This window comes from Pseudomonas sp. BF-B-30 (genome assembly GCF_019956305.1).
Lineage (GTDB): Bacteria > Pseudomonadota > Gammaproteobacteria > Pseudomonadales > Pseudomonadaceae > Aquipseudomonas > Aquipseudomonas jessenii.
Window position 1 is genome coordinate 1 of sequence record NZ_JAHBDG010000030.1, and the last position, 55,353, is coordinate 55,353.

At 60.4% G+C, this 55,353-nt stretch carries 58 protein-coding genes and 2 pseudogenes (1 of these 60 only partly in view); 38 read left to right on the plus strand and 22 right to left on the minus strand.

What is annotated here, in order from left to right:
• Window positions 1-310: 310 nt before the first annotated feature.
• Together KGB29_RS16300 and gspG are read right to left on the minus strand one after the other, a co-directional pair.
• Complete coding sequence (locus KGB29_RS16300; RefSeq protein WP_150814702.1) at window positions 311-1,498, minus strand: type II secretion system F family protein; 1,188 nt, start codon at window positions 1,496-1,498, stop codon at window positions 311-313.
• Between the two features lie 14 nt (window positions 1,499-1,512).
• The gene (gene gspG / locus KGB29_RS16305) at window positions 1,513-1,947 is read right to left on the minus strand and encodes a type II secretion system major pseudopilin GspG (protein WP_057715501.1); all 435 of its coding nucleotides are present in this window, start codon (window positions 1,945-1,947) and stop codon (window positions 1,513-1,515) included.
• 195 nt (window positions 1,948-2,142) lie between these two features.
• Here gspG and KGB29_RS16310 point away from each other — a divergent pair, with 195 nt between their 5' ends.
• The 15 genes and pseudogenes from KGB29_RS16310 (at window position 2,143) to KGB29_RS16380 (ending at window position 15,283) form a co-directional block, all read left to right on the plus strand.
• The gene (locus KGB29_RS16310) at window positions 2,143-2,751 is read left to right on the plus strand and encodes a transglycosylase SLT domain-containing protein (protein WP_102672815.1); all 609 of its coding nucleotides are present in this window, start codon (window positions 2,143-2,145) and stop codon (window positions 2,749-2,751) included.
• Window positions 2,752-3,221: 470 nt separating this feature from the next.
• Window positions 3,222-3,878, plus strand: a complete 657-nt coding sequence (locus tag KGB29_RS16315) for an SCO family protein (protein ID WP_150814701.1) — start codon at window positions 3,222-3,224, stop codon at window positions 3,876-3,878.
• Window positions 3,866-4,234 (plus strand): annotated as a pseudogene (locus KGB29_RS16320) (hypothetical protein); the annotation flags it as partial. The gene KGB29_RS16315 and the pseudogene KGB29_RS16320, both read left to right, overlap by 13 nt.
• A gap of 9 nt (window positions 4,235-4,243) precedes the next feature.
• Window positions 4,244-5,794 (plus strand): ABC transporter substrate-binding protein, encoded by a 1,551-nt coding sequence (locus KGB29_RS16325; RefSeq protein ID WP_150814699.1) that lies wholly within the window; start codon window positions 4,244-4,246, stop codon window positions 5,792-5,794.
• Between the two features lie 364 nt (window positions 5,795-6,158).
• On the plus strand, window positions 6,159-6,692 hold the full coding sequence (locus KGB29_RS16330) for a response regulator (RefSeq protein WP_150814698.1): 534 nt from the start codon (window positions 6,159-6,161) through the stop codon (window positions 6,690-6,692).
• A gap of 83 nt (window positions 6,693-6,775) precedes the next feature.
• On the plus strand, window positions 6,776-8,482 hold the full coding sequence (locus KGB29_RS16335; protein WP_150814697.1) for a GspE/PulE family protein: 1,707 nt from the start codon (window positions 6,776-6,778) through the stop codon (window positions 8,480-8,482).
• Complete coding sequence (locus tag KGB29_RS16340) at window positions 8,463-9,266, plus strand: hypothetical protein (RefSeq protein ID WP_223616460.1); 804 nt, start codon at window positions 8,463-8,465, stop codon at window positions 9,264-9,266. The genes KGB29_RS16335 and KGB29_RS16340 overlap by 20 nt, the downstream gene beginning before the upstream one ends.
• A 1-nt stretch (window position 9,267) precedes the next feature.
• On the plus strand, window positions 9,268-9,813 hold the full coding sequence (locus KGB29_RS16345; RefSeq protein ID WP_057715492.1) for a PilN domain-containing protein: 546 nt from the start codon (window positions 9,268-9,270) through the stop codon (window positions 9,811-9,813).
• Window positions 9,800-10,348 (plus strand): GspMb/PilO family protein, encoded by a 549-nt coding sequence (locus tag KGB29_RS16350; protein ID WP_150814696.1) that lies wholly within the window; start codon window positions 9,800-9,802, stop codon window positions 10,346-10,348. Before KGB29_RS16345 ends, KGB29_RS16350 begins: the two co-directional genes overlap by 14 nt.
• A complete protein-coding gene (locus tag KGB29_RS16355; RefSeq protein WP_150814695.1) occupies window positions 10,348-10,866 on the plus strand; it encodes a hypothetical protein in 519 nt (172 codons plus the stop codon). The genes KGB29_RS16350 and KGB29_RS16355 overlap by 1 nt, the downstream gene beginning before the upstream one ends.
• On the plus strand, window positions 10,863-12,689 hold the full coding sequence (locus KGB29_RS16360; RefSeq protein WP_090454713.1) for a secretin N-terminal domain-containing protein: 1,827 nt from the start codon (window positions 10,863-10,865) through the stop codon (window positions 12,687-12,689). The genes KGB29_RS16355 and KGB29_RS16360 overlap by 4 nt, the downstream gene beginning before the upstream one ends.
• Before the next feature lie 2 nt (window positions 12,690-12,691).
• Window positions 12,692-13,165 carry a type II secretion system protein gene (locus KGB29_RS16365; protein ID WP_090454714.1) on the plus strand — a complete coding sequence of 158 codons (474 nt, stop codon included), beginning with the start codon at window positions 12,692-12,694 and terminating at the stop codon, window positions 13,163-13,165.
• A gap of 4 nt (window positions 13,166-13,169) precedes the next feature.
• Window positions 13,170-13,544: a type II secretion system protein gene (locus tag KGB29_RS16370; RefSeq protein ID WP_057715487.1), complete on the plus strand. Its 375-nt coding sequence runs from the start codon at window positions 13,170-13,172 to the stop codon at window positions 13,542-13,544.
• On the plus strand, window positions 13,519-14,058 hold the full coding sequence (locus tag KGB29_RS16375) for a type II secretion system protein (RefSeq protein ID WP_150814694.1): 540 nt from the start codon (window positions 13,519-13,521) through the stop codon (window positions 14,056-14,058). Before KGB29_RS16370 ends, KGB29_RS16375 begins: the two co-directional genes overlap by 26 nt.
• 901 nt (window positions 14,059-14,959) lie before the next feature.
• Window positions 14,960-15,283, plus strand: a complete 324-nt coding sequence (locus KGB29_RS16380) for a DUF6124 family protein (RefSeq protein WP_150814693.1) — start codon at window positions 14,960-14,962, stop codon at window positions 15,281-15,283.
• Between the two features lie 168 nt (window positions 15,284-15,451).
• On the opposite strand, the gene KGB29_RS16385 is transcribed toward KGB29_RS16380, so the two are convergent.
• Both KGB29_RS16385 and ppnN read right to left on the minus strand, forming a co-directional pair.
• Window positions 15,452-15,892 (minus strand): NUDIX hydrolase, encoded by a 441-nt coding sequence (locus KGB29_RS16385; RefSeq protein ID WP_150814692.1) that lies wholly within the window; start codon window positions 15,890-15,892, stop codon window positions 15,452-15,454.
• Between the two features lie 89 nt (window positions 15,893-15,981).
• Window positions 15,982-17,355, minus strand: coding sequence for a nucleotide 5'-monophosphate nucleosidase PpnN (gene ppnN, locus KGB29_RS16390; RefSeq protein ID WP_057715483.1), 1,374 nt, complete (start codon window positions 17,353-17,355; stop codon window positions 15,982-15,984).
• 233 nt (window positions 17,356-17,588) lie between these two features.
• Between ppnN and KGB29_RS16395 the strand changes: the two genes are divergently transcribed.
• Together KGB29_RS16395 and KGB29_RS16400 are read left to right on the plus strand one after the other, a co-directional pair.
• Entirely contained in the window at window positions 17,589-18,116 is a 528-nt protein-coding gene (locus tag KGB29_RS16395) for a DUF3087 family protein (protein ID WP_150814691.1), read from the plus strand.
• 82 nt (window positions 18,117-18,198) lie between these two features.
• Window positions 18,199-19,743, plus strand: a complete 1,545-nt coding sequence (locus KGB29_RS16400; protein ID WP_102672566.1) for a sensor domain-containing diguanylate cyclase — start codon at window positions 18,199-18,201, stop codon at window positions 19,741-19,743.
• Window positions 19,744-19,753: 10 nt separating this feature from the next.
• On the opposite strand, the pseudogene KGB29_RS28760 reads toward KGB29_RS16400, so the two are convergent.
• From KGB29_RS28760 to KGB29_RS16430, 5 genes and pseudogenes are all read right to left on the minus strand, one after another.
• Window positions 19,754-20,375: pseudogene (locus KGB29_RS28760) on the minus strand (hypothetical protein).
• A 109-nt stretch (window positions 20,376-20,484) separates the two neighbouring features.
• A complete protein-coding gene (locus KGB29_RS16415) occupies window positions 20,485-22,149 on the minus strand; it encodes a condensation domain-containing protein (protein WP_218543901.1) in 1,665 nt (554 codons plus the stop codon).
• A gap of 191 nt (window positions 22,150-22,340) precedes the next feature.
• A complete protein-coding gene (locus tag KGB29_RS16420; protein ID WP_102672564.1) occupies window positions 22,341-22,706 on the minus strand; it encodes a DUF2784 domain-containing protein in 366 nt (121 codons plus the stop codon).
• Window positions 22,707-22,766: 60 nt separating this feature from the next.
• Window positions 22,767-23,642 (minus strand): 4-hydroxy-tetrahydrodipicolinate synthase, encoded by an 876-nt coding sequence (gene dapA / locus KGB29_RS16425; protein ID WP_150814972.1) that lies wholly within the window; start codon window positions 23,640-23,642, stop codon window positions 22,767-22,769.
• A 285-nt stretch (window positions 23,643-23,927) separates the two neighbouring features.
• A complete protein-coding gene (locus KGB29_RS16430) occupies window positions 23,928-24,863 on the minus strand; it encodes a sensor domain-containing diguanylate cyclase (protein WP_090457832.1) in 936 nt (311 codons plus the stop codon).
• Between the two features lie 167 nt (window positions 24,864-25,030).
• Here KGB29_RS16430 and KGB29_RS16435 point away from each other — a divergent pair, with 167 nt between their 5' ends.
• The 3 genes from KGB29_RS16435 to KGB29_RS16445 all read left to right on the plus strand — a co-directional run bounded on the left by KGB29_RS16435 (window position 25,031) and on the right by KGB29_RS16445 (window position 26,251).
• A complete protein-coding gene (locus tag KGB29_RS16435) occupies window positions 25,031-25,729 on the plus strand; it encodes an AzlC family ABC transporter permease (RefSeq protein ID WP_150814971.1) in 699 nt (232 codons plus the stop codon).
• Window positions 25,729-26,040: an AzlD domain-containing protein gene (locus tag KGB29_RS16440; RefSeq protein ID WP_167362889.1), complete on the plus strand. Its 312-nt coding sequence runs from the start codon at window positions 25,729-25,731 to the stop codon at window positions 26,038-26,040. The genes KGB29_RS16435 and KGB29_RS16440 overlap by 1 nt, the downstream gene beginning before the upstream one ends.
• 64 nt (window positions 26,041-26,104) lie before the next feature.
• Complete coding sequence (locus KGB29_RS16445; RefSeq protein WP_167362858.1) at window positions 26,105-26,251, plus strand: hypothetical protein; 147 nt, start codon at window positions 26,105-26,107, stop codon at window positions 26,249-26,251.
• Between the two features lie 159 nt (window positions 26,252-26,410).
• On the opposite strand, the gene KGB29_RS16450 is transcribed toward KGB29_RS16445, so the two are convergent.
• Entirely contained in the window at window positions 26,411-27,091 is a 681-nt protein-coding gene (locus tag KGB29_RS16450; protein ID WP_150814970.1) for an SOS response-associated peptidase family protein, read from the minus strand.
• A 207-nt stretch (window positions 27,092-27,298) separates the two neighbouring features.
• On the opposite strand from KGB29_RS16450, the gene KGB29_RS16455 reads away from it, so the two are divergent.
• On the plus strand, window positions 27,299-28,198 hold the full coding sequence (locus KGB29_RS16455; protein ID WP_057715475.1) for a polysaccharide deacetylase family protein: 900 nt from the start codon (window positions 27,299-27,301) through the stop codon (window positions 28,196-28,198).
• A 94-nt stretch (window positions 28,199-28,292) separates the two neighbouring features.
• Here the strand turns inward: KGB29_RS16455 and KGB29_RS16460 are convergent, their stop codons facing one another.
• On the minus strand, window positions 28,293-29,180 hold the full coding sequence (locus tag KGB29_RS16460) for a LysR family transcriptional regulator (RefSeq protein ID WP_057715474.1): 888 nt from the start codon (window positions 29,178-29,180) through the stop codon (window positions 28,293-28,295).
• Between the two features lie 124 nt (window positions 29,181-29,304).
• Between KGB29_RS16460 and KGB29_RS16465 the strand changes: the two genes are divergently transcribed.
• From KGB29_RS16465 to KGB29_RS16505, 9 genes are all read left to right on the plus strand, one after another.
• Window positions 29,305-30,453 carry a muconate cycloisomerase family protein gene (locus tag KGB29_RS16465; protein WP_174245512.1) on the plus strand — a complete coding sequence of 383 codons (1,149 nt, stop codon included), beginning with the start codon at window positions 29,305-29,307 and terminating at the stop codon, window positions 30,451-30,453.
• 10 nt (window positions 30,454-30,463) lie between these two features.
• Complete coding sequence (gene catC, locus KGB29_RS16470; protein WP_008053771.1) at window positions 30,464-30,754, plus strand: muconolactone Delta-isomerase; 291 nt, start codon at window positions 30,464-30,466, stop codon at window positions 30,752-30,754.
• A 53-nt stretch (window positions 30,755-30,807) separates the two neighbouring features.
• On the plus strand, window positions 30,808-31,737 hold the full coding sequence (gene catA / locus KGB29_RS16475; protein ID WP_057715471.1) for a catechol 1,2-dioxygenase: 930 nt from the start codon (window positions 30,808-30,810) through the stop codon (window positions 31,735-31,737).
• 216 nt (window positions 31,738-31,953) lie between these two features.
• Window positions 31,954-32,913 (plus strand): AraC family transcriptional regulator, encoded by a 960-nt coding sequence (locus tag KGB29_RS16480; RefSeq protein WP_150814968.1) that lies wholly within the window; start codon window positions 31,954-31,956, stop codon window positions 32,911-32,913.
• Window positions 32,914-33,160: 247 nt separating this feature from the next.
• The gene (benA, locus tag KGB29_RS16485) at window positions 33,161-34,525 is read left to right on the plus strand and encodes a benzoate 1,2-dioxygenase large subunit (protein WP_057715469.1); all 1,365 of its coding nucleotides are present in this window, start codon (window positions 33,161-33,163) and stop codon (window positions 34,523-34,525) included.
• Window positions 34,522-35,010, plus strand: a complete 489-nt coding sequence (gene benB / locus KGB29_RS16490; RefSeq protein WP_102672557.1) for a benzoate 1,2-dioxygenase small subunit — start codon at window positions 34,522-34,524, stop codon at window positions 35,008-35,010. Before benA ends, benB begins: the two co-directional genes overlap by 4 nt.
• A 10-nt stretch (window positions 35,011-35,020) precedes the next feature.
• Window positions 35,021-36,034, plus strand: coding sequence for a benzoate 1,2-dioxygenase electron transfer component BenC (benC, locus tag KGB29_RS16495; RefSeq protein WP_150814967.1), 1,014 nt, complete (start codon window positions 35,021-35,023; stop codon window positions 36,032-36,034).
• A gap of 275 nt (window positions 36,035-36,309) precedes the next feature.
• Window positions 36,310-37,083 (plus strand): 1,6-dihydroxycyclohexa-2,4-diene-1-carboxylate dehydrogenase, encoded by a 774-nt coding sequence (locus KGB29_RS16500; protein WP_090454739.1) that lies wholly within the window; start codon window positions 36,310-36,312, stop codon window positions 37,081-37,083.
• A gap of 42 nt (window positions 37,084-37,125) precedes the next feature.
• Complete coding sequence (locus KGB29_RS16505) at window positions 37,126-37,824, plus strand: alpha/beta hydrolase (RefSeq protein ID WP_057715465.1); 699 nt, start codon at window positions 37,126-37,128, stop codon at window positions 37,822-37,824.
• Window positions 37,825-37,827: 3 nt separating this feature from the next.
• On the opposite strand, the gene KGB29_RS16510 is transcribed toward KGB29_RS16505, so the two are convergent.
• Window positions 37,828-38,190 (minus strand): NUDIX hydrolase, encoded by a 363-nt coding sequence (locus KGB29_RS16510; protein ID WP_150814966.1) that lies wholly within the window; start codon window positions 38,188-38,190, stop codon window positions 37,828-37,830.
• A gap of 217 nt (window positions 38,191-38,407) precedes the next feature.
• Between KGB29_RS16510 and KGB29_RS16515 the strand changes: the two genes are divergently transcribed.
• Window positions 38,408-38,596: an SPOR domain-containing protein gene (locus KGB29_RS16515; protein ID WP_150814965.1), complete on the plus strand. Its 189-nt coding sequence runs from the start codon at window positions 38,408-38,410 to the stop codon at window positions 38,594-38,596.
• Window positions 38,597-38,725: 129 nt separating this feature from the next.
• On the opposite strand, the gene osmE is transcribed toward KGB29_RS16515, so the two are convergent.
• Window positions 38,726-39,076 (minus strand): osmotically-inducible lipoprotein OsmE, encoded by a 351-nt coding sequence (gene osmE, locus KGB29_RS16520; protein WP_150814964.1) that lies wholly within the window; start codon window positions 39,074-39,076, stop codon window positions 38,726-38,728.
• Window positions 39,077-39,089: 13 nt separating this feature from the next.
• On the minus strand, window positions 39,090-39,329 hold the full coding sequence (locus KGB29_RS16525) for a hypothetical protein (protein WP_057715461.1): 240 nt from the start codon (window positions 39,327-39,329) through the stop codon (window positions 39,090-39,092).
• 381 nt (window positions 39,330-39,710) lie between these two features.
• Here KGB29_RS16525 and KGB29_RS16530 point away from each other — a divergent pair, with 381 nt between their 5' ends.
• On the plus strand, window positions 39,711-40,046 hold the full coding sequence (locus KGB29_RS16530) for a hypothetical protein (protein WP_057715459.1): 336 nt from the start codon (window positions 39,711-39,713) through the stop codon (window positions 40,044-40,046).
• Window positions 40,047-40,139: 93 nt separating this feature from the next.
• On the opposite strand, the gene KGB29_RS16535 is transcribed toward KGB29_RS16530, so the two are convergent.
• Window positions 40,140-40,700 (minus strand): RrF2 family transcriptional regulator, encoded by a 561-nt coding sequence (locus tag KGB29_RS16535; protein WP_150814963.1) that lies wholly within the window; start codon window positions 40,698-40,700, stop codon window positions 40,140-40,142.
• A 313-nt stretch (window positions 40,701-41,013) separates the two neighbouring features.
• On the opposite strand from KGB29_RS16535, the gene KGB29_RS16540 reads away from it, so the two are divergent.
• The 4 genes from KGB29_RS16540 to KGB29_RS16555 all read left to right on the plus strand — a co-directional run bounded on the left by KGB29_RS16540 (window position 41,014) and on the right by KGB29_RS16555 (window position 45,591).
• The gene (locus KGB29_RS16540; RefSeq protein WP_150814962.1) at window positions 41,014-42,216 is read left to right on the plus strand and encodes an NAD(P)/FAD-dependent oxidoreductase; all 1,203 of its coding nucleotides are present in this window, start codon (window positions 41,014-41,016) and stop codon (window positions 42,214-42,216) included.
• A gap of 138 nt (window positions 42,217-42,354) precedes the next feature.
• Window positions 42,355-43,644, plus strand: a complete 1,290-nt coding sequence (locus tag KGB29_RS16545; RefSeq protein WP_150814961.1) for an NAD(P)/FAD-dependent oxidoreductase — start codon at window positions 42,355-42,357, stop codon at window positions 43,642-43,644.
• A 25-nt stretch (window positions 43,645-43,669) separates the two neighbouring features.
• On the plus strand, window positions 43,670-44,224 hold the full coding sequence (locus KGB29_RS16550; RefSeq protein ID WP_008000492.1) for a helix-turn-helix domain-containing protein: 555 nt from the start codon (window positions 43,670-43,672) through the stop codon (window positions 44,222-44,224).
• A gap of 20 nt (window positions 44,225-44,244) precedes the next feature.
• Window positions 44,245-45,591 (plus strand): glutamine synthetase family protein, encoded by a 1,347-nt coding sequence (locus tag KGB29_RS16555; protein WP_218543900.1) that lies wholly within the window; start codon window positions 44,245-44,247, stop codon window positions 45,589-45,591.
• A gap of 183 nt (window positions 45,592-45,774) precedes the next feature.
• Here KGB29_RS16555 and KGB29_RS16560 read toward each other — a convergent pair whose 3' ends face one another.
• The 5 genes from KGB29_RS16560 to KGB29_RS16580 all read right to left on the minus strand — a co-directional run bounded on the left by KGB29_RS16560 (window position 45,775) and on the right by KGB29_RS16580 (window position 49,966).
• A complete protein-coding gene (locus KGB29_RS16560; protein ID WP_150814959.1) occupies window positions 45,775-47,139 on the minus strand; it encodes a purine-cytosine permease family protein in 1,365 nt (454 codons plus the stop codon).
• A gap of 5 nt (window positions 47,140-47,144) precedes the next feature.
• Complete coding sequence (locus KGB29_RS16565) at window positions 47,145-47,822, minus strand: isochorismatase family cysteine hydrolase (RefSeq protein ID WP_150814958.1); 678 nt, start codon at window positions 47,820-47,822, stop codon at window positions 47,145-47,147.
• A 90-nt stretch (window positions 47,823-47,912) separates the two neighbouring features.
• Entirely contained in the window at window positions 47,913-48,062 is a 150-nt protein-coding gene (locus KGB29_RS16570; RefSeq protein WP_167362844.1) for a hypothetical protein, read from the minus strand.
• Between the two features lie 166 nt (window positions 48,063-48,228).
• Window positions 48,229-49,272: an LLM class flavin-dependent oxidoreductase gene (locus KGB29_RS16575; RefSeq protein WP_046043514.1), complete on the minus strand. Its 1,044-nt coding sequence runs from the start codon at window positions 49,270-49,272 to the stop codon at window positions 48,229-48,231.
• Window positions 49,273-49,480: 208 nt separating this feature from the next.
• Window positions 49,481-49,966: a flavin reductase family protein gene (locus KGB29_RS16580; protein ID WP_057715451.1), complete on the minus strand. Its 486-nt coding sequence runs from the start codon at window positions 49,964-49,966 to the stop codon at window positions 49,481-49,483.
• A gap of 323 nt (window positions 49,967-50,289) precedes the next feature.
• Here KGB29_RS16580 and KGB29_RS16585 point away from each other — a divergent pair, with 323 nt between their 5' ends.
• Entirely contained in the window at window positions 50,290-51,696 is a 1,407-nt protein-coding gene (locus KGB29_RS16585) for a purine-cytosine permease family protein (RefSeq protein WP_150814957.1), read from the plus strand.
• Between the two features lie 197 nt (window positions 51,697-51,893).
• Here the strand turns inward: KGB29_RS16585 and KGB29_RS16590 are convergent, their stop codons facing one another.
• The gene (locus tag KGB29_RS16590) at window positions 51,894-52,514 is read right to left on the minus strand and encodes a glutathione S-transferase family protein (protein ID WP_154910980.1); all 621 of its coding nucleotides are present in this window, start codon (window positions 52,512-52,514) and stop codon (window positions 51,894-51,896) included.
• Between the two features lie 329 nt (window positions 52,515-52,843).
• On the opposite strand from KGB29_RS16590, the gene KGB29_RS16595 reads away from it, so the two are divergent.
• Complete coding sequence (locus KGB29_RS16595; RefSeq protein ID WP_150814954.1) at window positions 52,844-54,169, plus strand: OprD family porin; 1,326 nt, start codon at window positions 52,844-52,846, stop codon at window positions 54,167-54,169.
• A gap of 80 nt (window positions 54,170-54,249) precedes the next feature.
• On the opposite strand, the gene KGB29_RS16600 is transcribed toward KGB29_RS16595, so the two are convergent.
• Window positions 54,250-55,353 carry the 3' portion of an ATP-binding protein gene (locus tag KGB29_RS16600; RefSeq protein ID WP_150814953.1) on the minus strand. 228 nt of this gene lie beyond the right edge of the window, so only the last 1,104 of its 1,332 coding nucleotides appear in the window; its start codon lies beyond the right edge, outside the window; the stop codon is at window positions 54,250-54,252.

Below are 55,353 nucleotides of genomic sequence, written 5' to 3' on the forward strand. Positions count from 1 at the left end.
GCCGCCACCACCGCCACCGCTACCCCCATCCTTGGCCTGAGCACTGGAAACTCCAGACAGACTGTCCGGAATCAATACGGTAGACGCCGACAGAACCGCGCCAATAGCTACTGCCAGTAAAAGCTTATTGATGAGCATGTCGTTCTCCGTCCTGTAATTCAGATTGGAACCTTCATGAACAGTGCAATGTGCTGATTTTTCCCCGTGGGAACTTGATGAACAGTTCAGCGCACCGATTTATTCGGCGGGAACATTGAAAAAGAGTGCAGCGTTCAGCTGGACCCGCGTCTGAAGGGTCAGTTTCAAAGAGTCAGTGAATGCTCGAGGCCAGTTCAAAAATCGGGATGTACATCAGGATCACGATCACCCCGATCAACAGACCGATGAAGGTCATGAGCAAGGGTTCGAACAGCCGCACGAACCATTCGATCCAGCGGCTGATTTCTTCGTCGTAGAAGTCGGCGCTGCGCTCCATCATCTGCCCGAGGTTGCCGGACTGTTCGCCGGCTCGCAGCAGGCGCAGGGACACGGGGGTCACCAGGTGATTGAGTTCCAGCGCGGCAGAGAGTGATTGCCCCTCGCGCACCCGGTCGCAGGCCTGGTCCAGGCGCGTGCGGGAGGCGACGGTGAGCAGGCCACGGACCATGCCCATGGCGGTGACCAGGGGAATGCCGCCTTGCAGCAGAATCCCCAGTGAACGGTAGAAGCGCGCCAGTTCATACATGAAGATGCGCTGGTGCACCGCAGGGAGTTTTTCGATCAGGTGGTCCAGCCCCCGACGAAAGGCCGGCTGACGCTGAAGCAGGGTGAGGGCGACGATGATGGCCAACAAGCCACCGAAGAATTCACCCTGGTGGGCGTGCAGGAACATGCCGCTGCTCATCAGGATCTGCGACATCCAGGGCAGGTTCGACCCCAGTCCTTCAAACACCAGGCTGAAGCGCGGCACGACATACCCCATCAAAAACAAAACCACGCCACCGCCCACCACCAGCAACAGCAAGGGGTAGATCGACGCGCTGATGATCTTTTGGCGAACCTCGTCCATGCGTTGGCGATAGCTGACATAACGGCCCAGGGCATTGCCCACGGCGCCAGTCTTTTCACTGGACTGCACCAGCGCCACGTACAACGGGGGGAAAACCGCCGACAGCTGGCTCAGGGCCTGGGAAAACGATTTGCCCTCGTAAAGCAGGCGGACCAACTCGTTCAAGGTCTTGCGGGCCTGTGGCGCGTTTTCCTTTTCCGCCAGGCTTTCCAGGGCATCGATCAACGGCAGGCCGGCGTTGAGCAGGGTGGTCAGTTCCTGGCTGAACAACACCAGGTTGAACGTCTCGCGCTTGTGCAGGCGCAAGGCGCGCCAATGTCGTTCGGCGTGCAGGCTGACCACCCGCAGGCCCTGATCTTCGGCGATGCGCCTGGCTTCGCTGTGCCCCGGTGCCTCGACGGTCATCGAGACCACACCGGCCTTGCCGACAGCCTTGAGATGAAAGCGCATGGTCGCCATTCCCGTCAGTTCCAGTTGGTGACTTCGGCGTTCTCGCCTTCGCCACCGGGCTGCCCGTCCTTGCCCATGGACAACAGGTCGTACTCGCTGTTTTCACCGGGATAGCGATAGGCGTAGTTGCGGCCCCAGGGGTCTTGCGGGAGTTTTTTCTGCAGGTACGGGCCGGTCCAGCGCGGTTCGTCGGCGGGGGCGGTGACCAGCGCCTGCAAACCCTGTTCGGTGGACGGGTAATGGCCAACTTCCAGGCGGTAAAGGTCCAGGGCCTTGCTCAAGCCTTCTATCTGCGCCTTGGCCACTTTCACTTCGGAGCGGCCCAGTTGGGCGAAATACTTCGGCGCCACGATGCCGGCCAACAGCCCCAGTACCACCAGCACCACCAACAGTTCGAGCAAGGTGAACCCGCTTTGGGTTCGCCGGGCATAACACAGTCGCTGATTCATGATGACCTCATAACAGTCGGCAGCAGAGTTGCCATGTAGTTGCATGCAATTGCCATGCTCACGATTGCCGACCCTTGCGCGCCCCCTTGCTGCGGGCCTTCTCGCTTACGGCACAGTGCTTGCGTATGGCTGGTGCACGACTGGCCATTGGGGCAATACCCCCAATTTTCGGGGCCGGAAAGGGGAGGTATAACAATGAAGACACTCACCGCCGGATTGCTGGGTTTCCTTGTGTTGGCCAGCGCCGCACAGGCCGATGTGTTTGTTTCCGTGGACGCCAACGGCAGCTACGTCCTGTCCAATGTCCACCGCCCCGGACGCCACTATGAGCGGGTGATTCGTGAGCCCGATGCGCCGGTGGTCAGCCTCGATCAGCAACCGCAGATGATCGCCGCGCAACCCTATGCCGAGCTGGTGGCGGCGGCGGCCACGGCCAACGAACTGCCGGCGGCGCTGCTGCACGCAGTGATCAAGACCGAATCGAGCTACAACGCCCGCGCCACCTCACCCAAGGGCGCTCGCGGGCTGATGCAATTGATGCCCGCCACCGCCCGCGAAATGGGGGTGACCAATGTCTACGACCCCAAGGCCAACATCCAGGGTGGCGCCCGCTATCTCAAGCGCCTGATGACGATGTTCGACAACGATATCCGGCTTGCCGTGGCGGCCTACAACGCCGGCCCGCAAGCGGTGCTCAGCCGGGGCAACGTAGTCCCGCCGTTCGCCGAAACCCAGCGTTATGTGCCCAGTGTGCTGAACCAGTATCGGCGTTTGCAGGGGTTGCCCGCGGATGCGCCGCTGTGATCGAACACCCGGGGAAATTTCCCCAATAGTGGGGAATAGTGGCCCCGGCGAAAAAGTGGGGGGATTGGGTGGGGAATATCCCCCGACCAATCAAGTCGTGATCATAACAATCTGATTAATAAAGTATTTTTTTGTGGCATGCGGATTGCTCCGGACGATTTATCGAAGTGTTCCCCCGATAACCCGCAGCGAGGCCCGAGTCCATGATTGGCATATCCCACGCTTGGTCCTTGATTGATTTGCTTACCCCCCCTGTGGGAGCGAGCTTGCTCGCGATGACTGCTTTCCACTCGCCAACGATGTCGACTGTCAGTCCGCTATCGCGAGCAAGCTCGCTCCCACAACGGGGCGGGTAAGACAGGTACAGATCGGTAAAGAGGAATGTTGCTGAAAACAGGACCAACCCTTGTCCGGCGTCGTGCCGGAATTTCGGGTCAATCCCGGTGATACCCACTAACGAGGAAACCGACATGGACCGATTCGCGCATTGCGGCCTGCTGACGTTTTGCCTGTTGGCCTTCGGTATCGACCAGGCGCTGGCTCACTCGGCGGACGAGCACACCGGGCACGACATGGCGGCCAGCACCGCCAGCCCGGAGAACGCCCGGATCAGATTTGCCGACGTGGCCCTGCTGGACCAGAACGGCAAGGTCGTCAACCTGGAAAAAGACCTGGTCAGCAACAAAATCGTGGTCATGGGTTTCATTTACACCCGTTGCACCACGGTCTGCCCGGTGATGTCCTCGATCATGGGCAGGGTGCAGAAACAGTTGGGCGCGCGGGTCGGCACCGAGGTGCAATTGGTGTCCATCAGCATCGACCCACAGCATGATGATCCCCAACGCCTGAACGACTACGCCCGCACCTTCCAGAAAGGGCCGGGCTGGAGCTGGCTGACCGGTTCGCCGCAGGCGGTCGATGCCACCCTCAAGGGCCTGGGCGTCTACAGCGGTGACTTCGAGAATCACTCGCCACTGATTCTGGTGGGGGACGGCAACAACCGCTACTGGACCCGCTACTACGGTCTCACCGAACCGACAGAGCTGGCCCGGGCCGTCGAGAGGCTCAGAGGCGAACGCAACGCCCACGCCAAGCACACCGCCATCGCCATGGAGCACCAGCCATGAGCGCCATCGACAGGAAAACCTGCTTCCCCGACACACCCTTGCAGGACCAGAACGGCAGCACCTTTATCTCCCTTACCAGTGATCCGCTGCGCAACACGCCAGCGGTACTCAAGGCTTGCACCTTGAAACAGGGCATCGATGGGCCCCACTGGTTTTTTCTTACCGAAGACAAGGTGCAAATGGACCTTGTATGGGGTCGCATCGACCAGATCGTGCCGACCCCCTTGCAGCACTCCACACGGTTGATCGTCGGTGACGCGGCGAACAGACGCTGGAGCAAAATCCGTCCCGCCGCCCCGGCCGCCGCCATTGCCCAGCGCTTGCAGTTGCTGACAATGCCCGTGGCCAGTCGCTGAGCCACGGCCATGAATACTGCCCTCGTCCTTGGCCTGCTGCTCTTCGGCAGCATCGCGCTCACCGCCCAGGCGCTGCCGCTGAGCCTCAGCGAAAGTGCCGGTAAACGGTTGTACCACGAAGGCGTGTCGGCCAGCGGCGAACCGATCATGGTCCGGGTCGGCGCAGCGGGCGTGCTGCTGCCGGCCACCCGCGTGCCGTGCGCCAATTGTCATGGCGAGGATGGCCTCGGGCGCCCGGAAGGCGAGGTGCGACCGCCGGACCTGCGCTGGTCGCGACTGGCCAGCAGCCAAGGCCAGCAGCACATCAACGGCCGCAGTTATCCGGCCTACAGCGAAATCACCCTGGCGCGGGCGGTGCAAGAGGGGCGCGACCCGGGCAACAATCGGCTCGATCCGACGATGCCACGGTTCGTGTTGTCGATGATCGACCAACGCAACCTCACGGCGTACCTCAAGCACCTGGCCGAAGACCGCGTTCCGGGACTGGCCCCCGACAGTCTGCACCTGGGTACGTTGTTGCCGGGTTCCGGCCCCTTGGGCGAGGAGGGCATCACGGTGGCAGCGGTGCTCAATGGCTGCGTGGCGCGCATCAACGAGGCGGGCGGAATTCATGGCCGGCAGTTGCGCCTGACCATCCTCGACCCCGGCGCCGACCGCGCCAGTGCCGAAAAGGCGCTGGACCGGTTGATCAATGAAGAGCAGGTGTTTGCCCTGATCGCACCGATGGCGCCGGCATTGGACCTGAACTTCGCCATGCGTCTGGAACAGGCCGGCATTCCCCTGATCGGGCCGCTGTCCTTGCAGGGCACGCTCCACACCAGCCCGCAGATATTCGAGCCACTGCCGGGCCTTCGCGACCAATTGATCGCCCTGGCCAACTACGCCAGTGCGAGCCTGCGGGTGCTTCAGGGGCCGACGCTGATCGCCTACCCGGACGAACCCGGCCAACGGCTGGCGGCGCAGGAGCTCGGCAAGTACTTGCAGGGGCACGCCTGGCAAAAGGTGCGCCTGCAAGCCTATGACCCGGCCGGGGATGATTTTCCCTTGGGGTCGCGCTCGGTGTTTTACCTGGGCAGCAGCAGCGGCTTCAGTCGTCTGGCCGAGCGTTTGCAAACGGCGGGGCAGGTGCCTTACCTGTTCGCCGCCTCGAACCAGGTGGCGGGCAATCTGATGCAGGTGCCCAGCGGATTTTCCCGACGGGTGTTCCTGGCCTATCCGTTCGTGCCCAGCGACTGGACTCAGGCTGGGCGCCTGGCCTTGACCCAGTTGCGCGAACACCAGGGCCTCGGTGGCCAGCATGCGGTGCTGCAAGTGGGCGCGTTCAGTTCGATGATGCTGCTCAGCGAAGGCATGAAGCAGGCCGGGCGCAATGCCAGTCGCGAGAAGCTGGTCAGGGCCCTGGAAGGCTTGCGTGACTTCGATACCGGGCTGACACCGCTGATCAGCTTTGGTCCGGGCCGGCGCCTGGGCTTGAGCGGTGCCCATATCGTCACGGTGGATCTGCCGGACCAGCGTTTCTATTTGGTCGCGCCCTATAAACCCATTGCTGCCACGCCCTGACCGGAGGCCGATCATGAAACTCGATACCGCCCGGTGCAGACGCTTCCACTGGCGAAACCGCAGGGCTACGCTTAACCGGGATGAGGGCGTCGGCGCCATTGCGCTCGCGCAATCGAATCGAACGGATTGCCGATCAATAGGGGGTTTCCCCAACAGTGGGGGGAAAAGTCCAGTGCCAATCACGTCGCTTTCCCCGTTTTTGGGGGATGGAACTGCGCTACGAAAAGGCATTGTTTTTTAAATTCAAGGACATGAAGTCTTCAAATTACCGGTGCCCAGCCTGGCATGAAGTGTGCGTTAGTCCTGTCAGGACGCGCACTCCGTCAGGTTCAAAATCCGGACCTGCGGTTTCAAGGAGTCCACCTTGTTGAATAAAGTACTGGTTGTTGATGACGAACAGTTGCTGGCGCAGAACCTCCAGGATTACCTGCAGGCGCAAGCACTGGAAGTCCGGATTGCCCACGACGGTGCGAAAGGAATCGCTGAAGCCGATGATTTCGCGCCCGATGTGATGGTGTTCGATTACCGCTTGCCCGATATGGAAGGCTTTCAGGTGCTCGATGCCGTCCGCCAGAACAGGAAGTGTCATTTCGTGCTGATCACAGGGCATCCAACCGCAGAGGTTTGCGAGCGGGCCCGGCAACTGGGCGTCAGCCATATCCTGTTCAAACCGTTTCCATTGGCGGAATTGGCCCGTGCCGTGCTTGATCTTCTGGGCAGGCAACGCGAACCCAAAGTGGGGGTGAGCACTTCCGAAGGCTTTGTCGAACGACGCCAGAGCAGGACCGAGAGTTTCCCGCTGCAGTTGTACGACGGTAGCTGGGTGCTGGCAGATCGCCGAAAAAGTACATCGGCCTCCAAGGCACCAGACGACGAACAGTTGCTCACCGGGGAGTAGTGGCGCGACAAGACGTTCCGGCCTCCGCCGAATGGCTCGCCGCGCCGACAGGGCCCAAAGCCCCGGGCGTAGGAGAGCAAGCCATGGACCGTCTATCCTTTGCCGTAGAACCGGCGCAACCGGAATGTTCACCGACTCGTTTTACCAGTGAGCAACTGGCCCAGGCCCGAGCCCTGGCCACCAGTTCCGGCGAGCGGATGCTGGACGCCCTGGGGCGGCTGTGCGCACTGGCTCCCATGCCTTTCATTCAATGCCTCGGCGTAACCCTGCACTACCCGGTGCTCGACACCGACAGCCTGTTCAATTCCACGCCGGTGTTCGACCGGGTGACCCTGGCCCAATGCCTCAAGCGCGAATTCACCCTGTTGCGTCACAACGATGCGGTCATCGGTGTGTTCGCCGACCCCTTCGACAGTGCACGCCTGGCCTGGATCGATGAGTGCCTGCAAGGCGCGCCGCTGTACCTGGTGCATGCCGATGACCTGAAGGCCTATCTGGCGCGTCACGAAGAAAGCTTCCATGCGGTGGAGTCGCTCAACGCCCAGAGCGACGCCGGCGCCGAAACCGATAACCTGCAAAGCCTGTCCCTGACCAGCATCAGCGAAGACTCCAGCGTCGTGGTCAAACTGGTCAACTCGACCCTGTACGACGCGCTGAAAATGCACGCCAGCGACATCCACCTCGGCACCACCGGCAGCGGCCTGGTGATCAAGTACCGGATCGACGGCGTGCTCAACAACATCAGCAAAATCCAGGGCAGCGAGTTCGCCGAGCAAGTTATTTCCCGGGTCAAGGTCATGGCCGAACTGGACATTGGCGAAAAACGCGTGCCCCAGGATGGTCGCTTCAAGATCGGCATCAGCGGCCGGCAGATCGACTTCCGGGTGTCGATCATGCCGAGCATTTTTGGCGAAGACGCGGTGCTGCGGGTACTCGACAAACAGGACCTGGCGGACAAGGTCTGTGGCGTGCAGTTGCAGGCCCTGGGCTTTGAAGAAGAAACCCTGCGCCAGCTGCGCCGGCTGGCCGCCGAACCCTACGGCATGGTGCTGGTAACCGGGCCGACCGGTAGCGGCAAGACCACCACCCTGTACGCGATGATCACCGAGATCAACCACGGCGTGGACAAGATCATCACTATTGAGGACCCGGTGGAATATCAACTGCCGGGCGTGCTGCAAATCCCCGTCAACGAGAAGAAAGGCCTGACCTTCGCCCGGGGCCTGCGCTCGATCCTGCGCCATGACCCGGACAAGATCATGGTCGGTGAAATCCGCGACCCGGACACCGCACAGATCGCCGTGCAATCGGCGCTCACCGGTCACCTGGTGTTCACCACCATTCACGCCAACAACGTGTTCGACGTCATCGGCCGTTTCACCCAGATGGAAATCGATCCCTACAGCCTGGTCTCGGCACTCAATGCCGTACTGGCCCAGCGTTTGATCCGCCTGGTCTGCACCAGTTGCAGCAGCCCCTACAGCCCGACGCAAGAAGAGCTGGAGGTCTCGGGGCTTGATCCGCAAAAGGTCGCTCACTACCGGTTCGTCCATGGCAAGGGCTGCGGACATTGCCGGGGCACCGGTTATCGCGGGCGTAGCGCAATTGCCGAGTTGCTGCACCTGGACGACGAATTGCGGCAAATGATCGTCGAGCGCCAACCCATTTCGAAAATCAAGGCGCACGCCTGCAAACGTGGCTTGCGCCTGTTGCGCGAGTCGGCGCTGGAGATGGTGGAACAAGGCCGGACGACTCTCGAGGAGATCAATCGTGTCACTTTTATCTCGTGAGCAATTTGTCGCCGTGCTCGGCGCAAGCGGTGTTGGCCTGGGGCAGCGGCAAGGTGCTGCAACCCACTGGCTGGGCAGCGTCGGCTACATTGACGAAGGCTTCCAGGCCTGGACGGTGGCCCTCGATACCCTCGACCGTTTGTTGGCCGAACACACCGTTGCCAGGGCGGAACTGACGGTGGTGATCTCCGGGCACTTCAGCCGCTATTGCCTGGTGCCCTGGAGTGAGCAGATCAGTAGCCCGGCCGAATTGCTCGGCTTCGCCCAACTGTGTTTCGAAGACCTCTACGGTGCCCCGACACAACCCTGGAGCCTGGTGCTCTCGGCCGAACCCGCCGGTTACGACCGCATCGCCACCGCGCTGCCACAGGACTTGCTCGAACGCCTGCGCGCCCTGGTCAGGGCTCGCGGTTTGCGCTTGCGTTCGGTGCAGCCGTACCTGATGACGGCGTTCAACCATTTCGACAAAAGCTTTGAGGCCGGGGATTTCCTGTTCGTGGTCGCCGAACCGGTGCGCAGCGTGTTGCTGCTGGCCAGGGAAGGGCGCTGGACCTCGGTGCGATCGGTGGGCAGCAGCGACAGCGATGCGGCGCTGACCGCGTTGATCGGTCGTGAACACCAGTTGCAGGCTTCCAGCAGCGAACGGCCGTTGAATGTCTACCTGCATGCACCGGCGCGCATCGATTCGCCTCCTGACGTGCCTGGTGTGCATCTGCGCACCCTCGAAGAAGACCGGACAGCCGTACGCGATTGCCTGTACCTCATGTCTCGGGCGGTGGTCTGACATGCGTCCCCTGATGCTCGACTTTCAGCCGCGCCGCCGTGCAGGCCCCTTGGGCTGGAGCCTGCTGGCCGGTGGCGTGGTGCTGACACTGACCTGCCTGCTGGTGCAACAGCACCTGAGCCACGAGGCCGAACAACAGCAAGGTCATCTGCAAATCACACAGCGAGTGCTCACCGGCGATACCGGCAGCAAGCTCAGCCTGACCCCGGCGCAAATTCGCGAGCAGGCGCATAACCTGGCGGAAATGCGCAAGGTCTCCCAGCAGTTGCGCCGCCCTTGGGAACGCCTGTTCGCCACCCTCGAAGCCATGCCGCGGGACAACATTGCCCTGCTGACCCTGACCCCGGACGCCCGCAAGGGCCAGGTGCGGATCAGCGCCGAAGCGCTGGACCTGGACGCCATGCTCGATTTCCACCGCCGTCTCGAAGCCAGCGACGAGCTGTCCGACGTATCGCTGCTGAGCCACGAAATTGTCGCCAACGTGCCGGAACACCCGGTGCAGTTCAACCTGTCGGCTACCTGGGAGATCGGCGATGCAAATCCATAAATTGATCGTCCACGAATACCTGCAAGGCCTGGGCGTTCCGGGGCTGGCAGGGATGGCCATGCTGGTGCTGGCGCTGAGCTATGGCCTGGTGGGGTTGCTGCCCGACTGGGAGTCGCTGCAAAGCCTCAGCCAGCAGACTCGCGAAGCCACCGAGTACCTGGCCAAGGTCGAAGACGGCAGCGTGGCCGCGCCGGTGGTGCCGCAGCGCCAGCTCGACGATTTTCGCAGCAAGTTGCCGTCCCAGCCCCAGGCCACCGTGGCCATCGACAAGATCTACGCCCTGGCTGCCCAGGAACGCATCACCTTGTCCCGGGGTGAATACTCCCTGGGCGTGGACCCCAAGACCCACCTGGCCCGTTATCAGATTCTGCTGCCGGTACGTGGCAGCTATCCGCAACTGCGGCGTTTCCTGCACGCCTTGCTCGGCCAGTTGCCGGCGGTGGTGCTCGAGGATGTGGAGCTACAGCGCAAGAATATCGCCGATACCGACCTGACCGGGCGGATCCGCATGACCCTTTACCTGTCGAGGTCATGATGAATACCAAACGAGTGTCGGGTTGGGTGGCGTTCTTCGGTGTGGCGGCAGCGCTCGCCTGGCTCCCCGAATACTTCAATCAGGCCGGCGACAGCGACCTTGCGGTGGCCACCGTGGCTACGCCAGCCAAGGGCAAGACCCCTGGCGCATCGACGGCTGCATCGAGCGCCGCTGCGCTGGCGCCGATCAAGGACCTGAGCCCGGCAGGCGACCTGTTCGCCGCCCGCAGCTGGATAGCGGCGCCGGCCCTTGGCACCGTCACTGAACAATCGGTAGTCGTTACTCCTGTGGTGCAAGTCCCCACTGCACCACCGTTGCCCTTCCAGTTTGTCGGCAGGCTGGATGACCGTTCCGATCTGCAGGTGTTTTTGCAGAGCGGCGAAAAAATATACGTCGTGCGCAAAGGGGATGTCATCGACGAAACCTGGCGGATCGAGCGGATTTCCGATAAGGAACTGAGCCTGGTCTACCTGCCTCTGCATTTGGCGCAGACCTTGTCTGTGGGGAGTACGGAATGAACAAATCCCGTTTGCTGATGAGCCTTTGTCTCTGCGCGGGGCTGGCCGCATGCAGTTCGGCGCAGGTTGCCAGGGATGAAGCTTCGGCCCTGATCGAATCGGGCCAATATGAAGCCGGTCTGGCGCGCATCGAAGAAGGATTGCGGGAAAACCCTCGCGATACCGAACTGCACATGGCTCTCAACAGCGGACGGGCCCGCGCCGTGACGGCGCTGCTGACCCAGGCCGACATGGACCGCACCCAGCGTAATTTCGCCGGGGCCCGCATGACTTACAGCCGGGTCTTGAACATCGAACCGAACAACCGTCGTGCCCAGGATTCCCTGCGCCAGCTCGACTACCTGCGCAGCATGGATGAGAAACTCGAACTGGCCCGTGGCGACCTGCGTCGCGGTGACATCTACGGTGCCGACCGCCAGGTCAGACAGATTCTCGAACTGGACCCGAAGAACGAAGGCGCCCTGGAACTGCAAGGCAGCATCCGCCTGGTGCAGAGCCGCAACGTGGTGCAGTACCCACAACTGCGCACGCGCCTTGACCGGCCGGTGACCCTGGAGTTTCGCGATGCCAACCTCAAGACCATTTTCGAAGTGCTGTCCCAGGTCGCCGGCCTGAACTTCATCTTCGACAAGGACCTGCGCCCGGACATGAAAGCCACGATCTTCGTACGTGACGTACGTATCGAAGACGCCGTGGATCTGCTGCTGCAACAGAACCAGCTGCATCAGAAAGTGGTCAATGAAAACACCGTGCTGATCTACCCGGACTCGCCGCAGAAACTCAAGGATTACCAGGAGCTGGTGATGCGCACCTTCTACCTGACCAGCATCGATGCCAACACGGCGTTGAACATGATCAAGACCATGCTCAAGACCCGCGACGTGTTCGTCGATGAGCGCCTCAACACCCTGACCATGCGCGATACCGGTGACGCTGTGCGCATGGCGGAAAAACTCCTGCAATCGCAGGACCAGTCCAACCCGGAAGTGGTGCTGGAAGTGGAAGTGATGGAAGTCGCCCGCCAGCGCATTCTCGACCTTGGCCTGCAATGGCCAAACACCTTCGGCGTGGTCAACAGCGACGGATCGGCGGTGACCCTTCTCGATCAGCTCAAGGGCATCAACTCCGGCCGCATCACGATCTCGCCATCGCCCCAGGCCAAGATCAATGCCCAGGACAAGGACATCAATACCCTGGCCAGCCCCGTGATTCGGGTCAGCAACCGCGAACAGGCGCGCATCCACATCGGTCAGCGCGTGCCGATCATCAGCGCCACCTCGGTGCCTTCGACCCAGGGCCCGGTGATCACCGAAAGCGTGACCTACCTCGACGTCGGTCTGAAGCTCGAAGTGCAGCCCATCGTGCACCTGAACAACGAAGTGGCGATCAAGATCGCGCTGGAAGTCAGTAACGCCACGCCGCTGACACCGACCGCTCAGGGCACCATTCCGGTCCAGGTCGATACCCGCAACGCCCAGACCACCTTGCGTCTGCATGACGGCGAAACCCAGATTCTCGCCGGTCTGGTGCGCGACGACCACGGCGCCACCGGCAACAAGATTCCCGGCCTTGGCGACATTCCCGGCCTGGGTCGCCTGTTCGGCAGCAACAGGGACGACGTCATCAAATCCGAACTGGTGCTGTCGATCACCCCGCGGATCGTGCGCAATCTGCCGTACCAGAGTCCGTCGGACATGGAATTCCCGACCGGTACCGAAACCAGCATGCACATCCAGGCACCGGACCGTTCGATGAGCACCACGGTTCAGGTCAACCCCATGACCGCCCCGATCGCCACTACCGTTACCGTCGGGAAGCCTTGATCATGAACGCCTCGCAACGCGGTTTTACCCTGGTCGAAGTCGTGGTGACGCTCGCCCTGGTCGGCCTGCTGGCCGGCATGGCCGCACCGCTGACCGAGACCGTGGTGCGTCGGGGCAAAGAGCAGGACCTGCGAACCGCGCTGTACCAGATCCGCGATGCCATCGACGCTTACAAACAAGCTTTCGACGCGGGCTACATCGAGAAGTCGCTCGATAGCAGCGGCTACCCGCCGAACCTGCAAGTACTGGTCGAGGGTGTGCGTGACACGCGCAGTGCAAAGGGCGCCAAGTTCTACTTCCTGCGGCGTATCCCCCGTGACCCGCTGGCAGCCGTCAAGCGTGACGACGAGGGCGGCTGGGGCCTGCGTTCCTATGACAGTTCGGCTGAGAACCCGCGCGAGGGCCAGGACGTCTTTGACGTTTACTCCAAGGCCCGCGGCAAGGGCCTCAATGGCATCGCCTACCGAGAGTGGTGAGCATATGCGTCGGCAAAAGGGCTTTACCCTGATTGAACTGATGGTGGTCATGGCAATCATCGCGACCCTGATGACGATCGCCTTGCCACGCTACTTCAGCAGCCTGGAAGCTTCCAAAGAGACCACCTTGCATCAGAGCCTGTCGTCCATGCGCGAGGCGCTGGATCATTACTATGGAGACACCGGGCGTTATCCCGATTCCATCGAGCAGCTGGTCGAACTGCGCTACCTGCGCAACCAGCCGCTGGACCCGATTGCCGAGCGCAAGGACACCTGGGTCATAGTCGCGCCACCGGATGGCGTGGCGGGCGGGGTGGCTGATATCAAGAGTGGGGCCAGCGGGAGGGCGCGTGATGGCAGCCTGTATTCCGAGTGGTAAATCTTCGAACCAGGACGGTTTCACCTATCTGGGTGTGCTGTTTCTGGTCGTCGTGCTGGGCATGGGCCTGGCCAGTGCCGGCGAGTTGTGGGCCACCGCTGCGCGCCGCGATCGCGAAAACCAGTTGCTCTGGGTCGGTACGCAATATGCCCAGGCGCTGCGCAGCTATTACCGCAGTTCGCCCGGTATGGCCCAGTATCCGAAAGAACTCAAGGACCTGTTGCAGGACGAGCGTTTTCCGTCGGCCAGGCATCATCTGCGACAGTTGTACCCGGAGCCGATGACAGGTGGCGAATGGGAGCTGATGCGTGATTTCGACGGGCGGATCAGCGGTGTGTACTGCCCGTCCGAGCAGAAGCCGCTCAAGCAAGAGAACTTTCCCAGCCAGTGGGCGGACTTCAAAGGCATGGCCAGCTACAAGGACTGGCAGTTCGTGGCCGAGAAAGTCTCCCTCGAAGGCACCGACGGGCCGCCGAAAGCACAGTCCACTGAACCTCAGGCATTGCAGCCTTGAACCTTCAGCCAACACATTTCCGCCAAATGTACCCGGTCCAATTGTGGGAGCGGGCTTGCTCGCGAAGGCGGCCTGACAGCCGACCTGTCTTTTGTTGACCGTGTACATATCCATTGCTGCGGTAACGGCTGCTTATGGTTTCGCCCTTACGGCGAGTCCCTTTTGGCAAACGCCCCAAAAGGAACCAAAAGGTCTCGCCCCTTACGTACGGCCCCTCGCTGAGGCTCGGGGTTCCTTCGCTCCGGCATTCATCCGGGGGCATCGCCCTCCGGTTGGCTTCGCTGGCACCTACATGCGATGTGTTCGACTGCGTCGAACGGCGCTGCGCGCCAATCCCCGGATGAACACCTCCGCTCAGCCTGCCGAGGGGGCGGGTGGATCAAGATCAAAAGCTGCAGGCGAGCTAACGCTCGGCCTGATGAGTGGTGAAGAGCGTGGGGGTACGGGGCCCTGCTTTTGCTCTGCTCTTCTGTGGGAGCGAGCTTGCTCGCGATGGCGGTCTTACAACCAACGATAATCCTTTGGCTCACACCACAGGAATTTGTGGATGTCAGAGGCGGCTGTAGGACCAGGAGTGAGGCTACACCGCCTTGCGTCGTTGCCTACAACTACGCCAGAATCCGCCGGCTTGTGGGCCTTGGACCCTGATTCTATCGTTGCCGGGTCGCTGCAAATTCAGCGATCGGGTTTCGCAGCCCAGGTTAATCAAGGCGCTCAGCGCCACCGTTTCCTTGCAGTTGGCGCTTTTGTTCGCCCACTGTTTTGCGTTATGGCGGCTGTGCGCGGGAGACTTTCGGGTCTGCCGGGTTCCTTGATTCCCGGTCTGCGAACCCGCGTATGGCCGCCACCTTCTTCGCTTCGCAGCGAATTGTGGCGGCTCCATCAATCAAGGAGCTTCGTCATGGTCAAACCCACACCCAATCCCCCCGAATCAAAAGCCGATACCAGTCAGCGTGCATCAACTATCCACCTGAAACCTGCCATCCTCAAAAGCATCGCCCCCCACAATCCCAGCACGATGTTCGTCATCGCCCCGAACATCGACACCGAAACCCTGTTGGCCCACGCCTGTGAATCGCTGGCTTCAGCAAGCGTGATGGCGACTGATTTCGCCACGTTTCTGGACGGCCCGCAACGCAGCATGCTGTTGGGTATCCAGCAGGTGATCATGCTGGCGGACCTGGCGGTCAACCGCGCTCTGGATAATGTTGCCCCATTGGACTAAACACAGAACCTTTGTGGCGAGGGGGCTTGCCCCCGTTGGGCTGCGTAGCGGCCCCAAAATCAGGCAATGCGGTTTTTCAGGCTGACCGCGCTGAATGGATTTGCGACTGCTGCGCAGCCGAACGGGGGCAAGCCCCCTCGCCACAGGTGTTGTGTTCGCTTGCACGCTTCAGGCGTTTTCCAGCATCGTGATCAACTGCTCCGGCCACACCGTTTCTCGGGTCTCTTGCAGCTCTGCCACCGACCACCATTTATGGTCAGCCATTACCCGGACTTCGTTAGCCGTCCATCCCTCACGGGACAGGTGTTCACTGTCGGTATGAACCACGAAATAGCGCTCAACGGACAACACCGTTTCGCCGCTTGGCAGCATCATCGGAAAACTGCGTTCTGCAACGCTCGGACCCACCGTGTCGATGCGTAAACCCGTCTCTTCAAACAGTTCACGAACCGCCGCAACCTCAAAGGATTCACCCTGTTCAAGCCCCCCACCGGGTGTCGCCCAGTGGCTTTGGCCAGCGAGGGCATCGTTTTTGTGTTGGAAGTGAAACAGCAGAACCTGTTGCGAGGGATTGATCACCAGCAGTCTGGCGGAATTACGTTGGCGCATTTTTTTCTTTCCATAGAGTGCCGCGAACCGCAGCTTTCACTGCGGCTCGCGACGGTAAAGCTCATGTCGGCGTTATTACACCGAAAGGGTTATGCCACCACCCGATAACACGGCACATACGCCGCGCCGCCCGGCAGTTTCATCCGGTGTTGGGCGACGAAGGCTTTGAGCAGCAGGTCCAGCGGTTGCATGATCGCCGCGTCGCCACGGATCTGGTACGGCCCGTGTTCTTCGATCAGGCGGATGCCCTTGTCCTTGACGTTGCCGGCGACGATGCCGGAGAACGCGCGGCGCAGGTTCGCTGCCAGTTCGTGGGACGGCAGGTCGAGGCTCAGTTTCAGGTTGGCCATGTTTTCGTGGGTCGGGTCGAACGGGCGCTGGAAGCCTTCGTCGATTTTCAGCAGCCAGTTGAAGTGGAACGCGTCGTTGCGCTCGCGGCGGAACTGCTTGACCGCCTTGAGGCCCTGGGTCATCTGCCGCGCCACTTCGGCCGGGTCATCGATGATGATCTGGTAGTGCTGCTTGGCGGTTTCGCCCAGGGTCGCACCGACGAATGCGTCCAGTTGTTCCAGGTACGGCGCGGCGTGTTTCGGCCCGGTGAGGATGACCGGGAAGGGCAGGCCTTCATTGCCCGGGTGCATCAGGATGCCCAGCAGGTACAGGAACTCTTCGGCCGTACCGGCGCCGCCCGGGAAGATGATGATGCCGTGGCCGACGCGGACGAAGGCTTCCAGGCGTTTTTCGATGTCCGGCAGGATCACCAGTTCGTTGACGATCGGGTTCGGCGCCTCGGCGGCGATGATTCCGGGTTCGGTCAGGCCCAGGTAGCGGCCGCCGTGGATGCGTTGCTTGGCGTGGGCGATGGTGGCGCCTTTCATCGGGCCTTTCATCACGCCGGGGCCGCAACCGGTGCAGATGTCCAGGCTGCGCAGGCCCAGTTCGTGGCCGACTTTCTTGGTGTATTTGTATTCTTCGGTGTTGATCGAGTGCCCGCCCCAGCACACCACGATCTTCGGCTCGACGCCAGGGCGCAGGGTGCGGGCGTTGCGCAGCAGGTGGAAGACGTAATCGCTGATGCCCTGGGAGCTGCTCAGGTCGATGCGTTGGCTGTCGAGTTCGTTTTCGGTGTAGACGATGTCACGCAGGGCGCTGAACAGCATTTCCCGGGTGCTGGCGATCATTTCACCGTCGACGAAGGCGTCGGCCGGGGCGTTCAGCAGTTCCAGGCGCACGCCACGGTCCTGCTGGTGAATGCGGATTTCAAAATCCTTGTAGGCTTCAAGGATGGTCTTGGCGTTGTCGACATGGGCGCCGGTGTTGAGGATGGCCAGGGCGCACTGGCGGAAGAGGGTGTAGGTGCTGCCGGAACCGGCTTCGCTCAATTGCTGGACTTCCCGTTGCGAGAGTGTTTCCAGGCTGCCTTTGGGACTGACGGAGGCGTTGATAACTTGGCGTTGGGTCATTCAATGATCCTTAAAACGATGTCATTCACACAACAACAACGAATGGCATCCGAATAATGTGTATTCATGAAAGAAGATGGCACGAACTGCGCTGTCTCGCCATGTCCCTGCTTGACGATGAAAAGATGAAAAGGAGCCCCAGCATAGCTAAATCCCGCGCAGAGGCGATAATGGCCCGCAGTCTTTTTGCCTCAGACCCCTTTTTACCATTGAAGCTCAGGAAACCCGACGCAATGTTCGAAATCCAGCCGATGAACGCCCAGACCTACCGGCAACAGACCCGGCGCAGCACGGTCATCATTGCCCTGATCTTTCTGGCGTTGGCGATGGTGCTGTCCACGGCGGCGGTGGCTCTGTTCGGCACGCCGGGAGGCGACAATCTGCGCTTCAATGCCGGTGGCGTGTTCGTTGCGGTGCTGGCGATGGCAGCGTTGATGCGCAAGGTGTTCTGGCGCCAGGAATGGATGGCGCCGGCGGTCTACAGTTGGCAACTCAAGCGCAGCCTGATGAGCGTTACCAATGTCATGCATCATGTAACGACGGCCGTGGAAAAGGGCGATTCGGTTGCGATGAAGCTGTTGCGTTTCTACCATTTGGGGTTGAACCAGATGCATCAACTCGATGGCAACTCCAGCGACCACGGCCAGTTGCTCCGCGAAATGGATCAGCACAAGGAACGAATGCAAGCGCTGGGCATCGACACCGAACAGACGCGGCTGGATCCGGCGTGGCTGGAGGCGGTAAAGCAGGCGTCGCGCTAACATCATTGCGAGCCTGTATCAGGCATAGTGCAAAAGAGGCGATCAGGAAGTATCGCCCTGTCACAGACAATCAGGGAGCACCATGGGACATCCATCGATCAACGATCATATTGAAATGCTCCGGCCAGCCGTGCCCCGGCTCAAGGTCCGCTCGGCGGTGATCCTGCTGCTCGCAGTGTGCCTGTCGATGGTGGCTATCGTGATCTGGGAAGCCTGGAGCTCGCGCCAGTACTACCTGCATGACAAGGAAGTGACGATGTCCAACCTTGCGCAGACCCTGGCATCGCAAGCGCAGGCAACGATCAAGCAGGCCGACACACTGTTGTTCACCCTGGTCGATCGGCTGGAGCACGAGGGTGTGGATCAATCCCGGCTGCCGGCATTGCTCAATGCCCAGCGCAGTGAGTTGAGTCAGCTCCATGGCGTGTTCGTTTTCGACGAAAAAGGGCAATGGATCGCCAATTCCAACGGCGCCGGCCAAACCGGCGTCAACAATTCCGACCGCGAATACTTCACCTTCCATCGCGATAACCCCAGTCGTGGGCCGCACATCGGGCCGTCGATCAAGAGCCGTTCGAGCGGTGAATGGATCATGACGGTTTCGCGCCGGGTCAATCATCCCGACGGCAGCTTTGCCGGGGTGGCGGTGGCGACGATTTACCTCAGCCATTTCCTGCAGCTCTACGACAGTATCGACATGGGCAGTAACGGCGTGATCAACCTGATCGCCGACAATGCCAGCATTGTCATTCGCAGACCCTTCAAGGAGGCGGACATCGGCACCAGCCTCGCCAAGAGCCCGTTGTTCACCCAGTTGTTGCCCAAGGGCGACGCGGGTACGGCGACGATCAGGTCGATCATCGACGGTGTCGAGCGGGTGATAGGGTATCGCCGGGTCGAGGGTTATCCGCTGATCGTTTTTACCGCGTTGAACAAGGATGAAGTGCTCGGCAGCTGGCGCAAGGAGACGCTGCTCAGCACCGGCATCGTCACGCTGTTGCTGGGTTTTCTCGGGGTATTGGGGTTTCGGCTTATCAAACTGATGAAACAGCAGAACCTGGTGCAGGTCGAGTTGCTGGACACCCAGGACAAGCTCCTGGAGGTCAATCGCAACCTCGAAGGCCTGGCCCTGAAGGACGCGCTGACGGGGCTGGCCAACCGCCGTCAGCTCGACGCTTTCATCGATGCCGAAATGGGCCGTGCCCGACGCAGCCAGTCCGAATTGGCGCTGTTGATGATTGATGTCGACCATTTCAAACCGTTCAACGACCGCTACGGCCACCTGGCCGGTGACGAGTGTTTGCGCAAGGTCAGTGCGATCATCACGGACAGCATCAAGCGTCCCGGTGACCTGGCCGCCCGCTATGGTGGCGAAGAGTTTGCCGTGGTGCTGCCCGGCAGCGACTATGTGGGGGCATTTCTGGTGGCGGAGAAAATCCGCCGTGCGGTACTGCAGGCCGACATTGCCCACAGTGACAGCCCGGAAGGCACCGTGACTGTCAGTGTCGGCGTCTGTGCCAGCAATGCCGCGTCCCCGGTCCGCCCCGAAGACCTGATTGGTGCGGCAGACAAGGCGCTGTACGTGGCCAAGGCCAGTGGGCGAAACATGAGCGTGATCGCCAACTGAACGTCGGGCGTCAGACAAACCGGTCCGTTCCCTGGACCAGTCGGGTAGCCAGGTACGATTTCTTCAGCTGCTCCAGCCACCAGCCCAGGGCGCGACCGTCATGGTCGCCACGCCAACCGGCATACAGGATGTTCGGCTCTCGCGGGTCGGCCATTGGCTTTTCAACCAGCGTGCCGTTTTTCAGCAGTGAGCCGGTTCCTTAGCAGCCAGCCCACCACCAGTGCATTGCACTTGGCGAGGATTTTTGCGCGCATTGTCCGCGCGGCCTTCGCGCAGGGCCTCCCCAGGCTCCTTTGAGCACTTCCTGGGTTATGCGCAGCGATACGCCGGATTGTGCAGTGCGTCGAGTTCGTCGATCACCGGAATCAAGGTCTCGAACTCCAGCAGTTCGTCGGTGACGATCCACAAGCGGCTCTCCCAGCCATAGGCGACTTGCTGGACCTGTTGGGTCGGGCGCGAGACGTCCTGCATCAGCCGCGCCGCTTAGTTGACCAGCAGCTCGCCTGCCGGGGTCAGTTGCAAACGGTAGCGGCGGCGGTCGACGGCGCTTTGCCCAGGTGTGCCGCCGCCCGCGACAGGTTGCCGGTTTCGCGGATGGCCTCGAGCAGCGCCGGGTCTTCTGTCGACAGCATGTGCAAAATTCTTGAGGGGCCATACGGTATCTACAGAAGAATATGCGTTCCCTGTGTTCCGTATGCGGCAATAAAGATCGCGACCATCCCCACAAGGGCCACTACGCGATTATTGCTGCAACCCGGTTGCCTGGTTACCGGTGCCTTCCTGGTTGAAGTTGGTGCTGTCGCCGACAAGTACGCCGGGTGGGATGGCAAGTAACTCATTCAATACCTGCTTGAAACTGACCAACAGGGCTTGCACACAATCTTCAGAAATGGCGTCACGGTAGTAGGAAAGACTTCCGACCAATCCGCTTTCGGTACGAAGTGTGTTAAGCGAAACATCGGTCTTGATCCCGCTGGATGGAACCCCGATACCGTGGAGCTGTGATGTGCCTAATTGGCGCTGCCGCGAGGGATAGTTATGGTGGTTATACCAATAGGGAAATCGGGAGCCGTAAGCGACAGCGCGGGGCGAGCAGTGCGCCTCAAAAATATGCGGCGGCAGCATGGCGTGGCCATAGGCATCCAACACGCAATGGTTGACCTGCTCCAGCAGCAACAGAGAAGGAGACCATTCACAAAGCCGGGGGCGAATCACCATGGGGTGAACAAAATACCCCACTACCGGCTCCAGGGCCGCGTCGGTCCGGTTGGCTACTGGAGAGCGTACGTAGAGGTCGATCGTGCCTGTGTTTCTGGCGAGAGAAACCAAGAACGCAGTGAGGATAACGGTATAAAGGCTGAAGCCTGTTCGGCTGCACAATTGCGCGATTGCGGGGTATTGCGCATCCAGGTTGAGCGGTAGAACGGCACTGCGATAGGTAAATTGCCGAGGCCGCTCAATAGCGCCGCGCAGTGGAAAGGGTTCGGGCAGTTGTTTCAGTGTCTCTTGCCAAAAATCGTTATGTCTATCCAGCAGGTTTTCAGCCAAACGTTGATGTTGGGCATCGGTATAATCTGCGTATTGCAGGCAGTATTTGGCTTTGTCAGGCACGCCGGTGGCGAGTAATGACTGATAGTGCGCGCAAAGCTGGTCCATCAGTACCGCACCTGACCAGCCATCGAATGCAATGTGATGGGCAGTGATGATCAGCACGTCGTCAGTCCCTTGGCATTCAAGGTAGGTTGCCCGGATCAACGGTGGATGTTTCAGGTCAAAAGCGGTCACTGTTTCTTCAGCGATCAGATCTGTCACGGTTCGGCTGATATCGCTTTCAAGCGCCAGGTTTATCAGGTGAAAAGGCAACGGGAACTCATCCAGGGCGTGTTGTGAACGACGCCACTGATCGTGAGCGTTGAATTCGAAACTGCAACGTAACGCCGGTTGCTGTTCAAGTACGGCGCCGAAGGCTTCGCGAACCCTGGCCACTGAACATTCGCCGCGAATGTAAAACGCCAGCACCACATTTTCCAGATAGGCTGGGGTTTCGTTGGGCTTTTCAAGGATCTCGCGTTGAGCCAGTCCGGGCGTATCTTCACCTTCTCGCTTGCGCCAGACGTGGGCGTCCAGCAATAGGCTGTTTTCACTACCCTGGCGTGCGCTGCCGTTGAGCAGCCTCGTCTGCTGAGCCAGCGTCGGATGGTCGAAAATATCTTTGGGGGGCAGGTCAACATTGAACAGGTTGGCAATTTTGCCAAGCAGCATCATGACCGACAGGGAAGTCGCGCCGCATTCAAAAAAATGGCTGTCGGCCGAGATGGCCTGGTGGTTGAGGATTTCTTTCCAGATAGCTCGTAATCGATCGAATGTCGAAGCGTCGCCAGTGACTGACGGTGTGGTGCGACTCATGATGCCCCCTTTGCAGTTTAAATTTTCCGTAATAGGGGGGGTACTGTTGACGATTGTAGATGGATTGTTAAGTCGGATTTTTCCTGCGTTTTCAGCTCCTTTTCCATTTATCGAGTGAGTCGGTTCCTACAAATTAATCACCCGATTCAACTCTTTGCTCTGGAAAGGGAGCGGCCGCAGACTGCGATCCTTCAGAGGCACTTCCATTTCCTGAACACTCGAAGATAAACCAGCACATTGAGTGCCAGTACCACAGCGGCCAGCCACAGTTGAATAGCCGGCGTCAGCCCCGCCGGGTAAATCACCGGCCAAATGTAATGCTCGATGAATCCTCCGCCATAGCCGGTTTGCCCGGCGTCATGGCGCATGCGGTTTTCCCAGTCGGTCAGCGGGCAGGGCAGGTGGAAGAACTCCACCGCCATACCCCACAGCGCGGCCGGTGGGTGCCACCAGATCAGGTGGCGCCATTTGAGCACCAGCAACCCGCCGAACAACACAAACACGATGAACAGCAAGTGAAACAGCATCAGCCCGTCGGCGGCGATTCGGTACAGCATGTCGGTGCCCCTGAAGGCTGAACGAATCGCTCCATGTTACTCGGGCCGCAGGCCGTTGCTCTATCGATTGTCGCGGCCCAATGCGCTGAGTACACCCTTCAAACGCTCGGTCATCGGTTCACTGCTGCGTTGCATGGGCGCGCGCAGTTCGTCACCGATCAAGCCTTGCAGGGCCAGTGCGGTTTTCACCGGGGCCGGGTTGGGCTCCAGGAACAGGCTGTTGATCAGTGGCAGCAAACGGAAAAACGTGGCGCGGCCTTCGGCCAATTGGTTGTCGCGGATTTGCCGGTGCAACTGCACGAACAGTTCGGGATGGACATGCGCCGACGCGGCAATCGCACCTTTGGCGCCCAGGCACAGGGCATTGAAGATCTGGTTGTCTTCGCCGCACAGCACGTCGACAAGGCCGCTGTTGAGCAAGGCGAGGGTGTTGGAAAAATTACCGCCGCAATCCTTGATGGCGACGATCCGCTCGTGGGCGACGATGTTGAGCAGGGTCGCCTGTTCGAAGGCCACGCCGGTACGGTATGGGATGTCGTAGAGAATCAGCGGTACGCTGGAGGCATCGGCGACCGTGCGGAAAAACGCTTCGAGGCCGGCCTGGGAAGGGCGGATGTAATACGGTGCCGGCACCAGCAGGCCAGCCACCGGGCGCTTGAGGATCTCGCTCTGGAACTGCAACAACTCGGTCAGGTTGTTACCGGCCAGGCCCATGACCACCTGTTGCGCCGGCGCCAGTTCCAGCACCGCATCGAGCACCGCCAGTTGCTCATGCTTGCCCATCGCCGCCGGTTCGCCGGTGGTGCCGCAAACGATGAGACCGTCGACACCTTTTTCCAGCAGATGGCTGACCAGCCGGCGCAAGCCGACAAAATCGATGGCGCCGTTGTGGAATGGTGTGACCAGTGGAACCCAGATACCTTGAAACGCTGACATGCACTTTCTCCTGATGGTTGACCGATTTCGTCACCGTCAGGGGCATGGAAGGAGAGTAAGCAAGGGGAGGGTGGTCCGTCGCGCTCAATGTCCTGTCAGCTCATCTGACGGGACAGCGCGCCCCGGTCACATGAGCGACTGTTTCTTCGATTTGAGGGCGTGCGCAACGCAACCTTGCGCCTTGGTAATCAAGCCAATGACGGAAGAGTCGAGATTGAAGGTTGCGGACATACTTGCTTACACCCTGAGTGAGGCGCTCAGTTTTAAAAGCCGGCGCGCCGTTTGTCAATCACGAAAATCGGCGTACTCGGCGCGCATTCGGCCATTGTGCTTGGCCTTGTACAGCAGATGATCGACCTGTTCGACGAATTCCAGGGCCGTCGCGTGCATCGACGCCAGGGTGGTGCCGACGCCGAGGCTGATACTCAGCAGCTTCGACACGTTCGAGAATTCATGGGGAATCTGCTGCTGGCGAATCAGGTGCAGGCACTTGTGCGCCACCAGACGCGCTGACTCGGCATCGGTTTCCGGCAGCAGCCAGACAAACTCTTCACCGCCGATCCGCGCAATGAAATCCCGTGGCCGGTTCGCCGCCAGAGACAAGGTTTGCGCGACGCGGCGCAGGCATTCGTCGCCCTTGATGTGGCCGTAATGGTCGTTGTACTGCTTGAAGTAGTCGATATCCAGCACGATCACCGACAATGGCAAGCCGGTGCGCTGGGCATTGTTCCACTCGCGCTCCAGCACGGTGTCGAACATGCGCCGGTTGGCGATGCCGGTCAGGCCGTCCTGGAAGGAATACTCTTCAAGCTGCTTTTGCAGGCGGATCAGGTGCTCTTCGGTTTTCTTGCGCTCGCTGATATCGAACATGAAACCTACCAGCGCCTCGACTTCGCCGTCCTTGCGCACCACATGCACCACATCGCGGATCCAGACGTACTCGCCGCTTTCGGTGAGTGCGCGATAGTCGGCCTCGTGATCGATACCGGCGCGCGATTGCGAGACGCAGAAGTCCATCACGTAGTCGCGGTCATCCGGATGCATGCGCTCGACCCAGTCATTGACCGACGCCCAGCTGTGCTGTTTCCAGCCCAGCAGTTCTTCGATCTGTGGCCCGATGTAGCTGAACGTCATGGTTTTCCAGTCGATGCGCCAGGGAATCGCCCGGGTCGATTCAAGCAGGGTTTTATAAACGTCGCTGTCGGTTTCCACTGAACTCATGAAGGGCCTGCCTCGATGAAAATGCAGGGCCATCATGTTGCTAGCACTTTGGCGAATCAAGCGGGCAGCCGATGAATGGCACGCCACGTATCAGTGAGCAAGATTGTTCAAGCCTTCGGCCGCGACTGCTGGCACAGTCTGGGGTCTATCCCTGTCTGTAGAACGTTATGTCCAACTCAATCATGCCGCGCAGTGCCTTTTTTCGCGGCGCAGCGGCGATCATGCCGTTGTCCCTGGCCACCGCGCCCTGGGGCTTGCTGGCCGGTTCCATGGCCATCGAAGCCAACCTCACGCCCCTGCAAGGCCAGGGCCTGTCGAGCATTGTGTTTGCCGGTGCCGCGCAACTGGTGGCCATCGGCATGCTCAAGGGCGGTGCCGGGATTTTTTCGATCTTGCTGACCACACTGCTGCTGACCTCCCAGCATTTGCTCTACGGGATGAGCATGCGCTCGGTGATTTCGCCATTGCCGGGGCGCTGGCGCGCGGGCCTGGGGTTCTTGCTCACCGATGAGTTGTTCGCCCTGACCAGCCAGCACGACAAACAGCAGTTCAACCGCTGGTACGCCCTGGGCGTGGGCCTGACGTTCTACATCGCCTGGAACCTGTTCACCCTGGCGGGCATTGTGCTCGGCAGCAGCATTCCCGGCCTTGAACACCTGGGCCTGGATTTCTCCATCGCGGCAACCTTCATCGCCCTGATCACCCCGGTGGTGCGCAATGTGCCGACCGTGGTGTGCGTGGCGGTGTCGCTGTTCTGCTCGGTGCTGTTCAGCTACTGGCAATGGGGCTCGGCGCTGGTGCTGTCGGGGCTGGCGGGCATGACCGCCGGGTTTGTCTGCAATAAATTCTACGGTGGACGCACATGATGGTCTGGGCAGTGATTATCGGAATGGGCGTGTTGGTGTTCCTCAACCGCTATGTTTTTCTGGAACCGCGACTGCCGCTACGCTTGAGCAGCAATGCCCGGCAGTTCCTCGGGTTTGCCGTACCGGGCATGTTGACTGCCATCTGCGGGCCGATTGTGTTCATGCCGGAAAAACAGCTGAATCTGCACTGGGACAATCCCTATCTGATCAGCTCGCTGGTGGCGGTCGGGCTGGTGCTCTACACGCGCAATACGTTGCTCAGCATGCTGTTGAGCATGGGCTTCTTCTTTTTGCTGCGCTGGTGGCTCTGAGCGGGGCAGGGGAACTGATCTAAGCTTAAGTTGATGACCGATCCCTTCAGGAAGAGAGGTGAACATGGCCAATGAACCCAAGCAACCGGACCCGGAAGAAGATGAGGACGAACCCACGGAAGAAGAGATTGAGCAGCAGAAACGTTCGGTACCGGACTGGAAGCATCCTGACGACGGTAAGGAACTGTCAGAGCCTGACCGCAAGTTCTGAGCAGCACGGGAATACAACGAAGCCCCGCCATTGAGCGTAATGCTGCTGTAGGAGCGAGCTTGCTCGCGATGGTCGTTAACGATTACGCGTGTTTACTGGCTAAACGCGGCGCTCTTGAGTCCATCACGAGCAAGCTCGCTCCTACAGCTGTTGATCGGTTCATGGGACTTCCTTGATCAGCGTGGCGCCCTGGTTCCTGACATTGCCAACGGCCCTGTCGACCTTGTACCACTCGAATACATCGCTGGCCTCGCCCTGGGATAACGCCATTTCCTCGGCTCGCTCCCTGGGCGTGGCCGGGTCCAGCCATTCCCGCGCCAGTTCGGGTGAGAACACCACCGGTCGGCGGTCATGCACGTCAAGCATGCCGCCCGAGCTGTCGGCCGTCAGAATGACGAAACCGTCGTGTTCCCTGTGGGGCGCTCCGCCGATGGGGTACTGGCCGATGGCCGCGCAGAAAACCGGGGCGCGGTCCCGTCGCCGAATCAGCCACGGTTGTTTGTTGGCCTCGCCGGTGTCGACCCATTCGAACCAGTTATCAATCGGGCAGATCGCGCGATGGGGCCAGATCGCCCGAAAGTACGGGCCGTGAGCGACTTTCTCGACCCGGGCATTGACCGGCTCCACGCGATCCGTCGCCCAGTGCGGTCGCCACCCCCAACGCACGGCATCGGCGTGCAGCCGCTCGTTCTCCAGGTGCAGCAGGGCGAGTTGCGTGGTGGGGGCGGCGTTGTAGTGCCCCAGGGGTTCGTTGCCGACGCGATTGATCAGCGCGTCGGGGATGCTCAGCACCGCTACGAAGTCGTGGATTCCACGGTATTGCGACAGTCGTCCGCACATGGCCTGACACTCCGGTTAAGACGCTCCGACCGAAGCTTTGAGTTTAGTTGCTCGTGGCGAAACGGGCCTGGCGAGCACCGGAACCAAACCCTGTGTACCCTATCCAACCTCGGCCCGTCGTCTCGATGCGGGCCGACGACGGATGAGCGGGCGAAGGATCCTTGCCCATTGAAGTATCGACCGTGATGGTCTGGCCCAAGGCAAAAGATGAAACGATTGTTCAAGTGTTTAACGGTGTGCGCCCTGGCAGTGGGTTTGTTCGGCTGTATCGCCGCACCCATCGAAATGACTCCGCGGACCGAGCAGCGTTTGCAGGCGCAACCCCCCATCCGGTTTCTGCTGACCTTCGATGACGGCCCCAGTGCATCGAGCTGGTGGAATCCGACCGTCACTGTATTGGAGAGCCTGGCGCAAAACCCGCTGCAATCGGACATCAAGGCCGTGTTCTTCGTGCAAACCCGCGCTCCGCGAGCCGGTGGCAGCGAATTGGGCCGGGACATCATGCGTCGTGAACATGCCGAAGGTCATATCCTGGGCTTTCATACGGCAACACCCCGGCACACCAATCATCGTTCCCTTGACCCACCCGTGTTGGAGCAGGCCCTCACCGATGGAAGCGCCGACATCGCTGCGATTACCGGCGCTGCGCCAACCCTGTTGCGCCCGCCATTCTGGAACTACGACAAACGCACCTTCGCCGCTTATCAGCGGCATGGCCTGCATGTACTGCTCACCGACTTGAGCGCCAATGACGGCAAGATCTGGGGCTTCAACGCCAGCCCCCGGCGCCGGTCGCACATGCTGCGCTCGATGTCCGAAGTTCGCGAGCGCATTGCCCGCGGCGAGTTGCCGGTGGTCGATGGCGTGATTCCGGTGGTGGTGACCTTCCACGACCTCAACCGCTATACCGCCCGGCATACCCGTGAATACCTGCAGATTCTGCTCGACAGCGCCCGGGAGACCGGGGTGAAAACCGCCGACAAGCCGTTTTACGACGATCAGGCTGCGTTACAGCGGGCGGCCATGGCGCGCACCGTGCGTGACGGTTCGCAGCCGGTCGAATTGCCGGGGTTCTGGAACTGGATCTGGGGCGGGAACACCCGTTAGACGCTTGCAGAAATGAGAACTGGATCGCACTCATTGCGAATTTCACGGGGCGGGTTGCGGGCTGCCACAGGTGATTATCGCCTGTTCTATTGCCTTACGCTGCTGGTGGCAGCAGCTCATCAATCATCCGCAAACAATGGTTCAACCCCGGCGATACATCGCCCACCCGTCGGCTGAGAATGATCGGCGAGGTGGCGTTGTCTTCCAGCAGCGGGGTGAAGCCGATGTCGTCGCGGTGCAGCAACTGCACCGAGGCCGGTACCAGCGTGACGCCGATTCCCGCCCCCACCAACCCGATCGCCGTTTGCAGCTCGTTGGTCCATTGCGCGACGTGGATGCTCACGCCGTAGGACTCGAACAGGGCAATCACATGGTCGGCGTAACTCGGCCTTGGATTGCCGGGGTACAGCACAAAGGGTTCCTTGGCCAGTTCCCGCAAACTGATGGGCCCTGCGAGCAACGGATGCCCGGCGGGCAGGGCGGCGACCAGGCGGTCTTCGGTGAGCACGGTCTGGACGATGGCCGGGTCGTCGATACGGATTCGACCGAAACCGATATCGATGCGCCCGGCCTTCAACGCCTGCACCTGTTGCAGGGTGGTCATTTCAGAAAGCCCCAGCTCCAGCTCCAGCGGCTCGCCACTGCGTAACCGGCGGATCAGTTCCGGCAGCACGCCATACAGTGTCGACGGCGCAAAGCCGATACCCAGCCAGGTTTTCTCACCCAACCCGATGCGCCGGGTGTTGTCGCAGACCTTGTTCAGTTGTTCGAGCAGGGCGGTGGAGTGCTCGTGGAAAAACCGCCCGGCGTCGGTCAACTTCAGCGGTCGGCCGCGCTCGAGCAGCATCACCCCCAGTTCGTCCTCCAGTTGCTGGATTTGCCGACTCAAGGGCGGCTGGGCGATGTGCAGCAACTCGGCCGCGCGGGTGAAGTTGAGGGTTTGAGCCAATACCTGGAAGTAACGCAGGTGCCGCAGTTCCATGGGGCCTCCAGTCAATCAGTTGCATACCTTTAAGGTATCAAGTCAGACCAATTCTATATTGGCTTCAGGAAAAAAGCCGTACGAGAATCGATTCCAGAACTTCAAGAACCTGACGGGTATCGAAATGCTTGCAACAGCCATTGAGTCGATCGAGACGATCATCGTCGATCTGCCGACCATCCGCCCGCACAAGCTGGCGATGCACACCATGCAGAACCAGACCCTGGTGATCATCCGCGTGCGTTGCGCCGACGGCATCGAAGGCATCGGCGAATCCACCACCATCGGTGGTCTGGCTTACGGCAATGAAAGCCCGGACAGCATCAAGACCAACATCGACACGCACTTCGCGCCACTGTTGATCGGCCAGGACAGCAACAACGTCAACGCGGCCATGTTGCGCCTGGAGCGCAGCATTCGTGGCAACACCTTCGCCAAATCCGGTATTGAAACCGCACTGCTCGATGCCTTGGGCAAACGCCTCGGCCTGCCGGTCAGCGAATTGCTTGGCGGTCGTGTTCGCGATGCGCTGCCGGTGGCCTGGACCCTGGCCAGCGGCGACACCGAGAAGGACATCGCCGAAGCGGAAAAAATGCTCGACCTGCGTCGCCACCGCATCTTCAAACTGAAGATCGGCGCCGGGGAGGTCAACCGCGACCTGGCCCACGTCATCGCCATCAAGAAGGCCCTGGGTGACCGCGCCAGCGTGCGGGTCGACGTCAATCAGGCCTGGGACGAAGCGGTGGCGCTGCGGGCCTGCCGGATCCTCGGCACCAACGGCATCGACCTGATCGAACAGCCGATCTCGCGCAACAACCGCGCCGGCATGGCTCGCCTCAACGCGATGAGCCCGGCGCCGATCATGGCCGACGAATCCATCGAATGCGTGGAAGATGCGTTCAACCTGGCCCGCGAAGGCGCAGCTTCGGTGTTCGCCCTGAAAATTGCCAAGAATGGTGGCCCACGTGCCGTATTGCGCACCGCCTCCATCGCTGAAGCGGCCGGTATTGCCCTGTACGGCGGCACCATGCTTGAAGGTGGCCTGGGCACCATGGCCTCGGCCCATGCCTTCGTCACCCTGAACAAGCTGGCGTGGGACACCGAACTGTTCGGCCCGTTGCTGCTGACCGAAGACATTCTCAGCGAACCGCTGGTGTATCGCGATTTTGAACTGCACGTGCCGAAAACGCCGGGCCTGGGCCTGAGCCTGGATGAAGAGCGCCTGGCGTTCTTCCGCCGCGACAAGACATCCACCGCCATTCATCAAGCCTGAGGAGAGCATTATGCTGTTCCACGTAAAAATGACCGTGAATCTGCCGGTCGACATGAATCCCGAAGCGGCAGCCAAACTCAAGGCTGACGAGAAAGCCCTGGCCCAGCGCCTGCAAGAGCAGGGCAAGTGGCGCCACCTGTGGCGCATCGCCGGGCACTACGCCAACTACAGCGTGTTCGATGTCGACAGCGTTCAGGAACTGCATGACCTGCTGATGCAATTACCGCTGTTCCCGTACATGGCCATCGAAATCGACGCGATGTGCCGGCATCCTTCTTCCATCCGTGACGATGACCGCTGAGCCCAGCCTGTTCAGCGCTACGCTAATAATTACAAGATGAGGAACCCTTCAAAATGAACGTCAAGATTTCCCACACTGCCGAAGTCCAGAAATTTCTCGAAGAGGCCAGCGGCCTGCTCAACGACGCCGGCAACCCACGGACCAAGGCATTGGTCTATCGCATCCTGCGTGATTCGGTGAACATCATCGAAGACCTGGCCGTGACCCCGGAAGAGTTCTGGAAAGCCGTCAACTACCTCAACGTGCTGGGCGCTCGCCAGGAAGCCGGGCTGGTGGTGGCCGGTCTCGGTCTGGAGCACTACCTCGACCTGCTGATGGACGCCGAAGACGAGCAGGCCGGCAAATCCGGTGGCACGCCGCGCACCATCGAAGGCCCGCTGTACGTGGCGGGTGCGCCGCTGTCGCAAGGCGAAGCGCGTCTGGACGACGGCGTCGATCCGGGTGTGACCCTGTTCATGCAAGGCCGCGTGTTCAACACCGCTGGCGAACCCCTGGCCGGTGCCGTGGTAGACGTCTGGCACGCCAATACCGGTGGCACCTACTCGTACTTCGACACCACGCAATCGGAATTCAACCTGCGTCGCCGTATCGTGACCGACGCCGAAGGCCGCTATCGTTTCCGCAGCATCGTGCCGTCGGGCTATGGCTGCCCACCGGACGGTCCGACCCAGCAACTGCTCGATCAACTGGGTCGTCATGGCCAGCGTCCGGCGCACGTGCACTTCTTCATTTCCGCGCCGGATCATCGCCACCTGACCACCCAGATCAACCTTGACGGCGATCAGTACCTGCATGACGATTTCGCCTACGCCACCCGTGACGAACTGATCGCCAAAATCACCTTCAGCGACGATCAGCAGCGCGCGGCGGCCCATGGTGTGAGCGGTCGCTTTGCCGAAATCGACTTCGATTTCACCCTGCAGTCGTCGGCTCAGCCTGAAGAACAGCAGCGCCACGAGCGGGTTCGCGCACTCGAGGACTGATTGTCCTGATTCCCTGTAGGAGCGAGCCTGCTCGCGATGGACGTTAACGATAACGCCGGGTGCCTGATTCCCCGCGGCGTCCTCAAGTCCATCGCGAGCAGGCTCGCTCCTACAGGTTTCATTGAGAATGCCCACAGGTCAGTCCACTGATACGCTACTGCAAATACTGCCTTAGAATGCCCCAACGCAACCTATAACAACAACGAGAGTGACCCGATGATGCAAGCTCAACTGTTGAGTCAGCGCAGCAGAGTGTTCGACCATGCCGACCCCTATGCGGTGTCGGGCTACGTCAATCAGCACGTCGGTAATCACTGCATTCTCATGCCCCGTGCCGGCAGCCCGCTGGCCAGTCTCGACCATCGCAAGTTCGCCAGCCTCGACCTGTGCCGCATCAGCTACGGTGCCAGTGTGCGGGTGACGTCCGGTGCGCTGGACAGCATCTATCACCTGCAAGTGCTGCTGCGCGGCAATTGCCTGTGGCGTGGCCACGGCCAGGAGCATTACTTCGCTCCCGGCGAATTGCTGCTGATCAATCCTGACGATCCGGTGGACCTGACGTACTCCGCCGATTGCGAAAAATTCATCCTCAAAGTCCCGACCCGCTTGTTTGAATCGGTCTGCGATGAGCAGCGCTGGCGCTATCCGGGGCAGGGCGTGCGGTTTCTGGAAAACCGTTATCAGCTCGATGAACTGGAAGGCTTCGTCAACCTGTTGGCGATGATCTGCCAGGAGGCCGAATCCACCGAGCAAATTCCCAGGGTCCAGGAGCATTACACGCAGATCATCGTCAGCAAGATGCTCAGCTTGATGAAAACCAACGTCAGCCGCCTCGAACTGGGCTCGCAGACGGCCACGTTCGAGGCGATTGCCGACTACATCGCCAATAACCTCAAGCGGGACATCGACAGCGAAGAGCTGGCGCGCCAGGCCCACATGAGCCTGCGCTCGTTGTACGGATTGTTCGAGCGAAATGCCGGCCTTACGCCGAAAAACTATCTACGCCAGAAACGCCTGGAACGCATCAACGCCTGCCTCAGCGATCCAACCTGCAACGTGCGCAACGTCACCGAAGTGGCAATGGATTACGGCTTCCTGCACCTGGGCCGGTTCTCCGACAGCTACCGCAAGCAGTTCGGTGAATTGCCGTCCGATACCCTCAAGCGTCGGCATTGAACCTTCAAGTTTGATGTTGTCTGGTCTGGCCCCATCGCGAGCAAGCTCGCTCCCACATTGGATCGCGTTACCCCTGTGGGAGCGAGCTTGCTCGCGATGGGGGCGGTACATCCAGCATTTATGTTGCCTGACACAACGCTGACTCACTGCACAAAACGGATAAAGGTCTGCACTGCGCGGATATTCCAGCCTGACCCCCCGTCCTAGCATGACCCCTGCCTGAACAATAACAATGGAGGCGGCGGCCATGACCCTGCGACCCGAATATTTGCATTCCCTGCTTGAAGACGATCCCGAGCAAGGCCTCTATCGCTGCAAGCGCGAGATGTTCACCGACCCCCGGTTGTTCGATCTGGAGATGGAACACATCTTCGAAGGCAACTGGCTGTATCTGGCCCACGAAAGCCAGATCCCCAACATCAACGATTTCTACACCACCACCATGGGGCGCCAGTCGATCTTCATCGCGCGCAACAAGGACGGTGTGCTCAATGCCTTTATCAACGCCTGCAGCCATCGCGGCGCGACCCTGTGCCGGCACAAGTCCGGCAACAAGAGCTCCTACACCTGCCCGTTCCACGGCTGGACCTTCAACAACTCCGGCAAGCTGCTCAAGGTCAAGGACCCGGCCAACGCCGGCTACCCGTCGAGCTTCAACTGCGAAGGTTCCCACGACCTGACCAAGGTTGCGCGGTTCGAGTCCTATCGCGGCTTCCTGTTCGGCAGCCTGAAAGCCGATGTGCTGCCACTGGTCGAACACCTGGGCGAGTCGGCGAAGATCATCGACATGATCGTCGACCAGTCCGCCGATGGCCTGGAGGTGCTGCGTGGCTCCTCCAGCTACATCTACGAAGGCAACTGGAAACTCACCGCCGAGAACGGCGCCGATGGCTACCACGTCAGCTCCGTGCACTGGAACTACGCGGCCACCCAGAACCAGCGCAAGCAGCGCGAAGCCGGCGACACCAACCCGACCATGAGCGCCGGCAGCTGGGCCAAGCAGGGCGGTGGTTTCTATTCCTTCGACAAGGGCCACATGCTGCTCTGGACCCGTTGGGCCAATCCCGAGGACCGTCCACTGTACGAGCGCCGCGATGAGCTGGCGCAAGACTTCGGCAAGGCCCGCGCCGACTGGATGATCGAGAACTCGCGCAACCTGTGCCTGTACCCGAACGTGTACCTGATGGACCAGTTCAGCTCGCAGATCCGCATTGCCCGGCCGATCTCGGTCAACCGCACGGAAATCACCATCTACTGCATCGCCCCCAAAGGCGAGAGCGACCACGCCCGTTCCAGCCGGATTCGCCAGTACGAGGATTTCTTCAACGTCAGCGGCATGGCCACGCCCGACGATCTGGAAGAGTTCCGCTCCTGTCAGACCAGCTACCAGGGCAGCGTCACCACCTGGAACGACATGTCCCGTGGCGCCGAACACTGGATCGAAGGTGCTGACGAGGCTGCAAAAGAAATCGACCTGCATCCGCTGCTCAGCGGCGTGCGCACCGAGGACGAAGGCCTGTTCGTGCTGCAACACAAGTACTGGCAGCAGACCATGCTCAAGGCATTGGCTGCCGAACAGTCGAAGCTGATCGCCGTGGAGGACGTGCAATGACCATTTCTTACGATGCCGTGCGCGATTTCCTCTACCGCGAGGCGCGCTACCTCGATGATCGTCAGTGGGACGAGTGGCTGGAGCTGTACGCCCCCGACGCGACATTCTGGATGCCGTCCTGGGACGATAACGACGAATTGACCGAAGACCCGCAGCGGGAAATCTCGCTGATCTGGTACGGCAACCGCACGGGCCTTGAAGACCGCGTCTTCCGCATCAAGACCGAGCGCTCCAGCGCCAGCGTGCCGGACACCCGCACCTCCCACAACATCAGCAACATCGAGCTGCTCGAACAGGCCGACGGACTGTGCAAGGTGCGCTTCAACTGGCACACCCTGAGTTTTCGCTACAAGACGGTCGACAGCTATTTCGGCAGCAGTTTCTACACCCTCGACGTGCGCGGTGAAAACCCGCTGATCCTGGCCAAGAAAGTGATTCTGAAGAACGATTACGTTCGCCAGGTCATCGATGTCTACCACTTGTGAGACTGCCGTCATGACCCATTCCATTGCGTTCAATTTTGAAGACGGCGTCACCCGGTTCATCGACGCCAACGTTGGCGAAACCGTGGCCGATGCCGCGTACCGCCAGGGCATCAACATCCCGCTGGACTGCCGCGACGGTGCTTGCGGTACCTGCAAGTGTTTTGCCGAAGCCGGCACCTACGATCTGGGCGAGGAGTACATCGAAGACGCCCTCAGCCCTGACGAGGCCGAGCAAGGCTTTGTCCTGACCTGCCAGATGCGTGCCCAGAGCGATTGCGTGGTGCGCGTACCGACGTCCTCGCAGGTTTGCCGCACCCGTCAGGCCAGCTACGACGCGACCATCAGTGCCGTGCGTCAACTGTCCGACAGCACCATCGCGCTGTCGATCAAGGGCGAATCCCTGAGCAAACTGGCGTTCCTGCCGGGGCAATACGTGAACCTGGGGATTCCCGGCAGCGAGCAGACCCGTGCCTATTCGTTCAGCTCGTTACAGCGCGACGGTGAGGTCAGTTTCCTGATCCGCAACGTGCCGGGTGGCCTGATGAGCAGCTTCCTCACCGGCATGGCCAAGGCCGGCGACTGCATGAGCCTGGCCGGTCCTTTGGGCAGCTTCTACCTGCGCGACATCCGTCGGCCGTTGTTGCTGCTGGCCGGTGGCACCGGGCTGGCGCCGTTCACCGCGATGCTGGAGAAGATCGCCGAGCAGGGCAGCGATCACCCGCTGCATCTGATCTACGGCGTGACCCACGATTTCGACCTGGTGGAACTCGACCGCCTCGAAGCCTTTGCCGCGCGCATCCCCAACTTCACCTTCAGCGCCTGCGTCGCCAGCCCCGAGAGCCAACACCCGCTCAAGGGCTATGTGACCCAGCACATCGAGCCCAGGCATTTGAACGATGGCGACGTCGACGTCTACCTGTGCGGCCCGCCGCCGATGGTCGAGGCCGTCAGCCGGTACATTGGCGAGCAAGGCATCAAGCCCGCGAATTTCTACTACGAAAAATTTGCTGCCAGCGCGGCTTGAGTCACGCACAAATACCCAATGTGGGAGCGAGCCTGCTCGCGAAGAGGCCGGAACATCCAGCATTGATATTGCCCGTGAGACCGCTTTCGCGAGCAAGCCCGCTCCCACAGTTGGTAGCAGTCGTACACAAATGCCGTGCGCGACACAGGACTCATGTGGGAGCGGGCTTGCTCGCGAAGAGGCAGGAACATTCAACATCGATGTTGCCCGTGACACCGCTTTCGCGAGCAAGCTCGCTCCCACAGTCGAACGGCAACCTTCTTCATGAGGTACACATGAACAGATTTCACGAAAAAGTCGCGCTGATCACCGGCGCAGCCCAAGGTATCGGGCGGCGGGTGGCCGAGCGTATGGCCGCCGAAGGGGCGAAGCTGATCCTGGTGGATCGCTCCGACCTGGTGTTCGAAGTCCAGCAACAGTTGGCGCCAACCACCCAGGTACTGGCCCTGACCGCCGACCTTGAGCAATATGAGGAATGCAGTCGGGTGATGCAAACCGCCGTCGAGCGCTTCAGTCGCCTCGATGTGCTGGTCAATAACGTCGGCGGGACGATCTGGGCCAAGCCGTTCGAGCACTATGAAGCGTCACAGATCGAGGCCGAGGTTCGCCGTTCGCTGTTCCCGACCTTGTGGTGTTGCCATGCCGCGCTGCCGTTCATGTTGCAGCAGGGCAGCGGTGCGATCGTCAACGTTTCCTCCATCGCTACCCGCAGCCTCAACCGCGTGCCCTACGGTGCGGCAAAGGGTGGGGTCAATGCCTTGACCGCTTGTCTGGCGTTCGAAACCGCCGGTCGCGGCGTGCGAGTCAATGCCACGGCGCCTGGTGGCACCGAAGCACCGCCGCGACGCATACCCCGCAATGGTGCCGAGCAGAGTGAGCAGGAAAAACTCTGGTACCAGCAGATCGTCGACCAGACCCTCGACAGCAGTTTGATGAAACGCTACGGCACCCTGGATGAGCAGGCGGGGGCTATTCTGTTTCTGGCCAGCGACGACGCGTCCTATATCACCGGCATGGTCATGCCCGTGGGCGGAGGCGATCAGGGCTGAGGCGAACGACAGACAACCCCATCGGCAAACGGAGTCATGGTGATGAGTGATAAACCCACGATCGTGCTGGTCCATGGTTTTTGGGGCGGTGCTGCCCACTGGAACAAGGTCATCGTTAAATTGGTCAGCCGGGGTGACACACGCATTCGTGCCGTCGAGTTGCCGCTGACTTCGCTGGCCGATGATGCCGAGCGTACGCGCAAGATGGTCGCCCAGGTGCCCGGTCCGGTGCTGCTGGTGGGGCATTCCTATGGCGGCGCGGTGATCACCGAAGCGGGTGATTTGCCGAATGTGGTGGGCCTGGTGTACATCGCCGCATTCGCACCGGACGCCGGTGAAAGCCCCGGTGGCATCACGCAAAGGCATCTGCCAGCGGCGGCGGCCAACCTGGCTCCCGACAGCGACGGATACCTGTGGGTCAAGCCTGAGCTCTACCACGAAAGCTTCTGTCAGGACCTGCCGGCGACCGAAGGGTTGGTCATGGGTATCACCCAGAAAGCGCCGCTGGCGAGTACCTTCGGTGACACCATTGGCACGGTGGCCTGGAAGAAAAAGCCATCGTGGTATCAGATTTCGACCGCAGACCGGATGATCGCGCCACAGAACCAGCAATGGATGGCCGCGCGACTCAACGCCCGGGAGATCCTGACCTTGAATGCCAGCCACGCGTCATTGGCGTCGATGCCCGCCGAAGTGGCGGCCTTGATCGACAGGGCTGCGACGGCGTTGGCCAAAGGCTAGGGCCTACAAGCGGCGCACAAAGGTGCTGACAATACTGCGCATGGCGTCGCTGATGTTCAGGTTGTGTAGCGCATCAAGCGGGTGCCAGATGCAATCGGTGATTTCGTTGAGCGGTCGCAATTGCTCCAGATTCAGCACCGACACCTCGAATACGTGGTGTCGGGTGCCGCCCGACTCCAGTTCCAGCACGTATATCAACTCGTCGACCCGCAGGCCGGTTTCCTCCAGCAGCTCGCGAACGGCGGCATCGGCTGCGCTTTCACCCCGTTCGAGCTTGCCGCCGGGCAGCGTCCAGCGTCCTCCTCGTTTGCGTACCAGCAGTACATGCCTGTCCTGCTCGCAGATGATCGTTGCGCGTACTTTCATTGATTACCTAATGGCCTGTTGAGATGGAACAGGCATTGAAATGCAGCATTCGGGCCAGGGTCGATTGAGCACTTTACGAGTAATTCGAGGGGGCAATGCGAGGAAAAGTGCAATCGATTTCGGGAATTTCCATGGCGACGTCTGGTCGGTATTTTGGACAAGGGTGGGTGTAAGGTAGGCAAGTCAACCTGAGATCACTGCCCGAGAGGAGGTGACTATGAGCGTTCCTATGTTGAACAAGATGCACATGAATGGTTATGACGTACTCAGCGTGAACAACGGCCCCTGGCGGGTATGTACCCAGGGTGACCGGCTTGGCTCGTTTGCCAGTCGGGAAGAAGCGCTGGCATTTGCCGCATCGCTGCCCGGCTACAGGGCACGTGCTGGCAGGCCTGCGGGAAAATGACCCCCCCTGTAGGAGCGAGCTTGCTCGCGATGGTCGCTAACGATAACGCGTGTTTCCTGGCTAAACCCGCCGCGCTTGAGTCCATCGCGAGCAAGCTCGCTCCTACAGCCTGCAAAATCCTCAAGGGCGCTAGTAGCCGCCGCCTCCGCTGGGGCGGGAGGGTTCCCTGGCCTTTTGCTGCGTGTGGCTCCACTCCGCGCAGGTCATGAAGCTCTTGTGGTCGACCATGCCGCGGCCGTCGAAACTGACGTTGTACGGCTGCTGATGGTCGGCATGAGTCAGTTTGTAGTCAAAGCACGTACCGGGTTCGACGCTACGATTGCTGACCGCCAGCGGCTGGCCGCCGATTTGCCGGACTTGCTCCTGGGTCATGCCGGTGTCGACTTTCGCGACCAGCGGTTGATCCTTGTAGATCGAGTTGGTGCTGCAGCCTGCCAACGCGGTCAGTACGACGACCAGCGTGAATAGAGGTCTGTTCATGGCAGCGCTCCCGCTATTGAGCCTTGTTGCGGCTAATGACCTTGGCCTTCACTTCCTCGGCGTAGCCGGACAGCTTTTCTTCATCGCCCTGAAATAAAGAACACAGTCTTTGAACGGCTTGCGCGTCGACTTCGCTCCCGAGCAGGCGCAATTGCTGCTCGATGCGCAACAGCTCGACGGCCGACCAGCGCAAATCTGACGCAAGCCCTTGCAGATCGCGCCGAAGTTCCTGTTCCGATTTGTTAAGCCACATGATGACCTCCTGAACTTTGCACACCAAAATTTTAGACCTGTTTACCGCGCCGTATGTTGTGTTCGTCTGAGTTAGCGGGGTTTCCTTTGGTCGGGAAAACTACAGCGAACGAAAAAATAAGCTGTCCTACTCAAATGCCGATTGTTCCTGCGGGGGCGACGTGAAATGACCACAACCGATGATTTCAGGGCCATGGCCCAGGAATTGATCGCTGACCTGGAGGCGGCGACCAACCATGACGCCTGCGAAAGATGGATGGATTATCTGAATTCAAGGAACTAACCGGGCCAAGCGATATCAATGACAGTCGCTGAATCGTTGGGGATGGCTGTAGGGACGACGGCGAGCTACATTTTCTTATTTCAAATTAAAGGAAACAGCATGCGGATGTTGATGGGGGGAGTCGTGTTGGCATTGCTGGGCGGGTGCTCGTTGCCGGCTTCGTTGGTACCGGGTGAGCCGAATGTCAGCAAGCACAGCGAGAAGACGCCAAAAGAGTATGCGGCGTGCGTGTTGCCTGCCTGGCAAAAGGAAGTATCGAATACGACCCAGGTTTCGATATCCAACGGATTCCGCATCACCGCGCCCAGCGTGATCACGGCCGACGAAGTGCTGGATATCGTGAAGTACAAGGAAGGCAGCCGGGTTTCGCTGTATCAGGGGCCACCTTGGGCCAAGTCCGGCGACCTGCGCAAAATCGTGCGCGACTGTTTGTAAGCGCGGGAGACCGAAAATCGGTCAGCGACCGATGTTCGCCTGAATCCAGAAAAAACCGGATGTCTGGTGCGCATCCGGTTTTTTTTGTGTGGATCAGTCTGAAAGGTTGGTCGTCGGGATGATTTGCTCACTGGCCTGGGTGGCACTTTTGCGTTCCCGGCGCTCGTTCATCCAGCTTTCCACTTTGACGCCGAACTCTGGCGGGGCCTTGCGCCCGAATTTCCTGGCGATGTCGAGGATGGTTTGTTGCGCGAGGGCCTCTTCCATGCGTTTTTGCGCAACCATCATCGCGCCATTGATCGCGCACAGACCCTCCAGTGCCCACTCAGGCGGGGCGCCGTCAAACACGGCGCAACGACCACGGATCTCCCGACAATCGAAAATCGACTTGCGGCCGTCGATGGCATTGACGATATCCAGCAAGGTGATTTCGTCAGCGGGCCGGGCCAGCTTGAAGCCACCGCGCACGCCTTCGGTGGCGACCACCAGTTTGGCCTTGGCCAGCTTGGTGAAGATTTTCGCCAGATAGTCCTGAGGGACGCCTTGCAGATCGGCAAGGTCGCGCACGCTCGCTTCGCGCGAGTCGCCGCCATTACCCACCAGAAAAAGCAGGCAGTGGATGCCGTATTCGACACCCGCGCTGTAAAGAGACATGCAAATCTCCGACTGAATTAGTCGCAAATTCTAACAGCCGAAAGCAAGCAAGGCAACGAATCCCTTCTCGTTGAATCTTTTTTCATGACAGCAAAACACTCCTGTGATGCGCTGATTACACGGGGCTCAGGTCATGGGTCGCGTTTTTCGGTGGCAGCCCTCGATAAAAACCTGTTGCAGGATCTAACTAGGATTAATACAGTCGTAGTTGCTCGGTCGCAGTGGCAGGCGCTTATCTGGGTACAAGCCCGCGTCGGTCCTTAAACCGCTCAACGATTTTCAACACTTGGTCATTCCCCCCAGGAGTCAAAAAATGAAACAGCACATTCTGGTGATCGGCGCAGGTTTCGGTGGCATGTGGACCGCATTGAGTGCCACGCGCCTGTTCGACATTCACGGCCACAACGATGTTGAAGTGACCGTGCTGGCGCCTCAGGCCGAACTCCGCGTGCGTCCGCGCTTCTACGAACCGAATGCCCATCAACTGGCCGCGCCGATTGGCGATCTGTTTGATGCTGTAGGGGTCAAGTTCATCAAGGGCGCGGCGCAGACCATCAACGTCGAGCAAAAGCAGGTCGGCTATGTCGATGCCGCAGGGACCCGACAAGTCTGCAGCTACGACAAACTTGTTCTGGCTACCGGCAGTCGTCTGGCTTCGTCGAGCACTCCGGGCGTGGCCGAACATGCCTTCGACGTCGATCAGATCGAGCAGGCCGTTCGCCTGGAAAACCATCTCAAGGCGCTGGCCAGCCAGCCCGAAAGCAAGGCGCGCAACACGGTGGTGGTGGCCGGTGGCGGTTTCACCGGGATCGAAACGGCGACTGAAATGCCGACTCGCCTGCGGGCCATCTTCGGCGACCGTGCCGACATCAATGTGATCATCGTGGACCGCGGCGATAAAGTGGGCGGCTCGATGGGTGAGGAAATCGCCGAATCGATCGTCGAAGCCAGCGTGGCGACCGGCGTGCAATGGCACTTGAAAGCTTCGGTTGTGTCGGTCGATGCCGACGGTGTCACCCTGTCCGACGGGGCGCGCATCGATGCAAAAACCGTGGTCTGGACCACCGGCGTTCGCGCCAGCTCCCTGACCGAGCAGATTCCCGCCGAACGTGATCACCTGGGCCGTCTGCATGTCGACGCGCACCTGAAAGTCATTGGCCAGAACGACATCTTCGCTACCGGCGACGTCGCCTATGCGGCCAGTGACGAGATCGGCAACTACGCCTTGATGACCTGTCAGCATGCTATTTCGCTGGGCCGCCATGCCGGCAACAATGTCGCCGCGCAGCTTCTCGGTGTCGACCCGACGCCGTACAGCCAACCGAAATACGTGACCTGCCTCGATCTGGGCGCTTGGGGCGCGGTGTACACCGAGGGTTGGGATCGTCAGGTCAAGTTGGTCAAGCACGAAGCCAAGGCATTGAAGACTCAGATCAACACCCAGTGGATCTACCCACCGGCGGCTGATCGCGCCTCGGCGCTGGCTTCGGCGGATCCGATGATTCCCGTGGCCTGATTGATTCGAACGTCACGTCTGAATAAAAACATCCCGCTCGGGTTCGCCTGAGCGGGATTTTTTACGCGTTGATTGCTTGTGTGAAATTTACCGTGTATTTTTTCATGAAATTAAAAATATAAAATTTCACGAGGCCGTATGTTTCAGCAATCCACGCAACATGTCGCCAGTTACTACGCCCATACCTGCGCCGATCGTCTGGTCAATCGAGCTGCACTGGAAGGTGAACAAGACACCGAAGTGCTGATCATCGGGGCCGGATTCAGTGGATTGCACACGGCTTTGCGTCTGGCGCTGGCCGGCAAGCGCGTGACCTTGCTCGAAGCCAGCCGGGTGGCCTGGGCCGCGTCCGGGCGTAATGGCGGTCAGGCGATTCTCGGCTGGTCGTGCGACATGCCACCGCTGGAAGCGGCGCTGGGTTACGAACGGGCGCGGCGCTTGTGGGACGGCATGCGCTGGGCCGCGCGCGAGCTGCGTGACTTGCCCGGCCGCCATGAGTTCGATTGCGACTATCGCGCCGGTCATCTCTGGACCTCGGTGATGCCCCGTCGGGTAGGCCTGCTGACCGAGTGGCAACACGAGGCCAGCCACAAGTGGGGCCACGACAAACTGCAATTTATCGAGCGCAGCGATTTGCCGCAGTGGGTTGCCAGTGAGCGTTATCAGGCCGGCCTGTTCGATCCCGAGGGCGGGCATCTGAATCCGCTGAAACTGGCCTTGGGTCTTGCGGATGCAATCGAGCGGGCCGGTGGCCGCATCCACGAGCAAAGCAAGGCGCTGAGCTATGGCGAGGAGGGCGACGGGTTTGTGGTGACCACCGAACGTGGTCGTATTCGCGCCGATGTACTGGTGCTGGCATGCAACGCTTACCTCGATCGACTCGACCCGCAACTGGCGAGTTGCGTGTTGCCGGTCGGGACCTATCAGGTCGCGACCGCGCCACTCACCAAGGAGCAAGCCACCGCGCTACTGCCGAGCAACGTGTGCGTGACCGACAACCAGTTCGTGCTCGATTATTTTCGCCGCACCCCGGATAACCGCCTGCTGTTCGGCGGCGGTTGCACTTACCTGGGCGGCATGCCCAAGGACATCGCCGCCGCGACCCGGCCGTTCCTGGAGCGCGTGTTCCCGCAACTCACCGGCGTCGATCTGGAGTTTGCCTGGGGTGGCCACATCGACCTGACCCTCAAGCGCACACCGGATATCGGCCGCCGTGGCGATCTGTACTGGATGCAGGGGTATTCCGGGCATGGCGTGCTGCCGACACTGGCTGCGGCGAGGGCGGTGTCCGACGCGGTACTCGGTCAGCCCGACGAGCTGTCCCTGTACCAGGGCCTGAACAACGGCAGTTTTCCCGGCGGCAAATACCTGGCCGCGCCGCTGGAAGCCATCGGCAAGGCCTGGTATCGACTGCGCGACAGCATTTGAAGCGACAATTTCTGGAAGCCTCTAGATGGACATGCAAGAAGAAATCTCGGCGCTGGCGATCCTGATCCAGGACCTGCGCAAACACAAGAAGTACACCCTGAAGGAACTGGCGGACAAAATCGGCCGCTCCGTGGGTTTTCTGTCCCAGGTCGAGCGCGGTCTGTCGCGCCCGACGGTGGCGGACCTGACCGCCATCAGCGAAACCCTTGGGGTGCCGACCACCTATTTCTACAGCCTGCCCAAACCCATGGCCTTGTCCTGGGTTACCCGCCCGGACGAGCGCCGCACGCTGTACTACGCCGACGGCATCACCGACATCCTCGTTTCGCCGAAAATGCGCGCGTCGTTCTCGATGCTCGAAAGCCAGCTCGAACCCGGTGCCAGCAGCGGTGACCGGCACATGAAGGACAGCTCCGAGCAGGGCGGTTATGTCCTGGAAGGGGAACTGACCCTGTGGCTCGACGACAACGAACCGGTGACCCTGCATCCCGGCGACAGCTTTCAACTGGCCAGCCATGCGCACTGCCGCTACGGCAACCTGTCCGACCAACTGACCCGCGTGCTTTGGGTTTACACCTGATAACAACAAGGAACAAAACGATGGATGCTGTGTGCTCTGAACTGCTGGCCGAGGTTCGCAACTTCCGCCACTGCAACCCCGAAGTGCGCTACGTCGACCTGATCTCCCTGGACATTCCGGGGCATTTCTACGGCAAGCGCTACCCGATCGAGATGCTGGAAAAAGTCGCTGCCGGCAGTGCATTGAAGCTGCCGCAGAACTGCGTGCTGCTCGGCACCCAGGGTGGGCTGTTCAAGATCGGCGATTACTGCTTCAACGATGGTGATCCGGACGCGCTGCGCCGTTTGGTGCCCGGCACGCTGAAACTGGTGAGCTGGGAAAAGCAGCCCTTGGGCCAGATGCTGATCACCTCCGACGGCACCGAAAAACCCATCGAGTTCGAACCCCGTGAAGTGCTGGCGCGGGTGCTGGACCGTCTGCACCGCAAAGGCATTTTCCCGGTGGTGGCCTTCGAGCTGGAGTTTTACCTGTTCGACAGCCGCTTGAAGGACGGCTTGCCGCAATTTCCCCGTGATGAGTTGACCGGCGATGCCGACGATCAGCCGAACATGCACATCGAGCGCTTGTCGCGCTTCGCCCCGGTGCTCGATGAAATGGTCGAGACGGCACGAGCCCAAGGCGTCGATGCCACGGTGATCACCGCCGAACTCGGCCCGGGCCAGTTCGAAATCAACTTCGGCCATTGCGATGACGGCCTGCGCGCCGCCGACTGGGCGGCCCTGTTCTGCCGCAGCACCCGGGGCGTGGCGCTCAAGCACAACCTGCGCGCCAGCTTCATGGCCAAACCTTACTTGCAACACCCCGGCAGCGGCATGCACGTGCATGTCAGCCTGTATGACCAGGCCGGCAACAACCTGCTGGCGGCGAACGGCCAGCGGGCGCTGCGCCATGCGGTGGCCGGTTGTCTGGATGTGTTGCCGCACTGCATGCCGATTTTTGCCCCGAACCACAATGCCATGCGCCGCCTGAGCGCCACGGTGAACGTCGCGTCCCGCGCCAGTTGGGGCTTCGAGGATCGCGATGCCTGCTTGCGTATTCCGGAGTCGGACATCAAGAACCTGCGCATTGAACATCGTCTGGCCGGCGCCGATGCCAACCCTTATCTGGCGTTGGCGGCGATTCTGGTGGGGTTGGAGCAAGGCCTGGAAGGGGAGCGCGAGCCGATTGCACCGCTCAACGAAGACCGCGGCAGTGGCATCGATTTTCCATTGGAAATGCTCGAAGCGGTGCAGTCCATGCAAAATCATGCAGTGCTGCGCGAAGGCTTGGGGGCGGAGTTCGTGGACGTCTACTGCGAAAACAAGCGTCAGGATCATCTGGCATTTCTGCATGACATCAGCGCGCGGGAGTATCGCTGGTTCCTGTAGTCACCCTTAAAAAATATGTGGATATTTAATGGGTTAGAGCGTTTAGTAACTGGATGGTGAATAAAAATATCTTGTTACAGGCCGAAATATTCCGTAATATCCGCGCCGCGTTCACCACCACGGTTTATGCATTTTTAAATCCCAGGCGTCCATCAGCTGCCTGGGATTTTTTTTGCCTGAAATTTAGTCGGCCGCTGACTCCATCATCGGCGCTCGCTTGCCGAGCTTCATCAGCCAGTAATAACTCAGCGCCGGCACCAGCAACCCGACGATCCACGCCAGGTCCACCCCGTCCAGCGCAGTGGCCACAGGGCCGACATACAGCGTGGTGTTCATGAACGGAATTTCCAGGGCAATCGCCAGCAGGAAACTGCCGCAGGCAATCCGGTTGACCCGCCCGTAGATCCCGTTCAGGTCGAAGATGTCGTCAATCCGGTACTGGCCTTTGCGCAGGCAGTAGTAGTCCACCAGATTGATCGCCGTCCATGGGATCAGGAAGTAGCTCATGAAGAAGATGAAGTTGAGGAAGAAGCTGATGAAGTCGTCCTGACTGATGGTGCACAGGGCCGTGGCCACCAGGCTGATCAGCAGCATGAACACACAGCGTACCCGCGGGGTCACCTTGAGCCGGGCGAAAGGTTCGATCACGGTGATGGTCGACATGAACGCGCCGTACAGGTTGAACACGTTGATCGACACCTGGCCGTAGACGATGAAGGCAAACAGCAGCACCGCGCCAGCGCCGAACAGGCCGGCGACATGCCCGCCGACGTTGCTGGAAAAGTCGCCGATGCCGACGCTCAGGATTGCCCCGAGAATCATCATCCACGCGCCGCCGCTGACCGTGCCGGCGTAGCTGTACCAGAACACCTGGGCGGCGGGCGTGCTGCTCGGCAGGTAGCGCGAATAGTCGGCGACATAAGGTGCATAGGACAGTTGCCAGGTCACGGCAATGCTCACCGCCACCAGGAACTTCGACAGCGAGAAGCCTGTTGGCAGCCATTGTTCGGCCGGGATCGGCAACTGCAAGGCGAGCACCGTGGCGGCCACGAACACCACCAGCGACAGAATCGACAGCAGCTTCTGCAAGCGGTGAATCAATCGATAGCCATAGAGCGCGACGACGAAGCACAACGCGCCGATCAGGTAGATATTGCCGGACATCGGCAGTGGGCTGACGGACTCCAGCGCCTGGGCCGCGAGCAAGGTGTTGCTGACAAAGAAACCCAGGTAGATCAGCATCACGAACAGCAGCGGCAACACCGCCCCCAACACGCCGAATTGCGCCCGGCTCTGGATCATTTGCGGAATGCCCAGCTTCGGTCCCTGGGCCGAGTGGGAGGCCATGAAAATCGCCCCCAGCAACGAGCCGATGATGATCGCCAGCGCACTCCAGAACAGGTTGAGTCCCATCACCACCGGCAACACGCCGGATGCAATGGTGGTGATGTTCATGTTGGCGCCGAACCAGATGTAGAACAGCGAGCCCGGCTTGCCGTGACGTTCGGTTTCGGGGATGAAATCGATGCTTCTTTTTTCGACTTGCATGGCGATCACTCCTGAGTCCGGACGAGGTGGGATTGCAGACGGGCGATGGTGCTTTGCAGCTCATGGGGTTGGTGGGCAAACAGGTCCGGCTGCTCGGGGATCAGGCTGATGTGATCGAGCTGTTGCAGGGCGCGCTGGCACTCGGTCGTGGTGAGGATTTCCAGCGCGTAGACCCAGTTGGCCATGATCAGCAGGGCCGAGTAATGCCCGGCCTCGGTGGTCGTGGTGCAAGCATCGCTGACCAGGCGCACGCGATAACCCAGGGCGAAGGCATCGAACACGCTGGTCAGCACGCAGACGTCGGTCAACACGCCGCAGACGATCAGCGTGTCGACCTCCATTGCCTTGAGTCGGGCATCGAGGTCGGTGCGGTGGAAGGCACTGTAACGGCCCTTGTCGATGATCAATTCACCGGACTGCGGCGTCAGCGACTCGATGATTTCCACTTGGCGGGTGCCGGCGCGGTAACTGCCGGGGCCACCGTCGGCGGCCAGAGGTTCGCCGTGGGGCAGGTCACTGCCGTCGGCCTGATTGATGTGGCGGGTATAGATGACAGGCATCCGCTGATGGCGGGCGGTATCGAGCAGGGTGGCGGTATTGGTAGCCACTGTGTCGAAGTTTTCCAGGACGAAGCCGTCCTCCTGCTGCATGTCGATGATCAACAGCGCGTTGTTATTGTTCATTGGGCAAACCTGATCAAGACGAAACACGATGCACCGTACGCGCCATGCAATGGCGAGACGCGGGGTGCGTGATTGGCTGTTCGGGTGGGCTCAGTGAACTATTTGCCAGAAACCGTTCTGCTTGGCCGAAACGCTGGCGCGCAGGCGCTTGAAATGCAGGTGCGAAGCGGTCCATTCACCGCGCAGGTAAGCCCGCGCGGCGCCGGAGGGAAGGGCGAGTGATGGGAGGTGACCAGTCATCATTGGAATCGACCCATGTAGGAGCGAGCCTGCTCGCGAAAAACTCTAGACAACGCGGTGTTTCAGATGGCCCGCGTTATCGTTGGCGTCCATCGCGAGCAAGCTCGCTCCCACAGTTGAGGTGTGCTGACCCCCGGCTTCGCGTCCGGGGAGCAGGGCGGCGCAATCAGCGGAACGCTGGCACCACATGCTTGATGAACAGCTCCAGGGATTTTTTCTTTTCCGCGTGGGGCAGGCTGTTATCGCACCAGAAGCTGAATTCGTCGACCCCCAGTTCCTGGTAGTACTTGATGCGCGGAATGATTTCTTCCGGGGTACCGATCATGGCGGTCTTGTGCAGGCTTTCCAGTTCGAACTCAGGGCGACCGGCGAATTTTTCTTCCGGGCTCGGCGCGAGGAAGCCGTTGACCGGGGTGGTCTTGTTGCCGAACCAGGCATCGAAGGTGCGATAGAACCTGGAGATTGCCTTGGCCCCGACTTCCCAGCCTTGAGGATCGTCGGCGGTGTGCACGTGGGTGTGACGCAGTACCATCAGTTGCGGTCGCGGCACGCCGGGGTTGTTGTCGAGCGCGGCCTGGAATTTGTTCTTCAGGTCGAGGACTTCCTCGTCGCCTTTCATCAACGGCGTGACCATGACGTTGCAACCGTTGGCCACGGCGAAGTTGTGCGAGTCCGGGTCGCGGGCGGCGATCCACATCGGCGGGTTCGGCTGCTGGATCGGCTTGGGTACGCTGGTGGAGGTCGGGAATTTCCAGATGTCGCCGTCATGGGCGTAGTCACCGTTCCACAATGCCCGCACCACCGGAACCATTTCCCGCAACGCCTGGCCGCCGGAGGAGGCCGGCATGCCGCCGGCCATGCGGTCGAACTCGATCTGGTAGGCACCACGGGCCAGGCCGACTTCCATGCGTCCGTTGCTGATCACATCGAGCAACGCGCATTCACCGGCTACCCGCAGCGGATGCCAGAACGGCGCGATGATGGTGCCGGCACCCAGGTGAATGGTGGTGGTCTTGCCCGCCAGGTAAGCCAGCAGCGGCATCGGGCTTGGCGAGATGGTGTATTCCATGGAGTGGTGTTCACCGATCCACACGGTGCTGAAACCACCGGCCTCGGCCATCAGCGTCAGTTCGGTCAGGTCTTCGAACAACTGGCGGTGGCTGACGCTTTCGTCCCAACGTTCCATGTGTACGAACAGGGAAAACTTCATGACGCTTACCTCGGATCTATTGTTGTCGGCCAGTCGATCGCGGGCCTGTTGATTATTGGTATACCATAATACGAAATCTGTGCAAATGTTTCTCACTGGTCAGTGAGCAACCTGTGGGAGCGGGCTTGCTCGCGAAAGCGGTATGCCTGACAACATTGATGTTGGGTGTGCCGGCCTCTTCGCGAGCAAGCCCGCTCCCACAAGGGGATCAGGCCAGGACCGGCAACGCGCCCATCTTGCCGTGGCAATACACCAGTGGCCCGCTGCTCTGGCGGGGCACGATCAGGTTTTTCACCGCGCCGACCATGATGGCGTGGTCACCACCTTCATATTCGCGCCACAGCTCACATTCGATGACCGCCGTGGCATTGGCCAGAATCGGGTTGCCCAGCTCGCTCAACGTCCACTCGATCCCCTGGGCCTTGTCCTTGCCTTTGCGCGCGAAGGCATAGGCTTCGCTTTGCTGGCCGCCGGAAAGCACGTGGATGGCAAAACGTTTGTTCTTGATCAGGACCGGGTAGGAGTCGGAGCTGTAATTGGGGCAGAACAGCACCAGAGCCGGGTCCATCGACAACGAACTGAAGGCGCTGGCGGTCAGGCCGACGATTTGCCCGTCGTCATCCAGGGTGGTGATCACGGTCACTCCGGACGGGAACGAACCCATGACTTGTTTGTAGATGGCGGCATCGATCATTGGACGGTCCTCGGGTGGTGTGACGCGTTTTTATGTGTTTATAGGTCTGATGGTATACCGTAATACATCGATTGCAAGGTCTTTTTAGGTGAACCGATAAACGTAAGGCTTTTGTCTGGAACCCAATGATTGCTGGGCTTTAAGCTAGCAAACGCTGGCGTGGATCGGGCAGGATGCCGGCTCAGATGCTTGTTCAAAGACCGGATCAGTCTTGTTTAAAGTTTGGAATACCATAATATGGTCCGCATCTGAGGGGCGGCCAGAGAGTCCCCCCGGTTTGGCTTCATACAAAGATAAGAACAGACAAACTCGAGTTCATGCACATGTCCCAGATGTCCCGGCAAGATCCGTTGATCGAGAACCATACGGTCGACTACGTTCCACTCGCAGAGCGCCACGGGAAGGCCCGCGATCTCTTCACCCTGTGGTTCAGCACCAACATCGCGCCACTGCCCATCGTCACCGGCGCCATGGTGGTCCAGGTGTTCCACCTCAACCTGTTCTGGGGGTTGCTGGCGATTGCCCTCGGGCACATGGTCGGCGGTGTAGTGATTGCGCTGGCGTCGGCCCAGGGACCGTGCATGGGCATCCCGCAGATGGTGCAGAGCCGTGGTCAGTTCGGCCGCTATGGCGCGCTGTTGATCGTGTTCTTCGCGGCATTGATCTACATCGGTTTCTTCATTTCCAACATCGTGCTGGCAGGCAAATCGATTGTCGGCATTGCACCGTCGGTTCCGGTGCCGGCCAGCATTCTCATCGGCGCCCTCAGCGCCACGGCCATCGGGGTGATCGGTTATCGCTTCATCCATACCCTGAACCGCATCGGCACCTGGGTGATGGGCAGTGCCTTGCTCGCCGGTTTCCTCTATATCTTCGCCCATGATCTGCCGGCGGACTTCTTCACCCGCGGCGGATTCAACCTGTCCGGCTGGCTGGCCACGGTGTCGCTGGGCATCATCTGGCAGATCAGCTTCTCGCCGTATGTGTCGGACTACTCGCGTTACCTGCCTGCGGATATTGGGATCGCCAAGCCATTCTGGGCCACGTATCTGGGGGCGACCCTGGGCACGATCCTGTCGTTCACCTTCGGCGCCGTGGCGGTACTGGCGACCCCGGAGGGCACCGAGGCGATGGCGGCGGTCAAGCAGTCCACCGGTTGGCTGGGGCCGATCCTGATGGTGTTGTTCCTGCTCAACATCATCAGCCACAACGCCTTGAATCTGTATGGCGCAGTGCTGTCGATCATCACCTCGATCCAGACCTTCGCCAGCCAATGGACGCCCAGCATCAAGGTGCGCGTGGTGTTGTCGGGCATCGTGCTGGCGGGTTGCTGCGTGGTGGCGCTGGGGGCCTCGGCGAATTTCATTTCGCAATTCATCGGCCTGATTCTGGCGCTGTTGCTGGTGCTGGTGCCGTGGGCCTCGATCAACCTGATCGACTTTTACCTGATCAAGCGTCGTCGCTATGACATCGCCTCGATCTTCCGGGCTGACGGCGGCATCTACGGTCGCTTCAACCTGCATGCGATCATTGCCTACTTCATCGGCATCATCGTGCAACTGCCATTCGCCAATACTTCACTGTACGTCGGACCGTATGCCAATCTGGTGGAGGGCGCGGACCTGTCGTGGCTGGTGGGGCTGGTGGTGACGTGCCCGTTGTATTACTGCCTCGCTACGCGAAGCCAGGCGCAGGAAAGCCGTTCGGCGAAGTTCGGCTACACCGACTGAGGCAAAGTCGTTTCGTGTTCGTCAGAACGTCAGAAAATGCCCGGCACATCGCCGTCACTGTAGGAGCGAGCTTGCTCGCGATGGACTCAAGAGCGCTGCGTTTAGTCAGTAAACACGCGTAATCGTTAACGACCATCGCGAGCAAGCTCGCTCCTACAATGACGGCGACATGGGGCATTTTTGTTTTCGGCGAACGCTCAGGAATGGTTGAACACATTCAAGCCGCGTTGAACCGCCGGCCTGGCTTCGACTGTGTCGAACCAGCGTGATAGCTGAGGCAGTTGCTTCCAGTCCAGCCGATCACGGAACGCCGTGGCAATGGTGAAGGCCGAAATGTCGGCCATGGAGAACTGCGCTCCGGCCATGAAGTCGTCCGTCAGAAAACTTTCCGAGTAGGTGAGCTGTTCAATCACGCGCAGATCGATGATCGCCGCCGCCTTGGTCTGCCCCGCCTGGTGCAGAAAAAAGGCGGCATGGCTGGGGGCGATGACATCGGTCACGAAAAAGAAATAGCGGTCGATCACCCGGGTGCGATCAGGTCCTGGCTGCGCCGGTGCCAGCCTTCCGGGCGCAATGGAATCGGCGTACTGGATGATGGCGTTGGACTGGTTGATGACCAGCACCGGAGTTGTCCCGTGATCGATCAGGGTCGGCACTTTCCCGGCCGGGTTAAGCGCCAGGAAGGCCGGACCACGGTGTTCCTGTGCATACAGGTCGAGCTTGCGTGCCGTATAGGCGATGCCCGACTCTTCCAGGGCAATCGCGGCCCTCAGGCTGTTGCCGGTGTTCGCGCCGTAAAGTTCGATTTGATCGTTCATGGGTCATTGCTCTTGTAGTGACATACCAGCTGCCACCGATCGCTGCCGATGAAGTCAGTATGATGAAAATCCGCCGCACCGATATTCAAAAACACTGATCGTCCATACCCCTGTGCGACAAGGCTTATCCCTGTACGAAAACTACTTTCACCGCGTTTGATAATAGCCTCTCGAAGTGTTTTAAGAGTTTCACAAGCCAGTCAGTCAACCCTCGCCTCGAACGTCCGATGACTCATGTCACTCATCGAGCGCTGTTGCGTGGGCGGTAATCGGGTCCTGTCTGGCGGTGAAACCTTCAAATAACGATAAGAAACACCCAGGAGCCCCCTATGTTCAAACGAGCGATTCCCACCGCAGTCCTGCTGGTCACCAGTTCGGTGTGCGCACAGGCTGCCGATACCGCAGGCCATGGTTTTCTGGAAGACAGCAAGGCCAACCTGTCGATGCGCACCCTGTACTTCAACAGCGACAATCGCGATGGCAGCGCTGCTCCCTCGAAAACCGAAGAGGCGGCCCAGGGTTTCGTGTTGCGCTATGAGTCCGGGTTCACGCAGGGCGCGGTGGGGTTCGGGCTCGATGCCCAGGCGTTGCTCGGCATCACGCTGGACAGCGGAGCGGGGCGCCACGTCGGTAGCGGCATGATTCCCTCTGACGGCGATGGCGCGGCCGATGCCTGGAGCAGCTTCGGCCCTACGGCGAAAATGCGCCTGGCCAAGACTGAATTTCGCTACGGCACCTTGCTGCCGAAATTGCCGATCCTTCTGGCGAACGATGCCCGTGTGTTGCCGCAATCGTTTACCGGCGCGCAGGTCACCTCGAGCGACATCGATGGCCTGACGTTGACCGGCGGTGTGCTGGAGCACGCGGTAGGGCGCGCCTCGACGGACCGCACAGGCTTGTCGGTCGCCGGCAGCACGCAGGACAGCAACAAGTTCTACTACGCCGGCGGTGACTACAACCTCACCAGGAACCTTAAGACCCAGTATTACTTCGCGCAGCTGGAAGACTTCTACAACCAGAACTTCCTCGGCCTGACGCACATCCTGTTCATCGACAGTGCAAGCTCGCTCACCACCGACCTGCGTTACTTCCGTACCACGTCGAGCGGTGCCAACAGCTCTGCCTCCGGCCGTGCGCAAGGCTATCGGGTATCGGGCTACACCGACGACAACGATGGTGAAATCGACAACAGCACCTGGGCCGCGATGGTCACCTACAGCCACGGCGGTCACGCAGTGTCGGTGGGGCATCAACGTGTGGGCGATGGCAGCAACTTCGTCCAGCCCAACCAGGGCAGCCTGGGGGACAAGGGGGCGGGCGGCGGCAGTGTCTACCTGCCCACCGACAAGATGATCCAGAACTTTGCCCGGGCCGGCGAGCAGACGAATTTCGGCCAATACACCTACGACTTCGCGCCCCTGGGCGTGCCGGGCCTGAAAGCCTCGATCGTGTATCTGAAGGGCACGGACATCAAGGCGCAAAACGCCAGTGACCAGTCCGAGTGGGAGCGCGACATGACCCTGGACTACGTGTTGCAATCGGGTACGTTCAAGGGGGTGGGGTTCACACTGCGTAACGCCAGGTCCAATACCGATGCCGGGCGCAACGTGGATCAGAACCGGTTCATCATCAATTACACCTTGTCGTTGTTGTAATCACGGCGCCCCCCTGTGTGCGGGCCTGCCCGCGAAGGCAGCCTGACAGCCGACCATTTTCTACGGTTGGTCCGGCACTCTCACCCCTGAGCCAAACCCTTCTGCCCCGGCAATCGCAACTCCGCACACAACCCGCCCCCTTCACGATTGCTCAAGGTCAAGGAGCCTCCAATCGCGACCGCCAGTTGCTGGGCGATCGCCAGCCCCAGCCCGGTGCCGCCGGTGCTGCGGTTGCGGGAATTCTCAACGCGGTAGAACGGTTCCATCACTTGCTTGAGTTCTTCCTCGGCGATCCCCGGACCACGGTCGAGGATCTTGATCGAGAGGTTGCCATCGGCCTGCTTTTGCACCCGCAACTCGGCGGCACCGGCAAACTTCAATGCGTTGTCCGTCAGGTTGACCAGCACCCGGCGCAAGGCGTGGGGGCGGGTGTCGATGACGGCGGCACTCTTGCCGCTGAGCTGAACATCCTTGCCCACGTCCTGATAGTCGAACACCAGGCTGTCGAGGAACGAGTCGAGGTCGGTGCGGCGGCTTTCTTCGGTGGCACCGTGGATGCTGCGGGCGTAGGCCACGCCTTCGCGCACCAGGTGTTCCATTTCGCCCAGGTCGTTCCACAGTTTGTCTTTTTCGCTGGAGTCGTCCATGAACTCGGCGCGCAGTTTCATGCGGGTGATCGGGGTTTGCAGATCGTGGGAGATTGCCGCGAGCAATTGCATGCGTTCCTTCAGGTACGCCGCGATGCGTGCCTGCATCGCGTTGAAGGCCTTGGCGGCGTGGGCGACTTCGGTCGGGCCTTTTTCGTCCAGGAGTACGGGATGGGCGTTGGGGTCCAGGGTTTCGACGGCACCGGCGAGGCGGGTGAGGGGGCGGATGGCGATTCTGACCGCCAGCCAGGAGCAGGCCAGCATCAGCGCCAGTTGCCCGAGCAACACGATGGGCAGCCAGGGCGACAACGGCACCATCGCCGGGCGGACGTCGATGGTCAGCGGGCTGCCATCGGCCAGGTTCAAGTGCACCTGGAAATGTTTTTTCGGCCCGGGGATGTCGGTAAAGGTCATCGGGTAATCGTGGCCGATGGCGTCTTTGATCGAGGCAATGGCAATGGGCGCATCGGGCATGTCGGTGCGGATGGGCGTGCCCGGCGAACCCTCATTGAGCATGTAACTGTAATTGCGCCGCTC

Coding starts and splice junctions, on each gene's coding strand:
- benB (WP_102672557.1), top strand. CDS start 34,522: ATGACCATTTCTTACGATGCCGTGCGCGATTTCCTCTACCGCGAGGCG.
- KGB29_RS16465 (WP_174245512.1), top strand. CDS start 29,305: ATGCTTGCAACAGCCATTGAGTCGATCGAGACGATCATCGTCGATCTG.
- KGB29_RS16315 (WP_150814701.1), top strand. CDS start 3,222: ATGGACCGATTCGCGCATTGCGGCCTGCTGACGTTTTGCCTGTTGGCC.
- KGB29_RS16460 (WP_057715474.1), bottom strand. CDS start 29,180: ATGGAACTGCGGCACCTGCGTTACTTCCAGGTATTGGCTCAAACCCTC.
- KGB29_RS16455 (WP_057715475.1), top strand. CDS start 27,299: ATGAAACGATTGTTCAAGTGTTTAACGGTGTGCGCCCTGGCAGTGGGT.
- KGB29_RS16570 (WP_167362844.1), bottom strand. CDS start 48,062: ATGACTGGTCACCTCCCATCACTCGCCCTTCCCTCCGGCGCCGCGCGG.
- KGB29_RS16420 (WP_102672564.1), bottom strand. CDS start 22,706: ATGCTGTACCGAATCGCCGCCGACGGGCTGATGCTGTTTCACTTGCTG.
- KGB29_RS16560 (WP_150814959.1), bottom strand. CDS start 47,139: ATGCAAGTCGAAAAAAGAAGCATCGATTTCATCCCCGAAACCGAACGT.
- benC (WP_150814967.1), top strand. CDS start 35,021: ATGACCCATTCCATTGCGTTCAATTTTGAAGACGGCGTCACCCGGTTC.
- KGB29_RS16300 (WP_150814702.1), bottom strand. CDS start 1,498: ATGCGCTTTCATCTCAAGGCTGTCGGCAAGGCCGGTGTGGTCTCGATG.
- KGB29_RS16355 (WP_150814695.1), top strand. CDS start 10,348: ATGAATACCAAACGAGTGTCGGGTTGGGTGGCGTTCTTCGGTGTGGCG.
- KGB29_RS16500 (WP_090454739.1), top strand. CDS start 36,310: ATGAACAGATTTCACGAAAAAGTCGCGCTGATCACCGGCGCAGCCCAA.
- KGB29_RS16365 (WP_090454714.1), top strand. CDS start 12,692: ATGAACGCCTCGCAACGCGGTTTTACCCTGGTCGAAGTCGTGGTGACG.
- KGB29_RS16510 (WP_150814966.1), bottom strand. CDS start 38,190: ATGAAAGTACGCGCAACGATCATCTGCGAGCAGGACAGGCATGTACTG.
- KGB29_RS16335 (WP_150814697.1), top strand. CDS start 6,776: ATGGACCGTCTATCCTTTGCCGTAGAACCGGCGCAACCGGAATGTTCA.
- KGB29_RS16515 (WP_150814965.1), top strand. CDS start 38,408: ATGAGCGTTCCTATGTTGAACAAGATGCACATGAATGGTTATGACGTA.
- KGB29_RS16525 (WP_057715461.1), bottom strand. CDS start 39,329: ATGTGGCTTAACAAATCGGAACAGGAACTTCGGCGCGATCTGCAAGGG.
- KGB29_RS16505 (WP_057715465.1), top strand. CDS start 37,126: ATGAGTGATAAACCCACGATCGTGCTGGTCCATGGTTTTTGGGGCGGT.
- KGB29_RS16435 (WP_150814971.1), top strand. CDS start 25,031: ATGTCCAACTCAATCATGCCGCGCAGTGCCTTTTTTCGCGGCGCAGCG.
- KGB29_RS16350 (WP_150814696.1), top strand. CDS start 9,800: ATGCAAATCCATAAATTGATCGTCCACGAATACCTGCAAGGCCTGGGC.
- KGB29_RS16550 (WP_008000492.1), top strand. CDS start 43,670: ATGGACATGCAAGAAGAAATCTCGGCGCTGGCGATCCTGATCCAGGAC.
- KGB29_RS16480 (WP_150814968.1), top strand. CDS start 31,954: ATGATGCAAGCTCAACTGTTGAGTCAGCGCAGCAGAGTGTTCGACCAT.
- KGB29_RS16430 (WP_090457832.1), bottom strand. CDS start 24,863: ATGAGTTCAGTGGAAACCGACAGCGACGTTTATAAAACCCTGCTTGAA.
- benA (WP_057715469.1), top strand. CDS start 33,161: ATGACCCTGCGACCCGAATATTTGCATTCCCTGCTTGAAGACGATCCC.
- KGB29_RS16395 (WP_150814691.1), top strand. CDS start 17,589: ATGTTCGAAATCCAGCCGATGAACGCCCAGACCTACCGGCAACAGACC.
- catA (WP_057715471.1), top strand. CDS start 30,808: ATGAACGTCAAGATTTCCCACACTGCCGAAGTCCAGAAATTTCTCGAA.
- KGB29_RS16360 (WP_090454713.1), top strand. CDS start 10,863: ATGAACAAATCCCGTTTGCTGATGAGCCTTTGTCTCTGCGCGGGGCTG.
- KGB29_RS16415 (WP_218543901.1), bottom strand. CDS start 22,149: ATGAGTCGCACCACACCGTCAGTCACTGGCGACGCTTCGACATTCGAT.
- KGB29_RS16595 (WP_150814954.1), top strand. CDS start 52,844: ATGTTCAAACGAGCGATTCCCACCGCAGTCCTGCTGGTCACCAGTTCG.
- KGB29_RS16310 (WP_102672815.1), top strand. CDS start 2,143: ATGAAGACACTCACCGCCGGATTGCTGGGTTTCCTTGTGTTGGCCAGC.
- KGB29_RS16375 (WP_150814694.1), top strand. CDS start 13,519: ATGGCAGCCTGTATTCCGAGTGGTAAATCTTCGAACCAGGACGGTTTC.
- KGB29_RS16555 (WP_218543900.1), top strand. CDS start 44,245: ATGGATGCTGTGTGCTCTGAACTGCTGGCCGAGGTTCGCAACTTCCGC.
- KGB29_RS16400 (WP_102672566.1), top strand. CDS start 18,199: ATGGGACATCCATCGATCAACGATCATATTGAAATGCTCCGGCCAGCC.
- KGB29_RS16445 (WP_167362858.1), top strand. CDS start 26,105: ATGGCCAATGAACCCAAGCAACCGGACCCGGAAGAAGATGAGGACGAA.
- dapA (WP_150814972.1), bottom strand. CDS start 23,642: ATGTCAGCGTTTCAAGGTATCTGGGTTCCACTGGTCACACCATTCCAC.
- KGB29_RS16345 (WP_057715492.1), top strand. CDS start 9,268: ATGCGTCCCCTGATGCTCGACTTTCAGCCGCGCCGCCGTGCAGGCCCC.
- KGB29_RS16545 (WP_150814961.1), top strand. CDS start 42,355: ATGTTTCAGCAATCCACGCAACATGTCGCCAGTTACTACGCCCATACC.
- KGB29_RS16370 (WP_057715487.1), top strand. CDS start 13,170: ATGCGTCGGCAAAAGGGCTTTACCCTGATTGAACTGATGGTGGTCATG.
- KGB29_RS16590 (WP_154910980.1), bottom strand. CDS start 52,514: ATGAACGATCAAATCGAACTTTACGGCGCGAACACCGGCAACAGCCTG.
- ppnN (WP_057715483.1), bottom strand. CDS start 17,355: ATGACCCAACGCCAAGTTATCAACGCCTCCGTCAGTCCCAAAGGCAGC.
- gspG (WP_057715501.1), bottom strand. CDS start 1,947: ATGAATCAGCGACTGTGTTATGCCCGGCGAACCCAAAGCGGGTTCACC.
- KGB29_RS16575 (WP_046043514.1), bottom strand. CDS start 49,272: ATGAAGTTTTCCCTGTTCGTACACATGGAACGTTGGGACGAAAGCGTC.
- osmE (WP_150814964.1), bottom strand. CDS start 39,076: ATGAACAGACCTCTATTCACGCTGGTCGTCGTACTGACCGCGTTGGCA.
- KGB29_RS16380 (WP_150814693.1), top strand. CDS start 14,960: ATGGTCAAACCCACACCCAATCCCCCCGAATCAAAAGCCGATACCAGT.
- KGB29_RS16585 (WP_150814957.1), top strand. CDS start 50,290: ATGTCCCAGATGTCCCGGCAAGATCCGTTGATCGAGAACCATACGGTC.
- KGB29_RS16385 (WP_150814692.1), bottom strand. CDS start 15,892: ATGCGCCAACGTAATTCCGCCAGACTGCTGGTGATCAATCCCTCGCAA.
- catC (WP_008053771.1), top strand. CDS start 30,464: ATGCTGTTCCACGTAAAAATGACCGTGAATCTGCCGGTCGACATGAAT.
- KGB29_RS16450 (WP_150814970.1), bottom strand. CDS start 27,091: ATGTGCGGACGACTGTCGCAATACCGTGGAATCCACGACTTCGTAGCG.
- KGB29_RS16565 (WP_150814958.1), bottom strand. CDS start 47,822: ATGAACAATAACAACGCGCTGTTGATCATCGACATGCAGCAGGAGGAC.
- KGB29_RS16535 (WP_150814963.1), bottom strand. CDS start 40,700: ATGTCTCTTTACAGCGCGGGTGTCGAATACGGCATCCACTGCCTGCTT.
- KGB29_RS16530 (WP_057715459.1), top strand. CDS start 39,711: ATGCGGATGTTGATGGGGGGAGTCGTGTTGGCATTGCTGGGCGGGTGC.
- KGB29_RS16325 (WP_150814699.1), top strand. CDS start 4,244: ATGAATACTGCCCTCGTCCTTGGCCTGCTGCTCTTCGGCAGCATCGCG.
- KGB29_RS16580 (WP_057715451.1), bottom strand. CDS start 49,966: ATGATCGATGCCGCCATCTACAAACAAGTCATGGGTTCGTTCCCGTCC.
- KGB29_RS16540 (WP_150814962.1), top strand. CDS start 41,014: ATGAAACAGCACATTCTGGTGATCGGCGCAGGTTTCGGTGGCATGTGG.
- KGB29_RS16440 (WP_167362889.1), top strand. CDS start 25,729: ATGGTCTGGGCAGTGATTATCGGAATGGGCGTGTTGGTGTTCCTCAAC.